Raw genomic sequence first — 40,527 nt, forward strand, 5'->3', positions numbered from 1 at the left:
CTAGGTCACTCGCATCAACGGAGCTTCAGCCCGTTCGGTCACACCCCGCCGACCAGCCACTTCACAAGATCAATTCGATCTTGCAAGAGCCCTGGGGCCGCGACGGGGGCACTGTCGACGACTATGCACGAGCGACTCATCGCGTCAATAGATTTATTCGAGACAGACGCAAAGGCTTTCCCATTTTTTGCTTGGCCCTGGAGCGTCCGCGACAACTAAGTTGACCATGACGCGCCGCGGTTCCCTGAAGGGCCACGGCGTGTGGCGACGTACGAGCGGGGGCGGACGTCACGGGGGGTGTGTCGACATGCCGGGATTCCGGCCGACTGCGCGCGATCCGTGCTTCTCTGCGCCTTCTCTCACACCGGCCGCCTGCAACGTCCCTCCCAGTGTGACCGAAGGAGCCCGTCGTGGCCGACGAGATGGTGCGCAAGGCGCAGCAGTTCATCAACGGTGTATATGGAGGAAAGCTCGGCATCGACCGCCTGCCGGAGACCGGGGAGACCGGCTGGACGACCATGTTCGCCCTCACCCGCGCCCTGCAGTACGAACTCGGCATCACCAGCCTGTCCGACACGTTCGGCCCCACCACGCTGAACACCCTCACGTCCAAGTACCCGGTGCTCAACGGGGCCACGGTACCGTCGGCGAACTTCACCAAGATCATTCAGGCCGGCCTGTACTGCAAGGGCTACGACGGCGGTGACATCGACGGCACGTACAACTCCCGCGTGGCGTCGTCGATGGCCCGCCTGAAGCAGAACATGGGAGTGGACTTCGTCTACCCCGGCGGCAACCTGGTGCCGAAGGTGTTCAAGGGCCTCCTCAACATGGACGCCTACGTCACCGCCAACGGCGGCACGGAGACCGTACGGGCGGTGCAGCAGTGGCTCAACGGCTCGTACGTGGCCCGCCGGGACTTCTACATCATCCCGGCCGACGGCAACCACTCGCGCGATGTCGCCAAGTCGATGCTCTTCGCCGTCCAGTACGAGCTCGGAATGGCCGACGGCACGGCCAACGGCGTCTTCGGCCCCGGCACCCAGAGCGGGCTCAAGAACCACACCGTGTCCACCGGCGACTCCGGCCCCTGGGTGCAGCTGTTCTCGGCGGGCATGGTGCTCAACCAGCGTCCGGGGGTGACCTTCACGGGGACCTTCACCAGCTCCCTGGCCTCGGCCGTCTCCTCCTTCCAGTCCTTCGTGAAGCTGCCCGTCACGGGCACCGGCAACTTCTCGACCTGGGCCTCGCTCCTGGTGTCCTACGGCGACCAGACCCGCAACGGTGAGGCCTGCGACGGGGTCACGAAGATCACCGCGGCGCGTGCCGCCACGCTGAAGGCCCAGGGCATCACCTACATAGGCCGCTACCTCACCAACCCGATCCCGGACGACCCGGACCTCCCGGAGAAGGAGATCCAGCCCGGTGAGCTGCAGACCATCGCGGAGAACGGGCTGCGCTGTTTCCCGATCTACCAGACGTTCGGGCGTTCCGCCGCCAACTTCAGCTATCCGCAGGGACGCGCGGCGGGACAGGCGGCGATCAACGCGGCGCTGGACCACGGGTTCAAGTCGGGCAGCCGGATCTTCTTCGCCGTGGACTTCGACGCCCTGGACGAGGACGTCACACGGAACGTCCTCCCGCACTTCAAGGGCATCCAGGACGCGATAGCCGACGACGGCAACCGCTTCGGCGTAGGCGTCTACGGGCCGCGCAACGTCTGTACCCGCGTCGGGGAGGCCGGCCACGCCACCGCGTCGTTCGTCTCCGACATGTCCTCGGGATTCTCCGGCAACTTCGGCTACCCGCTGCCGGCGAACTGGGCCTACGACCAGATCGTCACCCGCACCGTGGGCAGCGGGACCGGATCGATCAACATCGACATCAACATCGCCTCGGGCCGGGACACCGGTCAGGGCTCGTTCGACGCACCCCGCGGGCAGCTCCCCGACACCTCGCTGGACTCCGACCTCATCTCGGCCATGCGGACCGACGTCGGCAAGTACATGGAGTCCATCGGTTTCCCCAACGACGGGGGCCTGCGGTCCCACACCCACGAGGAGTGCTTCCGCCGGGTCGTCCTGGAGTACGACAGCGTCACCACCCTGCTCGCCTACCGCTACAACATGCGCAAGGCCCTGATCCAGACGACCGCGTACTGGGAGATGCGGCACATCGACCCGGTCGACCTGTCGGTCGACGCGGAGGTCGCCCTCGAGTTCCTCACGACCAGGAGCTTCCGTGACAGCTCCACGGGCATCGGCCAGATATTCGGCAGGACAGCGGTCCTGGCCTGGAACAACGCGGTTCGCAAGGGTTATGCGGAGGGATCCGTCCGCGATGTCACCAACGACGAGGACAAGTACAACATCTGGGCCGACTGCCGGCACGACGATCAGTTCGCCATGTCGACCGTGCCGCTGATCCACCTGTGGAACGCGGACGGGGCGCCGGGCGCGAACCCCGAGGAGACACCGCTCCGCTCGATGCGGCTGAACTACACGGAGTCGGAGATCTTCCAGATCCTGCGGCGGTACCAGGGCACCAACGCCGAGGCCGTCGAACACGCCAGGCAGCGGATGGCGCTCTACCAGATCATGGAGAAGTACAACTCCATCTCCCGGCACAACTGACAAGGCCCGTCGCATGCTGGTGACAGACTCCTCCGACGACCTCTACATCGGTCTCGTGTTCCTGCTGACCCCACTGGGCATCGGTCTCACCCTGTGGATGACCGTCCGCGGTCTGCGACTGCTGCTGCGCGGACGCGGCGGACGGGACGCGCACACCGTCGTCAGGGGCGCCGCAGCCGTCGCGTGGGCCTGCACGTTCGGCTTCTACACGTGGGGCCTGCTTCATTTCGTGACCCTGGACGAGAGCAATCAGGCGCAGGCCTGTCAGGAACGGCTGGGGGTGGAGCGGGCCCGGTCCGTCGACGGGTACGAGTACGCGTTCCTCCCCCTGGAGTTCAGGTGCCGCCTCACCGGCGGGCAGACGTACGACGCCGTCGTACCCGGATATGTGAATCCCGCGGCGGGGCTCTTCGGCGTGACCGCCGTCGCACTGACCTACGCCGCTCGCCCGAAGAACTGGCTCGAGGAGACGAAGAAGTGACCGTGAACATTTCCCGCCGGACCGCCCTGAGGCGTGCGGCGTTCGTGGCGGCGGCCGCCGCCGTCGGCTCGCAGGTGCTGTCCGCCCCCGCCCGCGCGGCCGACCGGGCACCCGACCCGGAGACCGTACGCAGGGAGATCGCCAAGGCCCAGGAACGCAACAAGCGGGTGCTGAGCGGCATTCCGTCGAAGAACGGCTGGGAGATGGAGAAGCTGGCCGACGACCACGGCAGCGTCTACACCAGACCCGTCCCGGGGACTCCCCTCGAAGGTGTCAGGATGCGGATGGGGGACGTCGAGACGGTCCTCGTCCATGTGATCACCCGGTTCCACTACGAGATCGACACCCTGCGCGCGGGAGAGGTGACCGGCTGGCGGGCGCCGGGTTCCGTACGCAAGGGCCTGGCCGAGTCCAATCTGGCCTCCGGCACGGCGGTGCGGATCCGGCCCGGTTCCTACCCCTCCGGGGCCCGCGGGGGCTTCTTCCCGCTGCAGGAGGTCGTGGTCCGCGACATTCTCGCCGAGTGCGAGGGTGTGGTGCGCTGGGGCGGTGACGACCGCAAGCCGGACGAGTCGCTGTTCTCCATCGACGTGCCGCCGGGTGACGAGCGCCTGAAGAAGGCCGCGGCGAAGATCCGCGGCTGGAATCACACTCCGGGACTGGGTGCCGGTGCCCCGGTGGACCCGCTGCAGTCGCAGCGGCGCAGGGCCGCCAAGCGTCTCGCCGCCCAGCAGGCCTGAGCGGTCGGCTCCTGAACCACGGAAGGCCGTGCCCGTCCGGGCACGGCCTTCCGTGCCGTGGCCACCGGCCGGTCGGCCCCTCGCTGCCTGTCCTCGTGCGCTGCTCGCGGTGGTGGAGAGTCCGGCCACGACTCCGCGGACGGGTGTGCGCCCTCACCACGCCGGACGCATGCGGGAGGCCGCGCCCGTGAGGGCGCGGCCTCCCGTCGCCGCCCGGCCGGGGTTACTTGAGCGCCCCCGCCGTCAGACCCGCGACCACCTGGCGCTGGAAGACGATGTAGGCCGCGAGAACGGGCAGCATCGCCATGACCAGGCCGGCGAAGAGGCCGGACCAGTCCCCCTTGTACCCCTGGCTGGTGGCCAGTTCGACCAGGCCCTGGGAGAGCACCTTGCCGTCCGGGTCGGTGTTGAGCACCGTCGGCAGCATGTACTGGTTCCACTGGCCGAGGAAGTTGAAGATCCCGACGCTGATCAGGCCGGGCTTCGCCATCGGGAGCATCACCTGGAAGAACGTCCGGGTGTGCGAGGCCCCGTCGAGCATGGCCGCTTCCGCGATCGAGGTCGGCAGCGTCCGGAAGAAGGAGGTGAGGAAGAAGACGGTGAACGGCAGCGAGTACGCGATGTAGACCAGGATCAGCCCGTGCACCGAGTTGAGCAGGCCCATGTTGTTCATGACGAAGAACAGCGGGACCAGCGCCAGGATGATCGGGAAGCTCATCCCGCCGATGAAGAGGAAGTAGATGAAGCGGTTCCCGGGGAAGTCGAACCGCGCCAGTACGTAGGCCGCCATCGAGCCGAGCAGCAGGGTGCCGACGAGCGAACCGCCCACCACCAGGATGGTGTTCAAGAAGTAGTCGCTCATGTGGGCCTGGGTCCAGGCCCGTGACCAGTTCTCGAAGTGGAGCCTGTCCGGCAGCGCCCATGGCGTCGACAGGATCGAGTCGTCGGTCTTGAAGGAGGCCATCACCGCCCAGAGCAGCGGCATGACGACGAGCACCGCCCAGATGACCAGCACACCGTGCGAGAAGACGTTGAGGACCTTGCCCTCACTGCTCTTCGCCGGCTCGCCGCCCGGACCGTCCGTCCTCGCCACCGGCGAGCGCTGGGCGGGAACGGCGGGAGGAGTCTCTGTGACCTTCACGTGTGCTCACCTCGTACAGCTGTCGAGCCGGCCACCGGGACCGAACTGATGTGCGCGCCGCCGGTATCCCGGTCGCCGTACCCCGTAACGACCGGCATCAGTACTCCAGCCGCTCACGCCGGCCCAGCCGCATCACGACCGCCGCGAAGAGCATCGTGACGATCAGCAGGCCGACACCGATCGTGGTCGCGTATCCGGCCTGGGCGTCACGGAAGGCCGTCTGGTAGACGTACAGCGGCAGGACGGTGGTGGAGTAGTCGGGGCCCCCCGGGCCGACCGTCATGACCTGTACGGCGGTGAAGGCCTCCACGCCGAGTGCCAGGATGCCCATGTAGACCCAGCCGGACTGGACGGTGTCCCAGAGCAGCGGCAGTGTGATCTTGAAGAACGTCGTGATGCGGCTGGCGCCGTCAAGCAGGGCCGCCTCGTAGAAGTCCTTCGGGATGGACGCCATACCGGCGGAGAAGAGGACGACGAAGAAGCCCACCGTCGACCAGATCAGGACCACCATCACGCAGTAGAGCGCGAGGTCGGGGTCACCGAGCCAGTTCGGCTGGAGGCTGTTGAGGCCGACCGCCTTCAGCGTCGAGTTCAGCATTCCCGACGTCGGGTTGAACGCGAACTGGAAGAGCAGGGCCACGATCACGATCGACAGGACCTGCGGGAAGAAGTAGGCGATCTTGTAGAACGAGGAACCCCGCACGCCGGCGATCGCGGCGTTCCTGCGCCGCCGACCGCCGACGTTGAGCATGAAGGCGAAGAAGAGCGCCATGCCCAGCGTCACCAGCGGCAGCAGCAGCACGAGCAGCACACTGTGCTGCAGCGACTTCCAGAAGATCTCGTCGTCGAGCATCCGACTGTAGTTGTCGAAGCCGACCATCTGGAAGTCCGGACTCAGGCCGGTCCAGTCCGTGAAGGAGTAGTAGATGGACTGGGCGAAGGGCCAGATGACGAAGAGGGCGTACAACGCCAGTGGGGCGACCAGGAACCCCACGATGAACCGGTACTTGCCGTGCTGCATCGCTTACCGACCCCGATCTCTGAGCGGGTGCCGCCGCTGGTGACGGTTGCTCACTGGTGCTTGTAGTGCTTGATGGACTGGTCCTTGGCCGCGGCGTCCGCGAAGCCCTGGATCTTCTTGATGGTCTCCGCCGGGGTCGCGCGGCCGGCCATCATCTCGCCGATGCCGGCGATCCCGATCTGCTCCTTCTGCAGCTTCACGTACCAGTCCTGCAGCCGCGGATTGACCACGTTGTCACCGGCCTTCTTCAGCACGTCGACACCGGACTGCATGGCGGTGGACAGGGTCAGTCCGTCGGTGCCGCCGTTGAAGGCGCTGAGCGACTTGACCTGCTGGGTGAAGTTCTTCGAGGACTCCTCGGAGAGCATGATGCGCAGCTGCTCCATGGCGCCCTCGGGGTTCTTCGCCTTGGACGGGACGATGAAGGGCTCGCCGCCGGAGGCCCAGATGGTGCCGTAGGGCAGCTTGTCGGAGGCGTCCAGGCTGGACGGCGCCCCCACCATCATCGCGAAGTCCTCGGGGGTGGTCGGCGCGGCCTCGTTCTCCACCCACGAACCGTTCGGGATGAAGAGCGCCTTGCCCTTGGTCCACTGGGTCTGCGACTCGATGTGGGTCAGACCGGGGGTGCCCTTGAGGATGTAGCCCTTCTGGAACAGCTCGTAGTACGCCTCGAACGCGGCCTTGACGGCCGGGTCCTTCCAGGCGTTCGGCTCCAGGTTGTCGATCTTGTCGAGGACCTCGCGGCCGCCGATCTTGCCGATGAACGGGTACAGCGAGAACGGCAGGTAGTACGGGTACTTGCCGGGGTACGTCCAGCCGGCGATGCCCTTCTTCTTCGCCTTCGCGCAGAGGGCGAGCATGTCGTCCCACGTCTCGGGGTACGCCGCGTCGAGCTTCTCGAGGTTCGTCCGGGAGTACCAGACCCCGTAGACCGTGTACGCGTAGTACATGATCCAGACCGGGTCGCCGTCGAACTGGCCCATCTCCAGGACACCGGGACGCAGCGTGTCGCGGACCTTCTTGGCCGGGTCGTCGTAGGACGGGGCGTCCATCAGCGGCGTCAGGTCGAGCAGCTGCTTCTTGCCGACGAGGACACCCATGTCCATCTGCTCGGCGCCCGAGTTGTCGATCAGGTCCGGCGGGGTGCCGCCGTTGAAGCGCGGCTGCAGCTGCGACTGGATCTTCTGGGTCGCGGCGTGCTTGACCTTCGGAGCCTTGGGGAAGGCCTCGTTGTACTTCTTCTCCGCGTCGATGGCGTACTGCTCGCCGAAGCCACCGTTGAAGATGACGACCTCGAGCGCCGCGGTCTCATTGACACCGAGCGGGTTCTTCGCGGTCGTCTTGCCCTTGGTGACCTTCTCGTCGCTCCCGCTGTCGCCGCTCGCGCAGGCCGAAAGGAAGCTCATCGTCGGAACAGCGATCAGGCCGAGTGCGGCAGAACGCTTGATCACATCGCGACGGCCAAGGCCCTCATTCTTGTGGGCGGAGGTGGATCCCATGCTCAAGTCCTCGCCTTCTCCAGGACTCAGGCGGTGTACCGGTCACCCGTCGTGAATTCGCCTCAGGCGAAGGGCCCCGCCACCGCGGTCAGTTGCGCTTGGGTCGTGCAGATTGCCGGAATTTCCAGGTGCAGTGGGGGAGTTCCGGAAGACCGTACAGCGGGATGCCTCGGACACCCCACAGCCGTTCCACCGTCCCCCGTGTCCGCGTACCGTCCAGGACGGGCTGTACAGACGCCGACAGGTATAGTCCACTTGCCGCCAACTGAGCAAGATCGAAAGCAGGTTTGAGCGGCAGTCTTTCCCGAGTTGAGACCTCACCGGCTCCTCGGCACCGCGCGCCCTCGCGCCGGAACGCCCATTTCCGGATCGCGGCCGATTCGCCCGCGCGACCACGTGCAACACCCTTGACACATCCGGCCACTTCGATCCCTACTGGAACACGTATCCCGCAATGACAACGTTGTCCATGCACGCCCCCCGGGAGGAACGGCTCCGTATGCATCCCCTACGTGGTCTTCAGCAAGGCTCTCGAAAGAGACAAAGCCACTCCGCCGCGGTGATCGCGGCTTCTCTCGTCCTGGTCGCGGCGGCCCCCACCGCAGCCTTCGCGCAACCGTCCGGACCCACGCAAAAGCCCACCGGGGAAACCTCGTTCACCTCCTCCTTCGAGGACGACGAGAAGCAGCCGGACTGGCGCAATGCAGTCGAAGAAGGCCCGGACGGAGAGAAGAGGGCATCGGGTATCGACGGCGGCTTCTCCACCGGAATACCCGGCAATGTCACCGATCAGGTCACCGAGGTGCGCGCCAGCGGCGAGAACACCGGCGGCGGCGAGGTCAAGGAGAACCTGGTCGATGTCGAGTCCCGCACCAAGTGGCTGGCCTTCGCGGATTCCGGGTGGGCCGAATTCGATCTTGTGGAACCCGTCAAGGTCGTGACGTACGCGCTCACTTCCGCCAATGACCACGCCGAGCGCGATCCCAGGGACTGGACCCTGAAGGGCTCCACCGACGGAAAGGCCTGGACGGATCTGGACACCCGGACCGGCCAGACCTTCTCCGAGCGTTTCCAGACCAAGTCATACGATTTCACTACCGACACGGCCTACCAGCACTTCCGGCTGGAGATCACGAAGAACAACGGCGCTCCGGACGCGATCCAGCTCGCCGACGTCCAGTTCTCAGACGGCGACACCAGCACCCCCGCACCCGCCGACATGCGCAGCCTGGTCGACCGCGGCCCCTCCGGCTCCCCCACCGCCAAGTCGGGTGCGGGATTCACCGGGAAGAAGGCCCTGCGGTACGCGGGTACGCACAAGCCGGACGGCCACGCGTACTCGTACAACAAGGTCTTCGACGTCGACACCGCCGTCACCGGGGACACCCAGCTCTCGTACCTGGTCTACCCCCAGATGACCGAGACGGACCTCGACTACCCGGCGACCCACGTCGCCGTGGACCTGGCCTTCACCGACGGCACCTACCTGAGCGGGCTGAAGGCCACCGACAGCCACGGCGGGACGCTGACCCCACAGGGACAGGCCGACGCCAAGCGGCTGTACGTGAACCAGTGGAACAGCGTCGCCTCGCGCATCGGCACGGTCGCGGCCGGCAAGACCGTCGACCGCATCCTGGTGGCGTACGACTCCCCCAAGGGCCCCTCGAAGTTCCAGGGCTGGATCGACGACATCACGATCGCCCCGAAGGCTCCGGAGAAGCGCAAGGCGCACCTCTCGGACTACGCGTCGACGGTCCGCGGCACCAACTCCAGCGGCGGCTTCTCGCGCGGCAACAACTTCCCGGCCACCGCGGTCCCGCACGGCTTCAACTTCTGGACACCGGTCACCAACGCCGGCTCCACGAGCTGGCTGTACGACTATTCCCGCGGCAACAACGCGGACAACCTGCCGACGCTGCAGGCCTTCAGCGCCAGCCATGAGCCGAGCCCCTGGATGGGTGACCGCCAGACCTTCCAGATGATGCCGTCGGCCGCCTCCGGCACCCCGGACGCCTCCCGTACGGCACGCGCGCTGCCGTTCCGTCACGAGAACGAGACGGCGAAGCCGCACTACTACGGCGTCACGTTCGAGAACGGCCTCAAGGCCGAGATGACGCCCACCGACCATGCGGCGCGCATGCGGTTCACCTACCCCGGTGACGACGCGAGCCTGGTCTTCGACAACGTCGACAACCGGGGCGGCCTCACCCTCGACCCGGAGACGGGCTCCTTCACCGGCTACTCCGACGTGAAGAGCGGCGGCTCGACCGGCGCCACCCGGCTCTTCGTGTACGGCGTCTTCGACGCGCCCGTCACCGACAGCGGCAAGCTCAAGGGGGGCGGCGGTGACGACGTGACCGGGTTCTTCCGCTTCGACGCGGGCAAGGACCGTACGGTCGGCCTGCGCCTGGCCACCTCGCTGATCAGCGTCGACCAGGCGAAGAAGAACCTCGCCATGGAGCTTCCGGAGAAGACCTCCTTCGACACGGTGCGGAAGAACGCGCAGAAGGCCTGGGACAGGATCCTCGGCAAGGTCGAGGTCGAGGGAGCGAACGCCGACCAGCTGACCACGCTCTACTCCAGCCTCTACCGGCTCTACCTCTACCCGAACTCGGGCTTCGAACAGGTCGACGGAAAGAGCACCTACGCGAGCCCCTTCTCGCCGCAGACCGGCACCGACACCCCGACCCACACCGGCGCGAAGATCGTCGAGGGTGAGGTGTACGTCAACAACGGCTTCTGGGACACCTACCGGACGACCTGGCCGGCGTACTCCTTCCTCACCCCGAAGCAGGCCGGGAAGATGGTCGACGGCTTCGTCCAGCAGTACAAGGACGGCGGCTGGATCTCCCGCTGGTCCTCCCCCGGCTACTCCGACCTGATGACCGGCACGAGCTCGGACGTGGCCTTCGCCGACGCCTACGTCAAGGGCGTCGACTTCGACGCCGAGGCGGCGTACGACGCGGCGGTCAAGAACGCCACGGTGGCCCCGCCGTCCTCGGGAGTCGGGCGCAAGGGCATGGACACCTCGGTGTTCACGGGGTACGCCAACACCTCCACCCACGAGGGCCTTTCCTGGTCGCTGGAGGGCTACCTCAACGACTACGGCATCGCGCAGATGGGCGAGGCGCTCTACAAGAAGACGAAGAAGGAGCGCTACAAGGAGGAGGCCGCGTACTTCCTCAACCGCGCCCAGAACTACGTCAAGCTCTTCGACGGCAAGGCCGGCTTCTTCCAGGGGAAGAAGGCCGACGGCGACTGGCGTCTGCCCTCGGACAAGTACGACCCGCGGGTCTGGGGCTACGACTACACCGAGACCAACGGCTGGGGCTACGCCTTCACCGCCCCGCAGGACAGCCGGGGCCTGGCCAATCTGTACGGCGGGCGCGGCGGTCTCGGCGAGAAGCTGGACACGTACTTCTCGACCCCCGAGACGGCCGGTCCCGAGTTCGTCGGTTCGTACGGCGGAGTCATCCACGAGATGACGGAGGCGCGTGACGTGCGGATGGGCCAGTACGGCCACAGCAACCAGGTCGCCCACCACGCCACGTACATGTACAACGCCGCCTCTCAGCCCTGGAAGACCCAGGAGAAGGTCCGCGAGGTCCTGGGCCGGCTGTACACGGGCAGCGAGATCGGCCAGGGCTACCACGGCGACGAGGACAACGGCGAGCAGTCGGCCTGGTTCCTCTTCTCCTCGCTCGGCTTCTACCCGCTGGTCATGGGCAGTGGTGAGTACGCGATCGGCTCGCCCCTGTTCACGAAGACGACCGTGCACCTGGAGAACGGGCGCGAGCTGGTCGTCAAGGCCCCGAAGAACAGCGCGAAGAACATCTACGTCCAGGGCCTGAAGGTCAACGGCAAGAAGTGGGCGTCCACTTCGCTGCCGCACGCCCTGCTGGCCAAGGGCGGCGTGCTGGAGTTCGACATGGGCTCCAAGCCCTCGTCGTGGGGCACGGGCAGGAACGCGGCCCCGGTCTCCATCACCCAGGACGACAAGGTGCCCGCCCCGAAGGGCGACGTGCTCAGGGGCGCCGGCGCGCTGTACGACAACTCCTCGGCCACCTCGGCCGTGGTCGAGTCGGTGGACCTGCCGGTCGCCTCGGCCACGAAGGCCCTCCAGTACACCCTGACCTCGTCCACGGCGGCGAAGGCGCCGACGGGCTGGGTGCTCCAGGGCTCCTCGGACGGCACCACCTGGAAGGACCTCGACAAGCGGTCCGGCCAGACGTTCGCCTGGGACAGGCAGACCCGGGTGTTCTCGGTGGACGCGCCGGGCTCGTACGCGAAGTACCGGCTGGTGAGCACGGCGGCTGCGACGCTGGCGGAGATCGAGCTGATCTCCTGAGTCACCCGCCGGACGCACGAGGACGGGCCGCCCGCACACCGGGCGGCCCGTTCCCGTGTGTGCCGCCCGCCGGACCGGGCGACGACCTCGGTCCGTGGAGCGGGACACGGAGGGCGGCGACGACCGATGAGTTTCTCCGCGACCGGGGGTCAATCAGTCAGAGTAGGCGTACCGCAGCCGCGGGACCGGTGTTCAAGCCGGCCGGTGGACCTGCTGGGAAAGCAGAACACGAGATACCGGGAGACCTTCGATGCGCACCCTGATCAGCACCACCTTCATCTCGCTCGACGGAGTCATGGAGGCCCCTGGCGGCGAGCCGGGCTACCGGAACTCGGGCTGGACCTTCAAGGACGTGGAGTTCCTCCCCGAGGCGTTCGAGATCAAGGGCCGGGAGCAGAAGGAGGCCACCGCGATGCTGCTGGGCCGGGCCAGTTACTTGGCGTTCAGTCAGGTCTGGCCCGGCATGGAGGACTTCGCCGACTACAAGGACATGCCGAAGTACGTCGTCTCCACCACCCTCACCGAGGACGACCTGGTCCAGGACTGGGGCCCGACCACGATCCTGCGGTCGCTGGAGGAGGTCGCCGCGCTGAAGGAGACCGAGGGCGGCCCGATCATCGTCCACGGCAGCGCGTCCCTCAACCGGGCCCTCTCGGACGCCGGCCTGATCGACCGCTACCACCTGCTCGTCTTCCCGCTCCTGCTCGGCGCGGGCAAGCGGCTGTTCAGCGACACGGACAAGGACACCCAGAAGCTGAAGCTCGTCGAGCACGAGACGTACGCCAACGGCCTCCAGAAGAACGTCTTCGACGTCGTCCGCTGACCCTGCTCCCGCGCCCGCCCTGCCCCGGGACGGGTGGTGTCGATGGCTTCCAGTCAAGCAGGGTCCTCTGACAACGAGGCTGCCCCAGCAGTCGAATGTCACCCGCACGGACGCCCCGGGAGCATCGAGCCGCCGAGGGACGTGGCATCGGAACCTCGCACACCCGCTGCGGACGACCGCCCTGCCCGGGGCGGTCGGCACCCGGGGCGGGGTGCCGACCGCTTCGCTCATCCCACGACGCAGTCGAGCTCCAGTGCGGGGTCCGGGGCGCCGCCCGCGGTGACGTACCCGAAGGTGGTCGATTCACCTGGGTCCAGCGAACCGTTCCAGTCCGCGTTGTGGACCATCACCTCCTGCCCCTGCGTCGTCATCGCGCCGCTCCAGAGACTGGCCACGCTCTGCCCGGCGGGTTGTGTCCAGTCCACCATCCAGCCGAGCATGGGCACGGTGCCGGTGTTGGTGACGGTCACCTCGGACTGGTAGCCACCGCTCCAGCTGCCGGTGGTGCTCCGGGTGGCGGTGCAGGCTCCGGGCGGGGGATCGGTCGGCGTGGTGGAACCGTCCTTGACTCCGGTCACCTCGCCGTTCCCCCCGTCGAAGACCACGTCGGAGCAGGAGTAGAAGGTCTCCTGGCTGTCCGAACGCTGCCAGACCATGTAGATGATGTGGCGGCCGTCCTTGCCGTCGGGCAGGGCCCCGCTCCACCGGTAGTCGGCCTCGACGGTCCCCGGCGAGCCGTTCAGCGGCGGGTGGTCGACGGAGAGGAAGGGGGCCTCCTCCATGTCGTCCCAGGTGAGCGTCCGCGTCGGGTCGAAGCCGTCCTTGGTGATGTAGACGTGGAACCAACCCGGGTGCGCCGCCCAGGCGTTGTACGAGAAGTCGATGGTCGCGCCCTCGGTGAGGTGGGTCAGCGGCCAGTCGTTCCGGGCCTGGTTGAAGCCGGTGAAGTTGGTGTTGCCACCGCTGCACAGCTCCCCGTCGGGCACGAAGCCCCGTGTACGGCCTGCCCCGTCGGAGCGCAGCACGGAGAACCAGTTGTAGAAGGGTGTGGTCCCGCTCTGCTGTGCGGCGGCTTTGCACGCGGGGTTGACGGGCTTGATCTCGCCGGTGGCGGTGAGCCCGTCCTGCCAGCACAGGAAGGTGCGGCTGGCGGGCTTCATGGGCGTGCCGTGTGCTTCGGCCTTGTCGCCGGTGGTGACGACGAGCCCGAGGGCGGGGATGGTCGTGAGGACGGCGAGCAGGGTGAGGAGGATGGCTCTCCTGCGGGTGCCGGCCAGTAATCGGTGAGTCGTCAGTTGGATCACGATGTACGTCCCTTCGCTGCGGCGCCGGGTGGGGCCGGGATGCGGTGCGAGTTTGGGAGCGCTCCCATCTGCGGAGGCTAGCGCCGACCCGAAACCGTGTAAACGCCTTGCGCGGAACGGCTTCTACGGCCTCGTACGGGTGACGTCGATGGAGGCGCCGTATACGAGGGCGGGGCGACCGGTACGTTCGGGATTATGCCGCTGCCGAAGGATCTGGACCCGTACGCGAACCCCCGCGCCTTCTACGGAGCGGAGCTGCGCCGCCTGCGGGAGGCGGCGGGCCTCTCACAGAACGAGCTGGGTGAGCGGGTGTTCTGCTCGGGCACGTACATCGGGCTGTTCGAGGCGGCCGAGCGGCGCCCGCAGGCGGAGATCTCGCGGGCACTGGACGAGTTGCTGGGCAGCGGCGAGCATCTCCAGCGGCTGTGTCGACTGGCGCGCACGTCGAAGGTGGCGGGGTACTTCGCGGACGCTGCGGAGCTCCAGCAGCGCGCCGTCTCCATCGCGGAGTACTCCTCCATGGTCATCCCGGGACTGCTGCAGACCGAGTCGTACGCGCGGGCACTGACGCGCGCGGCTCACCCCTACTCCTCGGGCGAGATCATCGACGGCCATGTGCGAACCCGCATGGAACGAGGGTCACTGCTCGACTCCCCCACTCCGCCGGTCCTCTGGGTCATCGTCCACGAGGCGGCACTCCGCGTTCCGGTGGGTGGTGACGCCGTCATCGCCGAGCAGCTCGATCACCTTCACACGCAAGGCAGCACGCGCCCACGTGTGGTCATCCAGGTGCTGCCGTTCTCAGCGGGAGCGAACCCCCTACTGGACACGGCCGTCACCTTGATGCACTTCGCCGATGCGCCTCCCGCCGCCTATACGGAGTCCGCCTACAGCGGTGAACTCGTCGAGGACACCGCACTGGTGGAGCACATCTCCTCCGCATACGATCTGGCCAGGGCTTCCGCGCTCTCCCCGGAAGCATCACTGTCCCTCATCAGGTCGGCTGCGAAGGGCCATACAACAGATGCTCACCTCCCGTGACCGGTGCTCAGTAACGTGGCGCAAGTCCTCCCACAGCAACGGGGACGGGGGAAACTGCGTCGAGATCGCCGTCGGCTTCCCCGGCCTCGTCCCCGTACGGGACAGCAAGACCCCCGACGGCGCCGCCCTCGCCTTCCGCGCCGCGCACTGGGCGCCGTTCGTCGAAGCGCTCAGGAGCGGCACCCTCTGAGGTCACGCGGTGAGCTCCGCGCCGGCGCCGTGGTCGCACTGACCGCGGGCCTCGCCGGGGTCCCGGTCAGCAGCCCGCCGCCTCGAACATGTTCTTCGGGATGGCGACGTTCATGGCCTTGATGACCGGCTTGCCGTGTTCCCGGCCGAGACGGGTGACCGCGCCCGTGGCCAGCTGGAACAGTTCGCCGCCCGTGACCGGCAGTCCCAGGTAGCGGGCCGTCAGGACGCGCAGGAAGTGGGAGTGGGCGACCAGGGCGATGTCGTCGTGGCCCATACGGGACGCCGCCGCACCGACCTCGGACAGGACCCGGTCCGCGCGGGCCGCGACCTCGGACGGGGACTCGCCGGGGTGGTCCTGGGGGCCGGGGGCGACGCCGTCCCTCCAGAGGTCCCAGTCGGGACGGGTGCGGCGGATCTCCACCGTGGTGACGCCCTCGTACGCGCCGTATTCCCACTCGTGCAGGTCCGGCGTCACACGGGGCGCGCGCAGGCCGGCCAGCTCCGCGGTGCGGCGGGCGCGCAGCCGGGGGCTGACCAGGGTCAGGCCGACGCCGAGTTCCGCGAGGACGGGCACGAGCGCGCGGGCCTGGCGTTCGCCCAGCTCGGTCAGGGGCAGGTCCGTGTAGCTCGTGTGCTGCCCGGAGCGGGACCATTCCGTCTCGCCGTGCCGGATCAGGATCAGCTCACCCATGGACTCCACCTTCGCGCCGAGGAGCCGGCCCCGGGCGGGGACCGGCTCACGGGGTCAGCCTACGACCGTGACCGTGCAGGGCCGGTCCGTGTCCGTCGTGACCCGGACCTCGCCGCCCTCACGGACCACCTCGTACGTCGCCGCGGGGGCGCCCGTCAGGTCGGGGACCGTCACCGTGCGGGTGAAGTCGCCGGTTCCGGCCGGGGCGAACACACGGAGTTCCAGGCCGTCGAGCCACGCGCCGTCGGGGCGTGACTCGTCCGCGCCGAGTGCCAGGACGGCGCCGGGACGGACCAGGAGGGGCAGGCTGTCGTAGCCGTGGGTCTCGCGACGCCATCCGGGGCCGGTGACGTGCTCACCGGTGAGGAGGTGGGTCCAGGTGCCCTCGGGGACGTAGTACTCGACCTGGCCGTCGTCGGTGAAGACCGGCGCGACCAGGAGGTCGGGGCCCAGCAGGTACTGGCGGTCCGCCGTGCGGGCGGTCGCGTCGTCGGGGAACTCCAGCAGCATGGGGCGCATCGTCGGGACCCCCGTGCGGTGGGTGTCCACCGCGGCCCCGTACAGGTACGGCATCAGGCGGTGCTTGAGCAGGGTGAACTGCCGGGCCACGTCCACCGCCTCCTCACCGAACTCCCACGGCACCCGGTAGGACGAGGAGCCGTGCAGCCGGCTGTGCGAGGAGAGCAGGCCGAAGGCGAGCCAGCGCTTGAAGACCGCCGGGTCGGGGGTGCCCTCGAAGCCGCCGATGTCGTGGCTCCAGAAGCCGAAGCCGGAGAGCGACAGGGACAGGCCGCCGCGCAGGGACTCCGCCATGGCCTCGAAGGAGGACCAGCAGTCGCCGCCCCAGTGGACCGGGAACTGCTGGCCGCCCGCGGTCGCCGAGCGGGCGAAGAGGACGGCCTCACCCTGGCCGCGCTCCTTCTCCAGGAGATCGAAGACGGCCTTGTTGTAGAGGTGCGTGTAGTAGTTGTGCATGCGCTCCGGGTCGGAGCCGTCGTGCCAGACGACGTCCGTGGGGATGCGCTCGCCGAAGTCGGTCTTGAAGGCGTCGACTCCCTGGTCGAGGAGTCCCTTGAGCTTTCCCTGGAACCAGGCGGTGGCCTCGGGGTCGGTGAAGTCGACCAGCGCCATGCCGGCCTGCCACTTGTCCCACTGCCAGATGTCTCCGTCGGCGGTCTCGACGAAGTAGCCGTTGCGGGCGCCCTCCTCGTACAGCGCGCCCTTCTGCGCGATGTAGGGGTTGATCCACACGCAGATCCGCAGGCCCTTCTCCTTGAGCCGGGCGATCTGGCCCACCGGGTCGGGGAAGGCGGCCGGGTCCCACTCGAAGTCCGACCACTGGTACTCGCGCATCCAGAAGCAGTCGAAGTGGAAGACGCTGAGCGGGATGCCGCGTTCGGCCATCCCGTCGACGAAGGAGGTGACGGTCTCCTCGTCGTAGGAGGTGGTGAACGACGTGGACAGCCAGAGGCCGAACGACCAGGCGGGCGGCAGGGCCGGGCGGCCGGTGAGCGCGGTGTAGCGGGTCAGCACGTCCTTCGGCGTGGGGCCCGCGATGACGAAGTACTCCAGCGTCTGGTCCTCGACGCTGAACTGCACCTGGCCGACGGCCTCGGACCCCACCTCGAAGGAGACCTTGCCGGGGTGGTTGACGAAGACGCCGTAGCCGCGCGAGGAGAGGTAGAACGGGATGTTCTTGTACGCCTGCTCGCTGCTGGTGCCGCCGTCGGCCTGCCAGATGTCGACACTCTGGCCATTTTTCACGTACGGGGTGAAGCGCTCGCCGAGCCCGTAGACGTTCTCCCCCACGCCCAGGGCGAGTTGGGCGAACATGTGATGGCTGCCGTCGGCGACGGTCGCGAACGCGCTGCCCTTGCGCCCGGCGGAGGTGAGGAGCCCGCCGTCGCCGTCGAGGAACTCCAGGCCGAAGGTGCCCTCGGTGGGCAGCCGCAGGGTCAGCGGACCGCTGGTCAGCTCGACGGTGGCGCCCTCGGTACGCACCGTCGCCGCGGACCGCGCCGAGGCTCCCGGGAGCTCGAAGTCGGGGCCCTCGGGCCGCTTGCCGGCGTGGTGGGTGAGGCGCACCGCGATGACGCCCTCGGCCGGCGCGTGGGCCTCGACGGTGATCAACGGCGCGTTCAGCGTGTCGCCGCGCCGCCCGACGCGCTTGACGGCGGCGTAGGCGGCGAGACGGTCCTCGTCGAGGCGGACGTCACGGACTTCGGTGGCGTACGAGGCGTGCACACCGCTGCGCAACTGCCAGAAGCCGTCGGTGAACTTCATGGGGGTGGTCCTTAGCCGTCTCGGAAGTCGGTGATGCGGGACGTCAGGGCGCCTGCGGCAGGCGCGGCGACGAGCCCTTCCGATTTTGATCGTACACAAAACAAATACGACCGAGCGGGCACGCGAACGACGGGAACCACCGGATTGCCCGAGAATCCGGACCCTCGACTGGACCGCCAGATCGGGGACATTGACACCGCGTGAACGAAACATCACGGAAGCGGTCTGGAAACCCACGGCGGGATGGAGTATTAGTACTGCAAGCAAACAAATTGGTCGGTCGGCGCGCAGCCGTCCGTGACTTTCGTCGACAAGAGGCTGATCAATGTCGGACCGCTTCACTCCCACCTCCGCGGACAAGTTCACCTTCGGTCTCTGGACCGTCGGCTGGCGCGGCAACGACCCGTTCGGTGACGCCACCCGCCCCGCGCTCGACCCGGTCGAGTCCGTCGAGCGTCTGGCCGAGCTCGGCGCCCACGGTGTGACGTTCCACGACGACGACCTCATCCCGTTCGGCTCCTCCGAGAGCGAGCGCGCCACGCACATCGCGCGCTTCAAGGAGGCGCTGGAGCGCACCGGGATGAAGGTCCCGATGGCGACCACCAACCTGTTCACGCACCCCGTGTTCAAGGACGGCGGCTTCACCTCCAACGACCGCGACGTCCGTCGCTACGCGCTGCGCAAGACCATCCGCAACATCGATCTGGCCGTCGAGCTGGGTGCCGAGACGTACGTGGCGTGGGGCGGCCGTGAGGGCGCCGAGTCCGGTGGGGCCAAGGACGTACCCGTGGCCCTGGACCGCATGAAGGAGGCCTTCGACCTGCTGGGCGACTACGTCACCGAGCAGGGCTACGACCTCCGCTTCGCCATCGAGCCCAAGCCCAACGAGCCGCGCGGCGACATCCTTCTCCCCACCATCGGCCACGCCCTGGCCTTCATCGAGCGCCTGGAGCGCCCCGAGCTCGTCGGCGTCAACCCCGAGACCGGCCACGAGCAGATGGCCGGCCTGAACTTCCCGCACGGCATCGCCCAGGCCATGTGGGCCGGCAAGCTCTTCCACATCGACCTCAACGGCCAGTCCGGCATCAAGTACGACCAGGACTTCCGTTTCGGTGCCGGAGACCTGCGCCAGGCCTTCTGGCTCGTCGACCTGCTGGAGCAGGGCGGCTACGAGGGCCCCCGCCACTTCGACTTCAAGCCGGTGCGCACCGACGGCATCGACGGCGTGTGGGAGTCCGCGAAGAACTGCATGCGGAACTACCTGATCCTCAAGGAGCGCGCCGCGGCCTTCCGCGCCGACCCGGCCGTGCGGGAGGCGCTGCTCGCCTCCCGCCTGGACCAGCTGGCGCAGCCGACCGCCGCCGACGGGCTCAAGGGCCTGCTCGCCGACCGCTCGGCGTTCGAGGAGTTCGACGTGGACGCCGCCGCCGGCCGTTCCATGGCCTTCGAGGCCCTGGACCAGCTCGCGATGGACCACCTGCTCGGCGTCCGCTGACGCCGCGGGTGTCCGGCGCTGCGCCGCCGGACACCCGCCCTTCCCGCGTGCGGCTTCGCCGGACCCGCACCCGGTCTTGACGACCACCTCGTGGGAGCGTTCCCATGAGTCGGCCACCCTCTCACGCAAGGGCACCACCGTGACAGAACCTTCCCCGGACGGCCTGGTCCGCGGCCGCAGTCGCCGCACCAGGCGGATCGCCGTCCCGCTCACCGTCGTCTCAGCGATCGTCGCCGGCACCGTTCTGTCCGGGTGCGGCCAGCAGCGGGACGAGGACGTCTACACCGTCATGAACTCCTCGACCGACGAGTCGTACCACCGCTGGGACGGTGACACGCTCGCGCGCTGCGGCAAGCAGCTCGGGATCACCATCGAGCAGCAGAGCGTGCCGGCCTCGCAGCTGATGACGAAGGCGCTGCGCATGGCCTCCTCGAAGTCGCTGCCGGACGTCCTCCAGCTGGACGCCTCCGAGATGCCGACGTTCGCCGAGGCCGGCGGGCTGATCCCGCTCAAGGACCTCGGGCTGACCACGACCGACATCCCCGAGGGCATCGTCGACTTCGGTTCGTTCGACGGGAAGTACTACGGGGCCGCGCGCACCGTGAACACCCTGGCGCTGTTCTACAACAAGGACATCCTCGACAAGGCCGGGCTGAAGGTGCCCACCACCTGGGCCGAGATGCGGTCCGCGGCCCAGGAGCTGACCCAGGGCAAGCGCTACGGTCTCGCGCTGAGCGCGGGCGGCGCGGAGGACGGCGTCTTCCAGTTCACCCCGTTCATGTGGTCCAACGGCGGTGACGAGACGAAGCTCGACAGCCCCGAGGTCGCCGGTGCGCTCGACTACTGGAAGGGCCTGCTGAAGGACGGCTCGCTCTCCAAGTCCACGGTCAACTGGACCCAGGCCGACGTGAACGACCAGTTCATGGCCGGCAACGCGGCCATGATGATCAACGGACCGTGGCAGGTCGAGACCCTGAACGCCAAGAAGGGGCTCGACTGGGGCATCGCCGAGATCCCGGTGCCCGAGGCGGGGGACGACTCGGTCGGTCCGCTGGGCGGCGGTGTGCTGACCGTGCCCAACACCGGTGACGAGGAGCGCGAGAGGACGGCAGCCGAGATCATCGGCTGTATGGCGGGCGAGCAGGAGCAGATCACCTACGCCCTGAACAGCTGGATGGTTCCGGCGAACACCAAGGCCGCCGCCGTGTGGCGTACGAAGGCCCCGGAGCTGGCGGCCCTGGCCGGACAGGTCTCGACGGCCCGTTCCCGTACCGCCAAGGTCGGCGCGCAGTGGTCGTCCGTGTCGCTCGCCCTGCAGAGCGCCTTCCAGTCCGCCCTCACCGGCGAGTCCAGCCAGGCCGCTCTGAAGCGTGCCCAGCAGCAGGTCACGAGCGGGAACTGAGGTAACGAACCATGTCATCCACCACAGCCTCAGCCGCCGCGCCGCCGGCCGGTCCGCAGGCCCCCGCGGCCGGTGCGGTCACGAAGCCCGTGAGTCCGCGGAGCGCCAGGCGCCGCAGGCAGCTCGCCCAGTGGGGCTTCATCGCCCCCGCCGTGATCTTCATGGCGCTGTTCTTCGGCTACCCGCTCGTCCGCAACATCGTGATGAGCTTCCAGGACTACTCGCCGTCCACGTTCTTCACCGGCGAGGCGCCGTTCAACGGCACGGACAACTGGAGCAACGTCTTCAACGACGGGCTGTTCGGCAAGGCCCTGTGGCAGACGATCCTCTTCACCGTCGGATCGCTCGTCGGCCAGTTCTGCATCGGTCTGGCCCTCGCCGTCTTCTTCAGCCGCCGCTTCCCGCTGAACGGGATCCTGCGCTCGCTGATCCTGCTGCCGTGGCTGGTCCCGATGGTCGTCTCCGGCATCGTCTGGCGGCGCATCTTCGACCAGGACACCGGTGTCCTCAACTCCTTCCTGGGCACCATCGGCCTCAGCGGCGACACGCCCTGGCTGACCAGCACGAGCCTGGCGCTGGTCTCGGTGATCCTGGTGAACATCTGGATCGGCATCCCGTTCAACATGGTGATCCTCTACGGCGGCCTCCAGGAGGTCCCCAAGGAGCTGCACGAGGCGGCCGCGCTCGACGGTGCCTCCGCCTGGCGTACGTTCCGCTCGGTGACACTGCCGATGCTCAAGCCCGTCATCACGGTGGTGCTGGTGCTCGGCTTCATGTCGACGGTCAAGATCCTGGACCTGGTCCTCGCCCTCACCGACGGCGGCCCCGCCGACTCCACCCAGACGCTCGGCACGCTCACGTACCAGAACTCCTTCGTCCAGATGGACTTCGGGGCCGGTGCCGTGGTCGGCAACATCCTGATCCTGATCTCCGCCGTCTTCGCGGTGTTCTACCTGCGGGTCAACCGCAACGAGGGGAAGTGACCGGCATGGCGACCACCACCCAGATCCCCGCCGCCCCGGCTCCCGCGGCCACCCACCGGCCGGAGCGCCGCTGGGGTGCGACCGTCTTCGGCGTCGTCGTCCTCGCCGTCATGCTGTTCCCGCTGTACTGGATGGTCAACACCGCGCTGCAGCCGGACGCGAGCCTGGTGGACGTGGGCCCGGTGCCGACGAGCATCGACTTCTCCGGCTTCACCTCGGCCGTCACCGACCAGGGCACCAACCTGCTGACCTCGCTGGCCGTCGCGCTCGGTGCTGTGGCCATCTGTCTGGCGATCTCCGCGCCGGCGGCGTACGGCCTGGCGCAGTTCAAGCTGCGCGGCAGCAAGACGATCGTCTTCGGCACCCTCATCACGCAGATGGTGCCGGGCATCGTCATCGCGAACGCCCTGTACAGCACGTACGTGGACCTCGGCCTGGTCAACTCCTACTTCGGCCTGATGCTGGCGGACGCCTCGCTGGGCATCCCGTTCGCGATCGTACTGATGCGCTCGTTCATGGTGTCCATCCCGCGCGAGGTCATCGAGGCCGCCGAGGTCGACGGCGCGGGCCGGCTCCGCACGTTCGTCCAGGTCGTCCTGCCGATGAGCCGCAACTCGCTGATCACCGCCGGGCTGTTCTCGTTCCTGTACGCGTGGAGCGACTTCATGTTCGCGCTCACGCTGAACACGACGGACGACGTCAAGCCGATCACGCTCGGGATCTACCAGTACATCGGGGCCCACGTCGGCGACTGGGGTTCGGTCATGGCCGCGTCCGTGCTCTCCGCGGTGCCGGCGGCGGTCCTGCTCGTCCTGTCCCAGAAGTACATCGCCGCCGGTATCACCGGTGGCTCGGTCAAGTAAGGGTTTCCATGAGTGACTTCCCGGTCTTCCCGCCCGGATTCGTGTTCGGCGCGGCCACGGCCTCGTACCAGATCGAAGGCGCCGTACGGGAGGACGGCCGCGGCCCGTCCATCTGGGACACCTACAGCCACACCCCCGGCAGGACGGACGGCGGGGACACGGGCGACGTGGCCTGCGACCACTACCACCGCTACCCCGAGGACGTGGAACTGCTGCGCGACCTGGGCGTGGACTCGTACCGCTTCTCGATCGCCTGGTCCCGCATCCAGGCCGAGGGCGGCGGGGCGGTGAACCCCAAGGGTCTGGACTTCTACTCCCGGCTCGTGGACTCGCTCCTGGAGGCGGGCATCGAGCCGGCCGCCACCCTCTACCACTGGGACCTCCCCCAGGCCCTGGAGGACCGGGGCGGCTGGCGGGTGCGGGAGACGGCGGAGCGGTTCGGCGAGTACACCGCGATCATGGCCGGGCACCTGGGCGACCGGGTGCCGCGCTGGATCACCCTCAACGAGCCGTGGTGCAGCGCGTTCCTCGGCTACTCCGTGGGCCGGCATGCGCCGGGCGCGCAGGAGGGGCGCGGGGCGCTGGCCGCCGCGCACCACCTGCTGGTCGGCCACGGCCACGCGATGGACGCGCTGCGTGCCGCGGGAGTCCGCGAGGCGGGCATCACGCTGAACCTGGACCGCAACGTCCCGGCCACCGAGTCGGACGCCGACCTCGCCGCGGTCGTCCGCGCCGACACCCAGCACAACCTGGTGTGGACCGAGCCGCTCCTCGCAGGCCGCTACCCGGCCACCGAGGAGGAGACCTGGGGCGAGCTGATCACCGGCCAGGACTTCCGCCGCGACGGCGACCTGAAGCTGATCTCGCAGCCGATGGACTTCCTGGGCATCAACTACTACCGGCCGATCGTGATCGCCGCCGCCCCGCACCGCGACGCGGACCCGGCCGTGCGCGTGGCCACGGACAACCGGTACGCGGAGGGCAGCTACCCGGACGTCCGCAGGACGGCGATGGGCTGGCCGGTCGTCCCGGAGTCCTTCACCGACCTGCTGACCGTCCTGAAGCAGACGTACGGCGACGCGCTGCCGCCGGTGCACATCACGGAGAACGGCTCGGCGGAGTTCGACAGCGTCGGGGCGGACGGTGCCATCCACGACGCGGACCGGGTGGAGTACCTGCGGGACCACCTGACGGCGCTCCGGGCGGCCATGGACGCCGGTGTCGATGTCCGCGGCTACTACGTGTGGTCGCTGCTGGACAACTTCGAGTGGGCGCTCGGCTACGCGAAGCGGTTCGGCATCATCCGGGTCGACTACGACACCCTGGAGCGCACGCCCAAGGACAGCTACCGCTGGTACCAGCGGCTGATCGCGGCGCACAGGGCCTGATCCACCGCCCCGGGGGCGTACGCGTTCACCGCGCCGCGTACGCCCCCGGGTTCGCCAGCACCTGGTGCACCACCCGGGCCGCCGCGCCCCTCGCCGCGTCGCCGGAGCGTGACGAGGCCCGGAGCCGGCTGCCGTTCTCGTGCCAGCGGCCCGACACCACGCGCGCGGTGAGCTGGGCGTCCGCGGACTCCTCCAGCCACGGCATCAGGTTGCGGTATATCCCGCCCAGGACGACCGCCTCCGGGTCGAAGAGGTTCACCGCACCGGCCAGCACCACGCCCATCCGGTCCCCCGCCGCCCGCAGCGCCTCCACGGCCCGTGCCTCTCCGGCCGCGGCCCGCTGCTCCAGCTCGCCGATCCCCCGTACCCCCGCGCCGGGGTCGATCCCGGCCGCCTCCAGCAGCGCCGCCCGGCCCGCGTACTGCTCCAGGCAGCCGCGCGCCCCGCACCGGCAGAGCGGGCCCTGCGGATCGACGACCATGTGCCCGATCTCGCCCGCGAATCCGTGTGCGCCGCGCAGCATCTCGCCGTTCAGCACGAGCGCGCCGCCGACGCCGATCTCGCCGGTGACGTAGAGGAAGGTGCGCACGCCGCCGAGTCCGCCGAACCAGAGCTCGGCCAGGGCGGCCAGATTGGCCTCGTTGTCGGAGCCGACCGCGAGGGCCCGGCCGGCCGGGCGCAGGGTGCTGAGCGCCTGCCCGAAGATGCCTTCGGCCGCGACCCTGTTCCAGCCGAGGTTGGGTGCCTGGCGGACGACCCCGCCGGAGACCAGGCCGGGCAGCGCCAGCTCGACGCCGACGACGCGCAGCTCCTGCTCGCGGGTGGATCCGATGACGCGGTTGGTGAGCCGGGCCGCGTGGGCGAGCACCTCGGCGGCCGGGACGCCCCGGTGGTCGGTGTGCTCGGTGACGCGGACCCGGTCGGTGCCCGTGAGGTCGACGGCGCACACCGACACGTAGTCGATGTTGATCTCCACGCCGAGCCCCGCCGGCCCCGTCCTGGCGAGCTTCAGTACGGTACCGGGGCGCCCTGCGGATCCGCTGGAGGTCTTGCCCGACTCGCTGAGGCAGCCGAGGGCGAGGAGTTCCTCGACGAGGGAGGAGACGGCGGCCCTGGTGAGTCCGACGAGGCTCGCCACCCGGGCCCGGGTGACCTCGCCCTCCTCACGTACGGTCCGGAGCACGAGGCTGAGGTTGTGGCGCCGCACGGACTCGTGGCCGGCCTTGGCCGCGGGCGAGGTCAGGTTGTTCTTCATCAGGTGATGAGCCTAACGGCGAAGGGCCGTACCCCGGGGGGTACGGCCCTCGTCGCCTGCCGGATCCCTCAGCCGCGGATCAGGCTGCGCAGCACGTACTGCAGGATGCCGCCGTTGCGGTAGTAGTCCGCCTCACCGGGGGTGTCGATGCGGACGACGCCGTCGAACTCCACACCGGTGTCGGTGGTGACCTTCACGGTGGTCGGCGTGGTGCCGTCGTTCAGCTCGGTCACGCCGGTGAAGGAGAAGGTCTCCTCGCCGGTCAGGCCGAGGGACTCGGCGGTGTGACCCTCCGGGAACTGGAGCGGGAGGACGCCCATGCCGATCAGGTTCGAGCGGTGGATGCGCTCGTAGGACTCGGCGATGACGGCCTTGACGCCCAGGAGCGCGGTGCCCTTGGCCGCCCAGTCGCGGGAGGAGCCGGAGCCGTACTCCTTGCCCGCCAGGATGACGAGCGGGGTGCCGGCGGCCTGGTAGTTCTGCGAGGCGTCGTAGATGAACGACACCGGCGCGTCAGCCTGGGTGAAGTCGCGGGTGAAGCCGCCCTCGGTGCCCGGCGCGATCTGGTTGCGCAGGCGGATGTTGGCGAACGTACCGCGGATCATGACCTCGTGGTTGCCACGGCGCGAGCCGTAGGAGTTGAAGTCACGGCGCTCGATGCCGTGCTCCGTGAGGTACTTGCCGGCCGGGGTGTCGGCCTTGATCGCACCGGCCGGGGAGATGTGGTCGGTGGTGACCGAGTCGCCGAGCTTGGCCAGCACACGGGCGCCGGTGATGTCCTCGACCGGGGTCGTCTCCATCGTCATGCCCTCGAAGTACGGGGGCTTGCGCACGTAGGTGGACTCGGAGTCCCACTCGAAGGTGTTGCCGGTGGGGATCGACAGCGCCTGCCACTGGGCGTCGCCCGCGAAGACGTCCTGGTAGGACTTGTTGAACATGTCCTCGCCGATGGAGTTGGCGACGACGTCGTTCACCTCGGCCTCGGAGGGCCAGATGTCCGTCAGGAAGACGGGCTTGCCGTCCTGGTCGACGCCGAGGGCGTCCTTGGTGATGTCGACCTTCATCGAACCGGCGATCGCGTACGCGACGACCAGCGGCGGGGACGCCAGGTAGTTCATCTTGACGTCGGGGTTGATCCGGCCCTCGAAGTTGCGGTTGCCGGAGAGCACCGAGGTGACGGCCAGGTCGTGGTCGTTGACCGCCTTGGAGACCTCTTCCGGCAGGGGGCCGGAGTTGCCGATGCAGGTGGTGCAGCCGTAGCCGACCAGGTTGAAGCCGACCTTGTCGAGGTACGGGGTCAGGCCCGCCTTGTCGAAGTAGTCGGTGACGACCTTGGAGCCCGGGGCGAGGGTGGTCTTGACCCACGGCTTGCGGGTCAGGCCCTTCTCGACCGCCTTCTTGGCCACGAGCGCCGCGGCGACCATGACGTACGGGTTCGAGGTGTTGGTGCAGGAGGTGATCGCGGCGACGGTGACGGCGCCGTGGTCGAGCTCGTACGTCGTGCCGTCGGGGGCGGTCACCGGGACCGGCTTGGACGGGGCGCCGTTCGGCGTGTTGGCCGGAGCGTCGGAGGCCGGGAAGGACTCCTTGCCCGACTCGTCGACCGTGTCCACGTAGTTGCGCACGTCCTGCGCGAACTGCTGGGCGGCGTTCGCGAGGACGATGCGGTCCTGCGGGCGCTTCGGGCCGGCGATGGAGGGGACGACCGTGGAGAGGTCGAGCTCCAGCTTCTCGGAGAAGTCCGGCTCGGCGGCCGGGTCGAGCCAGAGGCCCTGCTCCTTGGCGTACGCCTCGACGAGCGCGACCTGCTGGGCGTCGCGGCCGGTCAGGCGGAGGTACTTCAGCGTCTCGTCGTCGATCGGGAAGATCGCGGCGGTGGAACCGAACTCCGGCGACATGTTGCCGATGGTGGCGCGGTTCGCGAGGGAGGTGGCGGAGACGCCCTCACCGTAGAACTCGACGAACTTGCCGACGACTCCGTGCTTGCGGAGCATCTCGGTGATGGTCAGCACGAGGTCGGTGGCGGTGGTGCCGGCCGGGAGCTCACCGGTCAGCTTGAAGCCGACGACACGCGGGATGAGCATGGAGACGGGCTGGCCGAGCATCGCCGCCTCGGCCTCGATGCCGCCGACGCCCCAGCCGAGCACACCGAGGCCGTTGACCATGGTGGTGTGGGAGTCGGTGCCGACGAGGGTGTCGGGGTACGCCTGGCCGCCACGGACCATGACCGTGCGGGCCAGGTGCTCGATGTTGACCTGGTGGACGATGCCGGTGCCCGGGGGGACGACCTTGAACTCGTCGAAGGCGGTCTGGCCCCAGCGGAGGAACTGGTAGCGCTCCTTGTTGCGGCCGTACTCCAGCTCGACGTTCTGGGCGAACGCCTCGTTGGTGCCGAACTTGTCGGCGATGACGGAGTGGTCGATGACCAGCTCGGCCGGGGCCAGCGGGTTGATCTTCGCCGGGTCGCCGCCCAGCTCCTTCACCGCCTCACGCATGGTGGCGAGGTCCACGACACACGGGACGCCGGTGAAGTCCTGCATGATCACGCGGGCCGGCGTGAACTGGATCTCCTGGCTGGGCTGGGCCTGCGAGTCCCATCCGCCCAGCGCCCGGATGTGATCGGCGGTGATGTTCGCGCCGTCCTCGGTACGGAGCAGGTTCTCCAGCAGCACCTTCAGGCTGTAAGGGAGGCGCGCGGAGCCCTCGACCTTGTCCAGCTTGAAGATCTCGTACGACTCGTCGCCCACGCGCAGCGTGCTGCGGGCGTCGAAGCTGTTCGCCGACACGACAGTCTCCTTCTTCAGTGTGCGCGAGTCTCCGCGCCGCGCCTCATGGCGGCCTGCGCCGCTCGGTGCCGCCTTCGGCCCCCACCATCCGCTAAGGTAAGGATTAGTTAGGTAACCCTTACCGACCGGCGGCCGCGGTACGCCTCGGCAGATATCTCGATGTCGAGATAACTCTAGTACATCGCCGCCGTTCGGTCATGCGCGGGCGCCCCTGTCCGGTCATGTCCGGTGCCCGGACCGGCAGCCCGCCGCGAGGGCATGTCGCCGGGGGCGGCCCGGTCACGCGTTCGGGGCCGTGCGCTCCAGCCGGTTTCCACCGGCTTCCTCCGCCGCTGTTCCGCACCGCTCGCGGCGGGGAACAGCGGCGGAGCCGCGACGGACGACGGCCTCGTCCCGCGGCGTCCGCGCGGAGCCTGGTCAGGCGCCGACGTAGGCCGCGAGGTGCTCGCCGGTGAGGGTGGAGCGGGCGGCGACGAGGTCGGCGGGGGTGCCCTCGAAGACGATCCGGCCACCGTCGTGTCCCGCGCCGGGACCGAGGTCGACGATCCAGTCCGCGTGCGCCATGACCGCCTGGTGGTGCTCGACGACGATGACGGACTTGCCGGAGTCCACGAGCCGGTCGAGCAGGCCGAGCAGCTGCTCGACGTCGGCGAGGTGGAGGCCGGTGGTCGGCTCGTCGAGGATGTAGACGCCGCCCTTCCCGGCCATCCGGGTCGCCAGCTTGAGCCGCTGCCGCTCGCCGCCGGACAGCGTGGTAAGCGGCTGACCGAGGCCCAGGTAGCCGAGCCCGACGTCGGCGAGCCGCTCCAGGACGCGGTGCGCGGCCGGCGTGCGCGCCTCTCCGTCGCCGAAGAACTCCGCGGCCTCGGTCACCGACATCGCGAGCACCTCGCTGATGTCGCGGCCACCGAAGCGGTGCTCCAGCACCGAGGCGTGGAAACGCTTCCCCTCGCACTCCTCGCAGGTGGAGGCCACGCCGGCCATCATCGCCAGGTCGGTGTAGATGACACCGGCGCCGTTGCAGGTGGGGCAGGCGCCCTCGGAGTTCGCGCTGAAGAGGGCCGGCTTCACACCGTTGGCCTTCGCGAACGCCTTGCGGATCGGGTCCAGCAGTCCGGTGTACGTCGCCGGGTTGCTCCGCCGCGAGCCGCGGATCGCGCCCTGGTCGATCGAGACCACGTCCTCGCCCGCGGGGATCGACCCGTGCACCAGCGAGCTCTTGCCGGAGCCGGCGACGCCGGTGACGACGACGAGCACCCCGAGCGGGATGTCGACGTCGACGTCCCGCAGGTTGTGCGTCGACGCGCCCCGGATCTCCAGCGTGCCGGTGGGTTTGCGCACCTCCTCCTTGGGGGCCGCCCGGTCGTCGAAGTGGCGGCCGGTGACGGTGTCGCCGGCCCGCAGCCCCTCGACGGTGCCCTCGAAGCAGACGGTGCCGCCGCCCGTACCGGCCCCGGGGCCCAGGTCGACGACGTGGTCCGCGATCACGATCGTCTCCGGCTTGTGCTCCACGACGAGCACCGTGTTGCCCTTGTCCCGAAGCCGCAGCAGCAGGGCGTTCATCCGCTGGATGTCATGGGGGTGCAGGCCGATGGTGGGCTCGTCGAAGACGTAGGTGACGTCGGTGAGCGAGGAGCCGAGGTGACGGATCATCTTGACGCGCTGCGCCTCGCCGCCCGACAGCGTGCCCGCCGGCCGTTCGAGGGAGAGGTAGCCGAGCCCGATCTCCACGAACGAGTCGAGGGTCCCCAGGAGCGCGGCGAGCAGCGGCGCGACCGAGGGCTCGTCGAGGTCGCGGACCCAGTCGGCCAGGTCGCTGATCTGCATCGCGCAGGCCTCGGCGATGCTGATCCCGGCGATCTTGGACGACCGCGCCGCTTCGCCGAGCCGGGTGCCGTCGCACTCGGGGCAGGTGGTGAAGGTGACCGCCCGGTCCACGAACGCCCGGATGTGCGGCTGCATCGCCTCCCGGTCCTTGGACAGGAACGACTTCTGGATCTTGGGGATCAGTCCTTCGTAGGTGAGGTTCACGCCCTCGACCTTCACCTTGACCGGCTCCCGGTAGAGGAAGTCCCGCATCTCCCTCCTGGTGAACTCGCGGATCGGCTTGTCCGGGTCGAGCAGGCCCGACTCGGCGTAGACCCGCACCGTCCAGAAGCTGTCCGACTTCCAGCCGGGGATGGTGAACGCGCCCTCGGCGAGCGACTTGGAGTCGTCGTAGAGCTGCGTGAGATCGATGTCGGAGACCGTGCCGCGGCCTTCGCAGCGCGGACACATGCCGCCGACGATCTGGAAGTCCCGACGCTCCTTCACGGTCCGTCCGGCGCGCTCCATGGTGACCGCGCCCGCCCCGCTGATCGAGGCGACGTTGAAGGAGAACGCCTTGGGCGAGCCGATGTGCGGCTTCCCGAGCCGGCTGAAGAGGATGCGCAGCATCGCGTTCGCGTCGGTGGCGGTGCCGACCGTGGAGCGGGGGTCGGCACCGAGCCGCTGCTGGTCGACGATGATCGCCGTCGTCAGCCCTTCGAGTACGTCGACCTCGGGACGCGCCTGTGACGGCATGAAGCCCTGGACGAAGGCACTGTAGGTCTCGTTGATCATCCGCTGCGACTCCGCGGCGAGCGTACCGAAGACCAGCGAGCTCTTGCCCGAACCGGAGACCCCGGTGAACACCGTCAGCCGGCGCTTCGGGATCTCGACGCTGACGTCCTTGAGGTTGTTCACGCGCGCACCGTGCACGCGGATCAGATCGTGGGTGTCGGCAGCGTGCGGCGCGGGCGACCGCGCGTCCTTCTTCGTGGCCATGCTTGTCGTGTCTCCATCTGTGGGCGGGGCCGCCTTCGCGGCCTCCGTCGGTGTCACCCGGATCGGTCCGACCGGCTTCGAGCAGGCGTCCGTAGCGGCTCGCGGCGCGTCGACGCCGCGTCGCGGGTGGCCCCGGCTCGCGGCGACAGTGGCGGTGGCCTCGGCGCTCACGCGGCTGCGAGCCGCCGGACGGCTCAGCGGCGCTCGTTGACGCGCACGAGGTTGCCCGCGGGATCGCGGAAGACACAGTCGCGGACACCGTAGGGCTGCTCGGTCGGCTCCTGGACGACGTCGGCGCCGCCGGCGCGCAGCCGATCGAACGTGCCGTCGAGGTCCGCCGTGGCCAGGGTGATGTGACCGTAGGTGCCCTTGGCCATCATCTCGACGACCGTGCGGCGCTCGTCGTCGGTCACGCCGGGGTCGGCGGCCGGCGGGGTCAGGACGATGGAGGTGTCGGGCAGGCCGGCGGGGCCGACCGTGATCCAGCGCATCCCGCCGTGGCCGACGTCGTTGCGGACTTCGAAGCCGAGCGTGTCGCGATAGAACGCCAGGGCCGCGTCCGGGTCGTCGTGCGGGAGGAACGTGGAGTGAATCGTGAGGTCCATGGGATTCACGCTAGCTTCGGCCCGGTGGCCGCGCTTCTCGATTCCTGATCGGTCTGGTGACCTGCTTCGCCACGCACGACGGCATGCCCGCCGTGGCCCGGGCCGCCTCGCGCCGGTAGGTGCTGGGCGGCATCCCGACCAGCTCCGTGAAGCGTGTGCTGAAGGTGCCCAGCGACGAGCAGCCGACCTCGAAGCAGACCTCGGTGACGCTGAGGTCGCCGCGCCGCAGCAGCGTCATCGCGCGCTCGATGCGCCGCGTCATCAGATAGCCGTACGGCGACTCGCCGTACGCCTGCCGGAACTCACGGCTGAGGTGCCCGGCCGACATGTGCTCGCCGCGGGCCAGCGCCTCGACGTCCAGCGGCCGCGCGTACTCACGGTCGATCCGGTCACGGACGCGGCGCAGCCGCACGAGGTCGCTCAGGCGCTGCTCCGCGGTGGGTCTGCTCGTCACGTACGGAAGCGTACGACGCGCCGGGGACGCCCGGCGGCGGGTTCCGCAACCGCCACGGTCCCCCGGTCCTCTGACGCCGTACCGGACGGCGACCGGGACCTGTGCACCGCCCGGCCCGCCGCGGGGTCCGCACCCGACCGTCACCCGAACGGCACACCCCGGCGCGGCCTTCATCTCATATCTGAGATAGCGTTCGGGCATGGAAGACGACTACCTCGTACGTATCGGTAAGCTCATCCGTGACGCCCGTCAGCACCGGGGCTGGACCCAGACACAGCTTGCCGAGGCGCTCTCGACCAGCCAGAGTGCCGTCAATCGCATCGAGCGCGGCAATCAGAACATCAGCCTTGAGATGATCGCCCGCATCGGCGAGGCCCTCGACAGCGAGATCGTGTCGCTCGGTTACGCCGGGCCCATGCACCTGCGGGTGGTCGGCGGACGCCGGCTCTCCGGCTCCATCGACGTCAAGACGAGCAAGAACGCCTGTGTCGCACTGCTCTGCGGCTCACTGCTCAACAAGGGCCGGACCGTGCTGCGCCGGGTGGCCCGCATCGAGGAGGTCTTCCGGCTCCTGGAGGTCCTCAACTCCATCGGTGTGCGCACCCGCTGGATCAACGACGGCGTCGACCTGGAGATCCTCCCGCCCGCCGAGCTCGACCTGGAGTCCATCGACGCGGACGCCGCGCGCCGGACCCGGTCGATCATCATGTTCCTCGGCCCGCTGTTGCACCGCCTGGACCGGTTCACCCTGCCGTACGCGGGTGGCTGCGACCTCGGTACGCGGACGATCGAGCCGCACATGATCGCCCTGCGCCGTTTCGGCCTGGAGATCGCGGCGACCGACGGGCTCTACCACGCACAGGTCGACCGCGAGGTCCGGCCCGGCCGTCCCATCGTGCTGACCGAACGCGGCGACACCGTGACGGAGAACGCCCTGCTGGCCGCCGCCCGGCACGACGGCACGACCGTCATCCGCAACGCCTCCTCCAACTACATGGTCCAGGACCTGTGCTTCTTCCTGGAGGCGCTCGGCGTCAAGGTCGACGGGGTCGGCACCACGACCCTCACCGTGCACGGTGTGCCGGAGATCGACGTGGACGTCGACTACTCGCCCTCGGAGGACCCGGTCGAGGCGATGAGCCTGCTGGCCGCCGCCGTGGTGACGGAGTCCGAACTGACGATCCGCCGGGTCCCGATCGAGTTCCTGGAGATCGAGCTCGCGGTCCTGGAGGAGATGGGCGTCGACTGCGACCGCACGTCGGAGTACGCCGCCGACAACGGCCGTACCCGGCTGGTGGACCTGACCGTCCGGCCCTCCAAACTCGAGGCGCCCATCGACAAGATCCACCCCATGCCGTTCCCCGGGCTGAACATCGACAACGTCCCGTTCTTCGCCGCCATCGCCGCCGCCGCGCACGGCAAGACCCTGATCCACGACTGGGTCTACGACAACCGGGCCATCTACCTCACCGACCTCAACCGCCTGGGCGGCAGGCTCCAGTTGCTCGACCCGCACCGCGTCCTGGTCGAGGGCCCGACCCGCTGGCGCGCCGCCGAGATGATGTGCCCGCCCGCACTGCGGCCGGCGGTGGTGGTGCTGCTGGCGATGATGGCGGCCGAGGGCACGTCCGTGCTGCGCAACGTGTACGTGATCAACCGGGGGTACGAGGAGCTGGCGGAGCGGCTCAACTCGGTCGGGGCACAGATCGAGATCTTCCGGGACATCTGAAAACCCGCAGGAATAGCATCGTCGCACCCCTCCTGACCTGCACAAATGCAAGGCGAGGAGGGGCGTGACGGAGTCCCTGGGATTTTTCTGGGACTTTGAATCAGGAACGACGGCATTCGAACACCGCCCTCTCCACATGATGAGTCTTCGAAAAGATGTCGGCCTGAGCACGTGATGGAAAAGCCCAGGTCGGAGACCGCTTCTCAGCTCGCCGTCCCTGCGTGTGGCTGCCTGGAGCGTCAAACGAGCGTCATGACCGACAGCCGGTGAACGGGCCGCCAAAGCCATGTCACCCACCGGGTCCACCCCTGCCTGCTCAGGACGCCAGCTCACCTGTCATGCCCCGCACCAGCTGTCCGACCGGCATCATCGGCCATGCGCGCCAGCCGACAACACCCCGCACCCGTGCGGAGGAACTCCTCGGCACGGACGCCAACGACTTCGCGCTGTACCGGGAGAACCCCATCACCAGCCCGGCCCCCGCCTGGGCGAGAGTTACGGCGCGATAGTGGGTGACCGCGGAGAGCAGGCGCCTGTGGGTAGCGGCCAGATGGGCCGACCCCCTCAGCACCTTGCCGTCGACGGCGATCGCTCGGCGCGGTCCGACCCTGCCCCCGGCGGCCTCGCGCCGGCCCGCGAGGTAGGGAGCGACCGCTCGGTCGAGGGCGTCACCAACGACAGTTGCCAGCACCCGGCCGCCCACGGCCCGCGAAGCCACAGCGCCACTAAAAGCTCCAGTCGACAGCAGGCAAGGTCCGCGAACGAGGCGCACCTTTGGCTCCCGACCCGCGCGCGGAAAAGCCGTCCGGCACACCGCACCCCCGTCCCACAGAACCCGCCGAGCGAGGCCCGGCCGCCGAAAAGTTGGCATCGCCCTTCGGTGCGCAGGCAACAGGCAATCCGACATGGGTCAGCGCGTACGCCACTGCTTACCCGGCGATGTTGTCGATCGGCGGGCAACTGCAGCTGCCGACGGGCACGACGGCTTCCTCGGTATCCGGGATGTGGCTCTATGTCCGCGACGAGGCGGGGAACTTCGTCCTCCAGCAGGAGATCAAGCGCTCCACCGGTGACCCTTCGGGCCGCTATCTCGACAACGGTGCCTGGTGCTACGGGTGGTGGCCGAGCAACGCCTACCCCGCCGACCAGTGTTTCTGGTGGAGCGGCAGCACGCTCGGGGGGCATCTCGAGGACGGCAAGAAGTACTACGCCTGGATCTTCCTCAGCGGCACGGACGGGTCTTCGAGTCCGGGGGGAACCACCTCTCCCCTGGTGGAAGCCTTCTACACGCCTGACATCCCTGGAGCGCAGGCGGGCATCTGCACCTGCTACGCGCAGGCTCACCGTGCAGACCCGGTCAACACGGCGACCGGCATGTTCTTCGAGCAACTCACCGACGCCTCCCTGGTCGGCCCAGGTGTGCCACTGGCCCTGGAACGCACGTACCGTTCCGACTCGGCCACGGCGGGCCTGCTGGGCCGCGGCTGGGCGACACCGTTCGACTCGAAACTCACGGTCGCGACGGGAAAGGTCACCTACCGGACGGACGACGGGGCGTCGTTCGTCTTCACACAGAACACCGACGGAACGTACAAAGCCCCGGCCGGGTCGGCGGCCAGATTGGTCAAGGGCACCAGTGACTACACCCTGACCACACCCGACCACACCAGACGGACCTTCACCAGCGGTGGCCAGCTCACCTCCGTCGTGGACAAGGCAGGAAAGGGGCTGAACCTGACGTACACGTCCGGCAAGCTCGCCTCCGTCAAGGACGCCGCCGGACGCACGACGACATTCACGGTCGGCGCCGACGGGCTGCTGACCAAGGTGGCCCTGCCGGACTCCACATCGGTGTCCTACGGCTACACCGGTGGTCTGCTGACCTCGGTGACCGACCCTGCCGAAAAAGCCTCCTCATACGCGTACGACGCGAACAAGCGGCTGTCGTCCTACACCGATCCCGCGGGCGGCAAGGTCAGCAACGTCTACGACACCGCAGGCCGGATCACTTCCCAGACCGACCAGAACACCAAGACGACCACCTTCACCTGGGACGGCCGTCGCGAGTCGCACACCACTGCGCCCGACGGCGGAGTGTGGACCGACGTCTACTCCGGCAACGTCCTCATGTCGACCATCGACCCGTACGGCAAGAGCATCACCTACGACTATGACCGCAATCTGCGACCCGTGGGAATCACCGACCAGCGCGGCAACACCACGTCGATGACGTACGACAGCGCCGGGCGGATGCTCACGCGCAGTTCACCGTCGGGGCTCGGCTACAAGGAGATCTGGACGTACGACACGTCGGGCAACATCACCAGCCATACCGACGGCCGCGGCAACAAGACCACCTATGCGTACAACACGTCCAACCAGCTGACGACGACCACCGACCCGCTCGGCGGCACCACCGCCTACACGTACACAACGCTCGGCGCCATCCAGACCGTGAAGACGCCACGGGGCAAGGTCACCACCTACGGCTACGACACGGCCGGGAACCGCACGTCGGTGACCACGCCCCTGGGTGAGAAGGCGACGTTCACCTACGACGCGGCCGGGCGGATCCTGACCAAGACGGACCCGCGCGGCAATGTCACCGGCGCTGACCCCGCCGCCTTCACGACGACGTACGCCTACGACGGGCGAGGTCTGCTCAGCTCGGCCACCGACCCACTGGGCCGCACCACGGCATACACGTACAACGGCGCGGAGCAGCTCCTCACCGCGAAGAACCCTGAGGGCGACACCACGGCATTCGCCTACGACGATGCCGGGCACCTGACCCGAACGACAGACCCGGCGGGCAAGTTCGTCACCCGCACCTACAGCGCCGCCGGACACCTCGCCTCCGAGACGGACGCCGCCGGCAACAAGACCACCTACACCTACGACAAGGTGGGACGCCTGCTCACCCGCGTCTCCCCGCGCGGCAACGTCACAGGCAACGACCCGGCCGCCTACACCACGAGCTACGCCTACGACGCCGCAGGGAACAGCACCAAGGTCACCGGTCCCACCGGCGCGTTCACCACCACGACCTACGACGCGATCAACCGGCCGCTGGTGAACACCGACCAGCTGGGCCACACCACCGGCTACACGTACGACGCCAACGACAACGTCACCAAGGTCACCGACGCCGCAGGCAAGACAACTCTGTCCGTCTACGACAAGAACAATCGGCTCACCAGCAGCACCAACCAGCTGAGCAAGACCAGCACCTACACCTACGACGCCGACGGGAACCTGCTCAGCAGCACCTCGCCCCTGGGCAACAAGGAGAGCTGGACCTACGACGACGACGGCCGCCAGGCCACGGCCGTCGACCCGCGAGGCAACGCCACCGGCGCCTCCCCCGCCCAGTACACCACCACCTACGACTACGACCCGTCGGGCAATCCGACCGCCGTCACCGACCCGCTCGGCAACGTGACCAGAACCGAGTACGACGCCGTCGGAAACGTCACCCGGAGCACGGACGCCGACCAGCGCGCCACCACCTACAGCTACAACAAGCTCGACCAGCTGACCACCGTCACAGCCCCCGGCGGCGCGGCCACCACCTACGGCTACAACACAGTCGGCAACATGACCGGTCGCACCGACGCCAACAACCACGTCACCACCTACGGTTACGACGCGGCGCACCGCCTGACGTCGGTCACCGACCCCCTGGACCGGGCGACCACGTACGCGTACGACCCGGACAGCAATCCGATCAAGGTAACGACCCCCCGCGGCACCACCACCCGGACGTACGACGCCCGCGGCCTGGTCACCAAGATCGACTACTCGGACACCACACCGGACGTCACCTTCGGCTACGACGACGCCGGACGGATGACCGCCCGTGCCAACGCGAAGATCTCCGAGGACTTCGTCTACAACGCGGTCGGTGACCTCACCAAGACCCGCGGCTTCGCCTACACCTACGACGCCGCCGGGCAGATGCTCACCCGCAAGTACTCCGACGGCAACACCATCGGCTACACCTACGACAACGACGGCCGCACCGCCACGATGACGGCCGACGGCACCACCACCACCTACACCTCAGACGCGGCAGGCAACCTCACCAGGACGGCACTGCCCAACACGGAGACCGAGGAACGCACCTACGACCGGGCGGGCCGCGTCACCGCCGTCACCGCCGCCAAGGCGGGCACGACAGTCACCAAGACCGCCCTGACCCTCTCGGCGGCCGGCCTGCCCACCCGCGTCGACGTCACCCGGGCCGGAGTCGGCACCGGCGGTTACGACCAGACCTACGACACCGCGGGCCGTCTCACCTCCGGCTGCTACCCCCAGCCCTGGATCACCGGCTGCGCCGCGACCCGCACCACGTCCTACACCTACGACAAGGTCGGCAACCGCCTGACCTCCACCCTCGGCACCACGTCAACCAACTACGCCTACGACGACGCCGACCAGCTCACCTCCACCACCACCGGGACCACCACCACCGCATACGAGTACGACGCGGAAGGCAACCAGACAAAGGCCGGCGCCAACACCTTCACGTACGACCTGGCCGGACAGATCTCCGCCGCCACCGTCGCGGGCGCCAACTACACCTACGACCACGACGCCAGCGGCAACCAGGTCGCCACGCTGAAAGACGGCGCGGTCACCAGCCGGACCCAGTGGGACCCCAACGCACCCCTGCCGATCCTCGCCACCGAGTACGACAGCGCCTGGACCGTCAAACAGTCCTACCGCTACGACCCCCTCGGCCAGCCCGCAGCCACCAAAACCGGCACAGGCGCGGTCTTCTACTACCACCACGACACCCAGGGCTCCCCGCTCGACGTCACCAGCAGCACCGGCACCCTCCACCAGCGCTGGGCCTACGACCCCTACGGCACCCGCGTCCTGGGCACCGTCACCACCGGCGCACCCCCAAGCACCCCCACCTACACCGGCGCCCGCCACGAGACCACCACCGGCAACCTCGACCTCCACGCCCGCCAGTACACCCCCGCCACCGGCCGCTTCACCAGCACCGACCCGGCTGCGCGCGGCGCCTCGACTCCCTACGTGTCGCCGTACGCCTACGCCGACAACAAGCCCACCCTGCTCACCGACCCCAGCGGCCGGACCCCCGAGGACCCGAACGACAGCGTCGACGGCATCGGCGACGTGCTGGGCATCTTCGGCGACGCCTTCGTCGACGTCGTCAAGTCACCGTTCGTATTCCTCGGTGACGCGCAGGACGCCTTCACCGGCGAGAACGGCGGCGCCGGCGCCTTCCTCGACAAGTACCTCCCCGTCCGCCCCGCCTACCGCCTCTACCGCGCCGAATACATGCTCCGCCAACAAGGCTGCGACGCACTCGCCGACCTCTACGCCGAAGCAGCCGAAGAGCTGACCCAACAGCTCGCCGTCACGGGACTCGGAGGACTGACCGGGTGGCGCAAGGCGGCGGCATCGCCTCGTGGTGCTGCTGGAGCCACCGTGATGGGGGTTCCACCTGCCTCGTCGTTCACCTGGGCCGGCGGAAGCGTCCGCTACACAAGGACCGCCACAGCAATCGGCGACGATACGAACACGATTCAAAATCTGCTGCGGTCCAAGGGCGACTATGGGCACGATGTCATTGTGCACGGCAACGAACAGGGAGAATTCATCGTTGACGGCAAGATAACCCACCCGCAGCAGATCGCCGAACTGGTCAGAGAAAATCCGTATTACAACGGAGGCCCCATTCAGTTGGTCACCTGTCACGGCGCTTGTAAGGCGGCCGGTGAACTCTCCAAGGCTCTGGGTGGCGTGGAAGTGAGAAACGCGAGCGGTCATCAGGTAGATCTCCACCCTCGGACCGGAAAGGTTCGCGAGTGGCCTGAGGGAAGCCAGGGCGACCCGAGGTAAAATTCTCTGAAAACAGCTCAGGAGTATCCGTAAGGGTGCGTCCGGAACGAGACGCCGTGCGCACCCTTACGCACCAGCGTAAGCATACCCGTCACCGCCTCCGGCGGTCCTGCTCAGGAAGCCGTCACATGCGCCAGGTCACCCCTCTCGGGTTTTTCAGCAGTATCTCCAGCCAGTCCCGCTTCAGCGTTAATGCGGAGGAAATCAAGAAACTCTCCGGACAGATGCCCGTACACGACTGCACGCGCGTAGCGGAATACCTGAGAAGAGCTCCCGTGATCATCGCCCTCATGGGATATACGGAGGATGTCGTGGGCAAAAAGTTCGGCGTGATGGGTGGGTCCGCCATTCACAGTGACGGCACCTACTACTGGCGTCGCGACACTGCCGAGTATGTGGAGACCTACAGGACGGGACTCCCTTCTGGATTCATGGAGCACGGTGCGAGGATGCAGTGGAGCGTCCCCCTTCTCAGTGATGCGGAAATTTTGGAGATCGATGATTTCTTCGAATCGCTTCGTACGCAGGGCTGAGTGGGAACGAGCCTGTTCCATCTGCAACCCCCACGGGCACCTCATGCCCCTTGTCCGACATCGCTTCCTAATGCTGTTGTCAAGCGGCCGTAGTCACTGTAGGTGTGACTTGATAGCACCGTCGGTCACGGATCAGGGCCCACAGGACGTTGACG

General features: G+C 68.4%; 27 protein-coding genes. 15 read left to right on the plus strand and 12 right to left on the minus strand.

From position 1 onward, the window contains the following. The first annotated feature begins 410 nt into the window (after window positions 1-410). The 3 genes from AB0F38_RS30525 to AB0F38_RS30535 are packed head-to-tail and all read left to right on the plus strand — an operon-like array spanning window position 411 to window position 3,854. Window positions 411-2,633 carry a glycoside hydrolase domain-containing protein gene (locus AB0F38_RS30525; RefSeq protein ID WP_361900382.1) on the plus strand — a complete coding sequence of 741 codons (2,223 nt, stop codon included), beginning with the start codon at window positions 411-413 and terminating at the stop codon, window positions 2,631-2,633. 13 nt (window positions 2,634-2,646) lie between these two features. Next, window positions 2,647-3,114: a hypothetical protein gene (locus AB0F38_RS30530; RefSeq protein ID WP_361900385.1), complete on the plus strand. Its 468-nt coding sequence runs from the start codon at window positions 2,647-2,649 to the stop codon at window positions 3,112-3,114. After that, window positions 3,111-3,854, plus strand: a complete 744-nt coding sequence (locus AB0F38_RS30535) for a hypothetical protein (protein ID WP_361900388.1) — start codon at window positions 3,111-3,113, stop codon at window positions 3,852-3,854. The genes AB0F38_RS30530 and AB0F38_RS30535 overlap by 4 nt, the downstream gene beginning before the upstream one ends. 223 nt (window positions 3,855-4,077) lie before the next feature. Here AB0F38_RS30535 and AB0F38_RS30540 read toward each other — a convergent pair whose 3' ends face one another. From AB0F38_RS30540 to ngcE, 3 genes are all read right to left on the minus strand, one after another. Continuing rightward, window positions 4,078-4,995, minus strand: coding sequence for a carbohydrate ABC transporter permease (locus AB0F38_RS30540; RefSeq protein ID WP_361900390.1), 918 nt, complete (start codon window positions 4,993-4,995; stop codon window positions 4,078-4,080). 97 nt (window positions 4,996-5,092) lie between these two features. Next, window positions 5,093-6,016, minus strand: a complete 924-nt coding sequence (locus tag AB0F38_RS30545; protein ID WP_361900393.1) for a sugar ABC transporter permease — start codon at window positions 6,014-6,016, stop codon at window positions 5,093-5,095. A gap of 50 nt (window positions 6,017-6,066) precedes the next feature. Then, window positions 6,067-7,515: an N-acetylglucosamine/diacetylchitobiose ABC transporter substrate-binding protein gene (gene ngcE / locus AB0F38_RS30550; protein ID WP_361900396.1), complete on the minus strand. Its 1,449-nt coding sequence runs from the start codon at window positions 7,513-7,515 to the stop codon at window positions 6,067-6,069. 499 nt (window positions 7,516-8,014) lie between these two features. On the opposite strand from ngcE, the gene AB0F38_RS30555 reads away from it, so the two are divergent. Then, window positions 8,015-11,863 (plus strand): GH92 family glycosyl hydrolase, encoded by a 3,849-nt coding sequence (locus AB0F38_RS30555; protein WP_361900399.1) that lies wholly within the window; start codon window positions 8,015-8,017, stop codon window positions 11,861-11,863. 250 nt (window positions 11,864-12,113) lie between these two features. Further along, a complete protein-coding gene (locus tag AB0F38_RS30560; protein ID WP_361900402.1) occupies window positions 12,114-12,686 on the plus strand; it encodes a dihydrofolate reductase family protein in 573 nt (190 codons plus the stop codon). A gap of 227 nt (window positions 12,687-12,913) precedes the next feature. On the opposite strand, the gene AB0F38_RS30565 is transcribed toward AB0F38_RS30560, so the two are convergent. Then, the gene (locus AB0F38_RS30565; protein ID WP_361900405.1) at window positions 12,914-13,990 is read right to left on the minus strand and encodes a lytic polysaccharide monooxygenase; all 1,077 of its coding nucleotides are present in this window, start codon (window positions 13,988-13,990) and stop codon (window positions 12,914-12,916) included. Between the two features lie 195 nt (window positions 13,991-14,185). On the opposite strand from AB0F38_RS30565, the gene AB0F38_RS30570 reads away from it, so the two are divergent. Then, a complete protein-coding gene (locus AB0F38_RS30570) occupies window positions 14,186-15,031 on the plus strand; it encodes a helix-turn-helix transcriptional regulator (RefSeq protein WP_361900408.1) in 846 nt (281 codons plus the stop codon). Next, window positions 15,015-15,221, plus strand: coding sequence for a DUF397 domain-containing protein (locus AB0F38_RS30575; protein WP_361900411.1), 207 nt, complete (start codon window positions 15,015-15,017; stop codon window positions 15,219-15,221). The genes AB0F38_RS30570 and AB0F38_RS30575 overlap by 17 nt, the downstream gene beginning before the upstream one ends. A gap of 66 nt (window positions 15,222-15,287) precedes the next feature. Here AB0F38_RS30575 and AB0F38_RS30580 read toward each other — a convergent pair whose 3' ends face one another. Both AB0F38_RS30580 and yicI read right to left on the minus strand, forming a co-directional pair. Further along, a complete protein-coding gene (locus AB0F38_RS30580; protein ID WP_361900414.1) occupies window positions 15,288-15,914 on the minus strand; it encodes a histidine phosphatase family protein in 627 nt (208 codons plus the stop codon). 54 nt (window positions 15,915-15,968) lie between these two features. Then, window positions 15,969-18,197 (minus strand): alpha-xylosidase, encoded by a 2,229-nt coding sequence (gene yicI / locus AB0F38_RS30585; protein ID WP_361900417.1) that lies wholly within the window; start codon window positions 18,195-18,197, stop codon window positions 15,969-15,971. Window positions 18,198-18,522: 325 nt separating this feature from the next. Between yicI and xylA the strand changes: the two genes are divergently transcribed. From xylA to AB0F38_RS30610, 5 genes are all read left to right on the plus strand, one after another. Continuing rightward, a complete protein-coding gene (gene xylA, locus AB0F38_RS30590; protein ID WP_361900420.1) occupies window positions 18,523-19,692 on the plus strand; it encodes a xylose isomerase in 1,170 nt (389 codons plus the stop codon). A 139-nt stretch (window positions 19,693-19,831) separates the two neighbouring features. Continuing rightward, entirely contained in the window at window positions 19,832-21,094 is a 1,263-nt protein-coding gene (locus AB0F38_RS30595) for a sugar ABC transporter substrate-binding protein (protein ID WP_361900423.1), read from the plus strand. Between the two features lie 11 nt (window positions 21,095-21,105). Further along, window positions 21,106-22,077, plus strand: a complete 972-nt coding sequence (locus tag AB0F38_RS30600) for a sugar ABC transporter permease (protein WP_361900426.1) — start codon at window positions 21,106-21,108, stop codon at window positions 22,075-22,077. Between the two features lie 5 nt (window positions 22,078-22,082). Beyond that, complete coding sequence (locus tag AB0F38_RS30605) at window positions 22,083-22,940, plus strand: carbohydrate ABC transporter permease (RefSeq protein ID WP_361900429.1); 858 nt, start codon at window positions 22,083-22,085, stop codon at window positions 22,938-22,940. An 8-nt stretch (window positions 22,941-22,948) separates the two neighbouring features. Continuing rightward, the gene (locus AB0F38_RS30610; RefSeq protein WP_361900432.1) at window positions 22,949-24,328 is read left to right on the plus strand and encodes a GH1 family beta-glucosidase; all 1,380 of its coding nucleotides are present in this window, start codon (window positions 22,949-22,951) and stop codon (window positions 24,326-24,328) included. Between the two features lie 25 nt (window positions 24,329-24,353). On the opposite strand, the gene AB0F38_RS30615 is transcribed toward AB0F38_RS30610, so the two are convergent. The 5 genes from AB0F38_RS30615 to AB0F38_RS30635 form a co-directional block, all read right to left on the minus strand. Continuing rightward, window positions 24,354-25,583 (minus strand): ROK family protein, encoded by a 1,230-nt coding sequence (locus AB0F38_RS30615; RefSeq protein ID WP_361900435.1) that lies wholly within the window; start codon window positions 25,581-25,583, stop codon window positions 24,354-24,356. 68 nt (window positions 25,584-25,651) lie between these two features. Continuing rightward, a complete protein-coding gene (gene acnA / locus AB0F38_RS30620) occupies window positions 25,652-28,369 on the minus strand; it encodes an aconitate hydratase AcnA (protein ID WP_361900438.1) in 2,718 nt (905 codons plus the stop codon). A gap of 417 nt (window positions 28,370-28,786) precedes the next feature. Continuing rightward, window positions 28,787-31,174, minus strand: coding sequence for an excinuclease ABC subunit UvrA (locus AB0F38_RS30625; protein WP_361900441.1), 2,388 nt, complete (start codon window positions 31,172-31,174; stop codon window positions 28,787-28,789). Window positions 31,175-31,368: 194 nt separating this feature from the next. After that, window positions 31,369-31,779 (minus strand): VOC family protein, encoded by a 411-nt coding sequence (locus AB0F38_RS30630; protein WP_361900444.1) that lies wholly within the window; start codon window positions 31,777-31,779, stop codon window positions 31,369-31,371. A 10-nt stretch (window positions 31,780-31,789) separates the two neighbouring features. Continuing rightward, window positions 31,790-32,233 carry a helix-turn-helix transcriptional regulator gene (locus AB0F38_RS30635; protein WP_361900447.1) on the minus strand — a complete coding sequence of 148 codons (444 nt, stop codon included), beginning with the start codon at window positions 32,231-32,233 and terminating at the stop codon, window positions 31,790-31,792. 199 nt (window positions 32,234-32,432) lie between these two features. On the opposite strand from AB0F38_RS30635, the gene AB0F38_RS30640 reads away from it, so the two are divergent. After that, window positions 32,433-33,962 (plus strand): UDP-N-acetylglucosamine 1-carboxyvinyltransferase, encoded by a 1,530-nt coding sequence (locus AB0F38_RS30640; RefSeq protein WP_361900450.1) that lies wholly within the window; start codon window positions 32,433-32,435, stop codon window positions 33,960-33,962. 316 nt (window positions 33,963-34,278) lie between these two features. Here the strand turns inward: AB0F38_RS30640 and AB0F38_RS30645 are convergent, their stop codons facing one another. Beyond that, window positions 34,279-34,680, minus strand: coding sequence for a hypothetical protein (locus AB0F38_RS30645; RefSeq protein ID WP_361900453.1), 402 nt, complete (start codon window positions 34,678-34,680; stop codon window positions 34,279-34,281). 284 nt (window positions 34,681-34,964) lie between these two features. On the opposite strand from AB0F38_RS30645, the gene AB0F38_RS30650 reads away from it, so the two are divergent. After that, on the plus strand, window positions 34,965-39,839 hold the full coding sequence (locus AB0F38_RS30650; protein WP_361900456.1) for a DUF6531 domain-containing protein: 4,875 nt from the start codon (window positions 34,965-34,967) through the stop codon (window positions 39,837-39,839). 128 nt (window positions 39,840-39,967) lie between these two features. Further along, complete coding sequence (locus tag AB0F38_RS30655) at window positions 39,968-40,372, plus strand: hypothetical protein (RefSeq protein WP_361900459.1); 405 nt, start codon at window positions 39,968-39,970, stop codon at window positions 40,370-40,372. The last annotated feature ends 155 nt before the right edge of the window (window positions 40,373-40,527 follow it).

The organism is Streptomyces sp. NPDC025273, from assembly GCF_040638585.1.
Lineage (GTDB): Bacteria > Actinomycetota > Actinomycetes > Streptomycetales > Streptomycetaceae > Streptomyces > Streptomyces cinereorectus.

Coding starts and splice junctions, on each gene's coding strand:
- AB0F38_RS30530 (WP_361900385.1), top strand. CDS start 2,647: ATGCTGGTGACAGACTCCTCCGACGACCTCTACATCGGTCTCGTGTTC.
- AB0F38_RS30545 (WP_361900393.1), bottom strand. CDS start 6,016: ATGCAGCACGGCAAGTACCGGTTCATCGTGGGGTTCCTGGTCGCCCCA.
- ngcE (WP_361900396.1), bottom strand. CDS start 7,515: ATGGGATCCACCTCCGCCCACAAGAATGAGGGCCTTGGCCGTCGCGAT.
- AB0F38_RS30555 (WP_361900399.1), top strand. CDS start 8,015: ATGCATCCCCTACGTGGTCTTCAGCAAGGCTCTCGAAAGAGACAAAGC.
- AB0F38_RS30560 (WP_361900402.1), top strand. CDS start 12,114: ATGCGCACCCTGATCAGCACCACCTTCATCTCGCTCGACGGAGTCATG.
- AB0F38_RS30570 (WP_361900408.1), top strand. CDS start 14,186: ATGCCGCTGCCGAAGGATCTGGACCCGTACGCGAACCCCCGCGCCTTC.
- AB0F38_RS30575 (WP_361900411.1), top strand. CDS start 15,015: ATGCTCACCTCCCGTGACCGGTGCTCAGTAACGTGGCGCAAGTCCTCC.
- AB0F38_RS30580 (WP_361900414.1), bottom strand. CDS start 15,914: ATGGGTGAGCTGATCCTGATCCGGCACGGCGAGACGGAATGGTCCCGC.
- yicI (WP_361900417.1), bottom strand. CDS start 18,197: ATGAAGTTCACCGACGGCTTCTGGCAGTTGCGCAGCGGTGTGCACGCC.
- xylA (WP_361900420.1), top strand. CDS start 18,523: ATGTCGGACCGCTTCACTCCCACCTCCGCGGACAAGTTCACCTTCGGT.
- AB0F38_RS30600 (WP_361900426.1), top strand. CDS start 21,106: ATGTCATCCACCACAGCCTCAGCCGCCGCGCCGCCGGCCGGTCCGCAG.
- AB0F38_RS30605 (WP_361900429.1), top strand. CDS start 22,083: ATGGCGACCACCACCCAGATCCCCGCCGCCCCGGCTCCCGCGGCCACC.
- AB0F38_RS30610 (WP_361900432.1), top strand. CDS start 22,949: ATGAGTGACTTCCCGGTCTTCCCGCCCGGATTCGTGTTCGGCGCGGCC.
- AB0F38_RS30615 (WP_361900435.1), bottom strand. CDS start 25,583: ATGAAGAACAACCTGACCTCGCCCGCGGCCAAGGCCGGCCACGAGTCC.
- AB0F38_RS30625 (WP_361900441.1), bottom strand. CDS start 31,174: ATGGCCACGAAGAAGGACGCGCGGTCGCCCGCGCCGCACGCTGCCGAC.
- AB0F38_RS30630 (WP_361900444.1), bottom strand. CDS start 31,779: ATGGACCTCACGATTCACTCCACGTTCCTCCCGCACGACGACCCGGAC.
- AB0F38_RS30640 (WP_361900450.1), top strand. CDS start 32,433: ATGGAAGACGACTACCTCGTACGTATCGGTAAGCTCATCCGTGACGCC.
- AB0F38_RS30650 (WP_361900456.1), top strand. CDS start 34,965: ATGTGGCTCTATGTCCGCGACGAGGCGGGGAACTTCGTCCTCCAGCAG.
- AB0F38_RS30655 (WP_361900459.1), top strand. CDS start 39,968: ATGCGCCAGGTCACCCCTCTCGGGTTTTTCAGCAGTATCTCCAGCCAG.